Origin of the sequence: Flavivirga spongiicola, from assembly GCF_030540825.1 — a bacterium.
Classification (GTDB): domain Bacteria; phylum Bacteroidota; class Bacteroidia; order Flavobacteriales; family Flavobacteriaceae; genus Flavivirga; species Flavivirga spongiicola.
In genome coordinates this window covers 4,213,086-4,270,756 of record NZ_JAUOEO010000001.1, presented here as the reverse complement: position 1 = coordinate 4,270,756, position 57,671 = coordinate 4,213,086, and the positions used below count along the sequence as shown (strand labels likewise).

The 57,671-nt window shown below is 30.6% G+C and carries 57 protein-coding genes (2 of these 57 cut by a window edge); 36 read left to right on the top strand and 21 right to left on the bottom strand.

Annotated elements, in window-relative coordinates; translation table 11 throughout:
• On the bottom strand, positions 1–52 hold the beginning of the coding sequence (locus tag Q4Q47_RS17100) for a sulfatase-like hydrolase/transferase (RefSeq protein ID WP_303307855.1). It extends 1,256 nt beyond the left edge of the window; the window shows 52 of its 1,308 coding nt (coding positions 1–52); its start codon is at positions 50–52; its stop codon lies beyond the left edge, outside the window.
• 184 nt (positions 53–236) lie between these two features.
• Here Q4Q47_RS17100 and Q4Q47_RS17095 point away from each other — a divergent pair, with 184 nt between their 5' ends.
• From Q4Q47_RS17095 to Q4Q47_RS17080, 4 genes are all read left to right on the top strand, one after another.
• On the top strand, positions 237–1,790 hold the full coding sequence (locus Q4Q47_RS17095) for a DEAD/DEAH box helicase (RefSeq protein ID WP_303307854.1): 1,554 nt from the start codon (positions 237–239) through the stop codon (positions 1,788–1,790).
• Between the two features lie 104 nt (positions 1,791–1,894).
• Positions 1,895–2,347 (top strand): cold-shock protein, encoded by a 453-nt coding sequence (locus Q4Q47_RS17090; protein WP_303282319.1) that lies wholly within the window; start codon positions 1,895–1,897, stop codon positions 2,345–2,347.
• A 66-nt stretch (positions 2,348–2,413) separates the two neighbouring features.
• Entirely contained in the window at positions 2,414–3,328 is a 915-nt protein-coding gene (locus Q4Q47_RS17085) for an EamA family transporter (protein ID WP_303307853.1), read from the top strand.
• 16 nt (positions 3,329–3,344) lie between these two features.
• Positions 3,345–4,160, top strand: a complete 816-nt coding sequence (locus Q4Q47_RS17080) for a DMT family transporter (protein ID WP_303308489.1) — start codon at positions 3,345–3,347, stop codon at positions 4,158–4,160.
• A gap of 257 nt (positions 4,161–4,417) precedes the next feature.
• Here Q4Q47_RS17080 and Q4Q47_RS17075 read toward each other — a convergent pair whose 3' ends face one another.
• The 6 genes from Q4Q47_RS17075 to Q4Q47_RS17050 all read right to left on the bottom strand — a co-directional run bounded on the left by Q4Q47_RS17075 (position 4,418) and on the right by Q4Q47_RS17050 (position 8,270).
• The gene (locus Q4Q47_RS17075) at positions 4,418–5,149 is read right to left on the bottom strand and encodes a GIN domain-containing protein (protein WP_303307852.1); all 732 of its coding nucleotides are present in this window, start codon (positions 5,147–5,149) and stop codon (positions 4,418–4,420) included.
• 38 nt (positions 5,150–5,187) lie between these two features.
• Positions 5,188–5,346: a hypothetical protein gene (locus Q4Q47_RS17070; protein ID WP_303307851.1), complete on the bottom strand. Its 159-nt coding sequence runs from the start codon at positions 5,344–5,346 to the stop codon at positions 5,188–5,190.
• Positions 5,336–6,001, bottom strand: coding sequence for a hypothetical protein (locus Q4Q47_RS17065; protein WP_303307850.1), 666 nt, complete (start codon positions 5,999–6,001; stop codon positions 5,336–5,338). The genes Q4Q47_RS17070 and Q4Q47_RS17065 overlap by 11 nt, the downstream gene beginning before the upstream one ends.
• A gap of 111 nt (positions 6,002–6,112) precedes the next feature.
• A complete protein-coding gene (locus Q4Q47_RS17060; protein WP_303307849.1) occupies positions 6,113–7,201 on the bottom strand; it encodes a hypothetical protein in 1,089 nt (362 codons plus the stop codon).
• Complete coding sequence (locus Q4Q47_RS17055; protein ID WP_303307848.1) at positions 7,179–7,730, bottom strand: hypothetical protein; 552 nt, start codon at positions 7,728–7,730, stop codon at positions 7,179–7,181. The genes Q4Q47_RS17060 and Q4Q47_RS17055 overlap by 23 nt, the downstream gene beginning before the upstream one ends.
• Complete coding sequence (locus Q4Q47_RS17050; RefSeq protein WP_303307847.1) at positions 7,731–8,270, bottom strand: RNA polymerase sigma factor; 540 nt, start codon at positions 8,268–8,270, stop codon at positions 7,731–7,733. It abuts the gene before it with no gap.
• A 173-nt stretch (positions 8,271–8,443) separates the two neighbouring features.
• On the opposite strand from Q4Q47_RS17050, the gene Q4Q47_RS17045 reads away from it, so the two are divergent.
• The 4 genes from Q4Q47_RS17045 to Q4Q47_RS17030 all read left to right on the top strand — a co-directional run bounded on the left by Q4Q47_RS17045 (position 8,444) and on the right by Q4Q47_RS17030 (position 11,843).
• A complete protein-coding gene (locus tag Q4Q47_RS17045; protein ID WP_303307846.1) occupies positions 8,444–9,019 on the top strand; it encodes a TetR/AcrR family transcriptional regulator in 576 nt (191 codons plus the stop codon).
• Positions 9,020–9,071: 52 nt separating this feature from the next.
• Positions 9,072–9,530 (top strand): RidA family protein, encoded by a 459-nt coding sequence (locus Q4Q47_RS17040; RefSeq protein WP_303307845.1) that lies wholly within the window; start codon positions 9,072–9,074, stop codon positions 9,528–9,530.
• Positions 9,531–9,549: 19 nt separating this feature from the next.
• Positions 9,550–10,617 carry an alkene reductase gene (locus Q4Q47_RS17035; RefSeq protein WP_303307844.1) on the top strand — a complete coding sequence of 356 codons (1,068 nt, stop codon included), beginning with the start codon at positions 9,550–9,552 and terminating at the stop codon, positions 10,615–10,617.
• A 176-nt stretch (positions 10,618–10,793) separates the two neighbouring features.
• Complete coding sequence (locus tag Q4Q47_RS17030) at positions 10,794–11,843, top strand: glycosyltransferase family 9 protein (RefSeq protein WP_303307843.1); 1,050 nt, start codon at positions 10,794–10,796, stop codon at positions 11,841–11,843.
• Between the two features lie 8 nt (positions 11,844–11,851).
• Here the strand turns inward: Q4Q47_RS17030 and Q4Q47_RS17025 are convergent, their stop codons facing one another.
• On the bottom strand, positions 11,852–13,096 hold the full coding sequence (locus Q4Q47_RS17025; RefSeq protein WP_303307842.1) for a hypothetical protein: 1,245 nt from the start codon (positions 13,094–13,096) through the stop codon (positions 11,852–11,854).
• Between the two features lie 526 nt (positions 13,097–13,622).
• Here Q4Q47_RS17025 and Q4Q47_RS17020 point away from each other — a divergent pair.
• On the top strand, positions 13,623–14,729 hold the full coding sequence (locus tag Q4Q47_RS17020) for a hypothetical protein (RefSeq protein WP_303307841.1): 1,107 nt from the start codon (positions 13,623–13,625) through the stop codon (positions 14,727–14,729).
• Positions 14,730–14,757: 28 nt separating this feature from the next.
• Here Q4Q47_RS17020 and Q4Q47_RS17015 read toward each other — a convergent pair whose 3' ends face one another.
• Positions 14,758–15,681, bottom strand: coding sequence for a M23 family metallopeptidase (locus Q4Q47_RS17015; protein WP_303307840.1), 924 nt, complete (start codon positions 15,679–15,681; stop codon positions 14,758–14,760).
• Between the two features lie 474 nt (positions 15,682–16,155).
• Between Q4Q47_RS17015 and Q4Q47_RS17010 the strand changes: the two genes are divergently transcribed.
• Together Q4Q47_RS17010 and Q4Q47_RS17005 are read left to right on the top strand one after the other, a co-directional pair.
• Complete coding sequence (locus tag Q4Q47_RS17010) at positions 16,156–16,794, top strand: dioxygenase family protein (RefSeq protein WP_303307839.1); 639 nt, start codon at positions 16,156–16,158, stop codon at positions 16,792–16,794.
• A gap of 186 nt (positions 16,795–16,980) precedes the next feature.
• Complete coding sequence (locus tag Q4Q47_RS17005) at positions 16,981–17,520, top strand: DUF4251 domain-containing protein (protein WP_303307838.1); 540 nt, start codon at positions 16,981–16,983, stop codon at positions 17,518–17,520.
• 352 nt (positions 17,521–17,872) lie between these two features.
• Here Q4Q47_RS17005 and Q4Q47_RS17000 read toward each other — a convergent pair whose 3' ends face one another.
• Positions 17,873–18,565 carry a LytR/AlgR family response regulator transcription factor gene (locus tag Q4Q47_RS17000; RefSeq protein ID WP_303307837.1) on the bottom strand — a complete coding sequence of 231 codons (693 nt, stop codon included), beginning with the start codon at positions 18,563–18,565 and terminating at the stop codon, positions 17,873–17,875.
• Positions 18,565–19,635, bottom strand: a complete 1,071-nt coding sequence (locus Q4Q47_RS16995) for a sensor histidine kinase (protein WP_303307836.1) — start codon at positions 19,633–19,635, stop codon at positions 18,565–18,567. Before Q4Q47_RS16995 ends, Q4Q47_RS17000 begins: the two co-directional genes overlap by 1 nt.
• A 286-nt stretch (positions 19,636–19,921) precedes the next feature.
• Here Q4Q47_RS16995 and Q4Q47_RS16990 point away from each other — a divergent pair, with 286 nt between their 5' ends.
• Together Q4Q47_RS16990 and Q4Q47_RS16985 are read left to right on the top strand one after the other, a co-directional pair.
• On the top strand, positions 19,922–21,208 hold the full coding sequence (locus tag Q4Q47_RS16990; RefSeq protein ID WP_303307835.1) for a hypothetical protein: 1,287 nt from the start codon (positions 19,922–19,924) through the stop codon (positions 21,206–21,208).
• A gap of 55 nt (positions 21,209–21,263) precedes the next feature.
• Positions 21,264–22,364: an alpha/beta hydrolase gene (locus Q4Q47_RS16985; RefSeq protein ID WP_303307834.1), complete on the top strand. Its 1,101-nt coding sequence runs from the start codon at positions 21,264–21,266 to the stop codon at positions 22,362–22,364.
• Positions 22,365–22,401: 37 nt separating this feature from the next.
• On the opposite strand, the gene Q4Q47_RS16980 is transcribed toward Q4Q47_RS16985, so the two are convergent.
• Positions 22,402–23,163, bottom strand: a complete 762-nt coding sequence (locus Q4Q47_RS16980; RefSeq protein WP_303307833.1) for a slipin family protein — start codon at positions 23,161–23,163, stop codon at positions 22,402–22,404.
• A 410-nt stretch (positions 23,164–23,573) separates the two neighbouring features.
• On the opposite strand from Q4Q47_RS16980, the gene Q4Q47_RS16975 reads away from it, so the two are divergent.
• From Q4Q47_RS16975 to Q4Q47_RS16910, 14 genes are all read left to right on the top strand, one after another.
• A complete protein-coding gene (locus tag Q4Q47_RS16975; protein ID WP_303307832.1) occupies positions 23,574–23,921 on the top strand; it encodes a hypothetical protein in 348 nt (115 codons plus the stop codon).
• A complete protein-coding gene (locus Q4Q47_RS16970) occupies positions 23,903–25,084 on the top strand; it encodes a hypothetical protein (protein WP_303307831.1) in 1,182 nt (393 codons plus the stop codon). Before Q4Q47_RS16975 ends, Q4Q47_RS16970 begins: the two co-directional genes overlap by 19 nt.
• 2 nt (positions 25,085–25,086) lie before the next feature.
• Positions 25,087–25,809, top strand: a complete 723-nt coding sequence (locus tag Q4Q47_RS16965; protein ID WP_303307830.1) for a hypothetical protein — start codon at positions 25,087–25,089, stop codon at positions 25,807–25,809.
• A gap of 6 nt (positions 25,810–25,815) precedes the next feature.
• Positions 25,816–26,040 (top strand): hypothetical protein, encoded by a 225-nt coding sequence (locus Q4Q47_RS16960; protein WP_303307829.1) that lies wholly within the window; start codon positions 25,816–25,818, stop codon positions 26,038–26,040.
• A 134-nt stretch (positions 26,041–26,174) separates the two neighbouring features.
• Positions 26,175–27,029: a helix-turn-helix transcriptional regulator gene (locus Q4Q47_RS16955; protein WP_303307828.1), complete on the top strand. Its 855-nt coding sequence runs from the start codon at positions 26,175–26,177 to the stop codon at positions 27,027–27,029.
• A 91-nt stretch (positions 27,030–27,120) separates the two neighbouring features.
• On the top strand, positions 27,121–27,519 hold the full coding sequence (locus Q4Q47_RS16950; protein ID WP_303307827.1) for a DUF5367 domain-containing protein: 399 nt from the start codon (positions 27,121–27,123) through the stop codon (positions 27,517–27,519).
• A gap of 7 nt (positions 27,520–27,526) precedes the next feature.
• Entirely contained in the window at positions 27,527–28,033 is a 507-nt protein-coding gene (locus tag Q4Q47_RS16945; RefSeq protein WP_303307826.1) for an anthrone oxygenase family protein, read from the top strand.
• A gap of 43 nt (positions 28,034–28,076) precedes the next feature.
• Positions 28,077–28,910: an NmrA family NAD(P)-binding protein gene (locus tag Q4Q47_RS16940; RefSeq protein ID WP_303307825.1), complete on the top strand. Its 834-nt coding sequence runs from the start codon at positions 28,077–28,079 to the stop codon at positions 28,908–28,910.
• A 489-nt stretch (positions 28,911–29,399) separates the two neighbouring features.
• The gene (locus Q4Q47_RS16935) at positions 29,400–30,722 is read left to right on the top strand and encodes a hypothetical protein (RefSeq protein WP_303307824.1); all 1,323 of its coding nucleotides are present in this window, start codon (positions 29,400–29,402) and stop codon (positions 30,720–30,722) included.
• 266 nt (positions 30,723–30,988) lie between these two features.
• A complete protein-coding gene (locus tag Q4Q47_RS16930; RefSeq protein ID WP_303307823.1) occupies positions 30,989–31,219 on the top strand; it encodes a hypothetical protein in 231 nt (76 codons plus the stop codon).
• Positions 31,220–31,238: 19 nt separating this feature from the next.
• The gene (locus Q4Q47_RS16925) at positions 31,239–31,967 is read left to right on the top strand and encodes a trypsin-like serine peptidase (RefSeq protein ID WP_303307822.1); all 729 of its coding nucleotides are present in this window, start codon (positions 31,239–31,241) and stop codon (positions 31,965–31,967) included.
• A 298-nt stretch (positions 31,968–32,265) separates the two neighbouring features.
• A complete protein-coding gene (locus Q4Q47_RS16920; RefSeq protein WP_303307821.1) occupies positions 32,266–33,348 on the top strand; it encodes a hypothetical protein in 1,083 nt (360 codons plus the stop codon).
• Positions 33,349–33,468: 120 nt separating this feature from the next.
• The gene (locus Q4Q47_RS16915; protein WP_303307820.1) at positions 33,469–35,100 is read left to right on the top strand and encodes an alanine/glycine:cation symporter family protein; all 1,632 of its coding nucleotides are present in this window, start codon (positions 33,469–33,471) and stop codon (positions 35,098–35,100) included.
• 303 nt (positions 35,101–35,403) lie between these two features.
• Positions 35,404–35,841 (top strand): hypothetical protein, encoded by a 438-nt coding sequence (locus tag Q4Q47_RS16910; RefSeq protein WP_303307819.1) that lies wholly within the window; start codon positions 35,404–35,406, stop codon positions 35,839–35,841.
• Between the two features lie 34 nt (positions 35,842–35,875).
• Here Q4Q47_RS16910 and Q4Q47_RS16905 read toward each other — a convergent pair whose 3' ends face one another.
• From Q4Q47_RS16905 to Q4Q47_RS16875, 7 genes are read right to left on the bottom strand one after another with little or no spacing between them, the layout of a single operon-like run.
• Entirely contained in the window at positions 35,876–37,117 is a 1,242-nt protein-coding gene (locus tag Q4Q47_RS16905) for a cation:proton antiporter (RefSeq protein WP_303307818.1), read from the bottom strand.
• A 2-nt stretch (positions 37,118–37,119) separates the two neighbouring features.
• Positions 37,120–37,752 (bottom strand): ion channel, encoded by a 633-nt coding sequence (locus Q4Q47_RS16900; RefSeq protein WP_303307817.1) that lies wholly within the window; start codon positions 37,750–37,752, stop codon positions 37,120–37,122.
• A gap of 60 nt (positions 37,753–37,812) precedes the next feature.
• A complete protein-coding gene (locus Q4Q47_RS16895) occupies positions 37,813–38,184 on the bottom strand; it encodes a YHS domain-containing (seleno)protein (protein WP_303307816.1) in 372 nt (123 codons plus the stop codon).
• 29 nt (positions 38,185–38,213) lie between these two features.
• Positions 38,214–40,163: a thiamine pyrophosphate-binding protein gene (locus Q4Q47_RS16890; RefSeq protein WP_303307815.1), complete on the bottom strand. Its 1,950-nt coding sequence runs from the start codon at positions 40,161–40,163 to the stop codon at positions 38,214–38,216.
• 6 nt (positions 40,164–40,169) lie between these two features.
• Positions 40,170–40,556, bottom strand: coding sequence for a DUF2721 domain-containing protein (locus Q4Q47_RS16885; protein WP_303307814.1), 387 nt, complete (start codon positions 40,554–40,556; stop codon positions 40,170–40,172).
• 7 nt (positions 40,557–40,563) lie between these two features.
• Entirely contained in the window at positions 40,564–42,171 is a 1,608-nt protein-coding gene (locus Q4Q47_RS16880) for a glutamate synthase-related protein (RefSeq protein ID WP_303307813.1), read from the bottom strand.
• 18 nt (positions 42,172–42,189) lie between these two features.
• A complete protein-coding gene (locus Q4Q47_RS16875) occupies positions 42,190–42,873 on the bottom strand; it encodes a Crp/Fnr family transcriptional regulator (RefSeq protein ID WP_303307812.1) in 684 nt (227 codons plus the stop codon).
• 479 nt (positions 42,874–43,352) lie between these two features.
• Here Q4Q47_RS16875 and Q4Q47_RS16870 point away from each other — a divergent pair, with 479 nt between their 5' ends.
• The 4 genes from Q4Q47_RS16870 to Q4Q47_RS16855 are packed head-to-tail and all read left to right on the top strand — an operon-like array spanning position 43,353 to position 46,953.
• Positions 43,353–43,925 (top strand): dihydrofolate reductase family protein, encoded by a 573-nt coding sequence (locus tag Q4Q47_RS16870; RefSeq protein ID WP_303307811.1) that lies wholly within the window; start codon positions 43,353–43,355, stop codon positions 43,923–43,925.
• Positions 43,926–43,928: 3 nt separating this feature from the next.
• Positions 43,929–44,492, top strand: coding sequence for a TetR/AcrR family transcriptional regulator (locus tag Q4Q47_RS16865; protein ID WP_303307810.1), 564 nt, complete (start codon positions 43,929–43,931; stop codon positions 44,490–44,492).
• Between the two features lie 9 nt (positions 44,493–44,501).
• Complete coding sequence (locus Q4Q47_RS16860; RefSeq protein ID WP_303307809.1) at positions 44,502–46,775, top strand: excinuclease ABC subunit UvrA; 2,274 nt, start codon at positions 44,502–44,504, stop codon at positions 46,773–46,775.
• 4 nt (positions 46,776–46,779) lie between these two features.
• The gene (locus tag Q4Q47_RS16855; protein ID WP_303307808.1) at positions 46,780–46,953 is read left to right on the top strand and encodes a hypothetical protein; all 174 of its coding nucleotides are present in this window, start codon (positions 46,780–46,782) and stop codon (positions 46,951–46,953) included.
• A 251-nt stretch (positions 46,954–47,204) separates the two neighbouring features.
• Here the strand turns inward: Q4Q47_RS16855 and Q4Q47_RS16850 are convergent, their stop codons facing one another.
• Both Q4Q47_RS16850 and Q4Q47_RS16845 read right to left on the bottom strand, forming a co-directional pair.
• Positions 47,205–47,903: a LytR/AlgR family response regulator transcription factor gene (locus Q4Q47_RS16850; RefSeq protein ID WP_303307807.1), complete on the bottom strand. Its 699-nt coding sequence runs from the start codon at positions 47,901–47,903 to the stop codon at positions 47,205–47,207.
• A 3-nt stretch (positions 47,904–47,906) separates the two neighbouring features.
• Positions 47,907–49,592 carry a histidine kinase gene (locus Q4Q47_RS16845; RefSeq protein ID WP_303307806.1) on the bottom strand — a complete coding sequence of 562 codons (1,686 nt, stop codon included), beginning with the start codon at positions 49,590–49,592 and terminating at the stop codon, positions 47,907–47,909.
• Positions 49,593–49,732: 140 nt separating this feature from the next.
• Here Q4Q47_RS16845 and Q4Q47_RS16840 point away from each other — a divergent pair, with 140 nt between their 5' ends.
• The 5 genes from Q4Q47_RS16840 to Q4Q47_RS16820 form a co-directional block, all read left to right on the top strand.
• The gene (locus Q4Q47_RS16840) at positions 49,733–52,108 is read left to right on the top strand and encodes a TonB-dependent receptor domain-containing protein (RefSeq protein WP_303307805.1); all 2,376 of its coding nucleotides are present in this window, start codon (positions 49,733–49,735) and stop codon (positions 52,106–52,108) included.
• Between the two features lie 554 nt (positions 52,109–52,662).
• Positions 52,663–52,920 carry a type II toxin-antitoxin system ParD family antitoxin gene (locus tag Q4Q47_RS16835; protein ID WP_303307804.1) on the top strand — a complete coding sequence of 86 codons (258 nt, stop codon included), beginning with the start codon at positions 52,663–52,665 and terminating at the stop codon, positions 52,918–52,920.
• Entirely contained in the window at positions 52,907–53,197 is a 291-nt protein-coding gene (locus Q4Q47_RS16830; protein WP_303307803.1) for a type II toxin-antitoxin system RelE/ParE family toxin, read from the top strand. The genes Q4Q47_RS16835 and Q4Q47_RS16830 overlap by 14 nt, the downstream gene beginning before the upstream one ends.
• Before the next feature lie 491 nt (positions 53,198–53,688).
• The gene (locus Q4Q47_RS16825; RefSeq protein WP_303307802.1) at positions 53,689–57,441 is read left to right on the top strand and encodes a hypothetical protein; all 3,753 of its coding nucleotides are present in this window, start codon (positions 53,689–53,691) and stop codon (positions 57,439–57,441) included.
• Positions 57,438–57,671, top strand: partial view of a response regulator transcription factor gene (locus Q4Q47_RS16820; RefSeq protein WP_303307801.1) — the start only. 663 nt of this gene lie beyond the right edge of the window; the window shows 234 of its 897 coding nt (coding positions 1–234); it begins with the start codon at positions 57,438–57,440; the stop codon falls past the right edge of the window. The genes Q4Q47_RS16825 and Q4Q47_RS16820 overlap by 4 nt, the downstream gene beginning before the upstream one ends.

Here is a 57,671-nt window from a genome sequence, read left to right as displayed (position 1 = left end):
CACAAGAAGCAAATAATAGTATAAATATGCTAACAAATATATAACGAATCATTGGTCTTAAATTTTATTTATAAGGCAGGTTGTCACTTACTATGACTAAAAATAAACAAATAAGTTTAATGGCTACTTAACGTATTCATTTTCAATAAAAAAAATAATCATTTGTAATTTTCACATTAAACATTCGTAAAAAACCCTTCAAAGGTGTTATTTTTGCACGTCACAAAATTTTAGGGATGTCCATTTCAATAACAGAATTAGAAGAAAGAAAAGCCGGTAAAGATTTGTATAGCTACCAAAAAGGTGCTATCGATAAAATATTTAAGAGTTTTGACGAATCACCTCATGATTATCATTTATTATATCAATTACCAACTGGAGGTGGGAAAACAGTTATTTTTTCTGAAATTGTTAGGCAGTATCTTAAAAATCATAAAAAGAAGGTATTGGTGATGACACATCGTATTGAATTGTGTAGACAGACATCTAATGTGCTTACAGAATTTGGTGTGATGAACAAGGTTGTAGATAGTAAGGCAGATTTAAGCGATCAGGCAGATTATAGCTGTTTTGTTGCTATGGTTGAAACCTTAAATAACAGATTGAATGATGATAAATTAGATATTTCTGATATAGGTTTGGTCATTATTGATGAAGCACATTATAACTCCTTTACAAAACTCTTTAAATTTTTTAGTCAATCATTCATTTTAGGAGTTACAGCAACACCTTTAAGTTCGAGTATAGAATTACCAATGACTGATAATTATGATGAATTAATTGTTGGAGAGAGTATTGAATCTTTAATCGAAAATGGTTTTTTGTCTCGTGCTGAAATGTTTTCTTATAATGTCGGATTAACCTCGTTAGTAGTTGGAGCAAATGGTGATTATACGGTAAAGTCTTCAGAAGATTTATATACAGATAACGACATGTTAGGTAAGCTAGTACAAGCTTATGAAGAACGCTCTAAAGGTAAAAAGACATTGATATTCAATAATGGAATTAATACCTCGTTGCATGTTTACGATACCTTTAGAAGAGCAGGGTACCCTATAGCACATTTGGATAATACAAATACTAAGAAAGAACGCGCTCTTATTTTACAATGGTTTAAAAAGACGCCTGATGCTATTTTAACATCGGTAAGTATTTTAACTACAGGGTTCGACGAACCAACAGTTGAGAGTATTATTTTAAATAGAGCGACTAAATCATTAACACTTTATTATCAAATGATAGGTCGTGGATCTCGTATTTTAAAAGATAAGAATACGTTTAGTGTTATTGACTTAGGAAATAATTTTCATCGATTTGGACCTTGGGGAGACAATTTAGATTGGCAACGCATTTTTAAGTCGCCAAATTACTATTTAGATGCCATTTTAAGTGATGAAGAATTAGAAAGTAATTTCAGGTATGAAATGCCAGATGAATTGCGAGAAGAATTCTCAAAATCTAAAGAAGTCTATTTCGACATACAAAGAACCTATATAGAGTCTATTAGAGGAGGTGAATCTTCAAAAGTTGTTTTAGAACGCTCCATAGAGCAACACGCAAAAATTTGTATCGAAAATAGTGAAGATGTCTATGATGCTTTAGGATTAGCAAAAATGTTAGGGGACGATATTGATTTTAGAATACAGCGGTACACTAAGTGCATCAGCAAAAGTACTTATAATTTTGTAGAGTGGTTAAAGGGAGATTATAGAAAAAAATTAAACGCCTATTTGCGTTCAAATTTTGATGAAGTTTTTGAAGCCATTCATGGATATGCACCAGAGGATTAGAGCGCGCTTATAGTATTTTACTTCTAAATTATTATAACATACTTAAAATAAGGCGTATCTTTGTATTCAATTATTCACATTAAACACGTACAGTATTATAAACTATGGCAAAATCTCAAGTAACTTTTAATAAGATTGAAAAAGAAAAAAAACGCTTAAAGAAAAGAGAAGAAAAGCAAAAAAAGAAGGAAGCTCGTAGAGCTGAAGCAAAAGAAAATCCTCAAGGGATTCAATTTGCTTATGTAGACTTCAATGGTAATTTAACAGACACCCCACCGGATCCGGCAATGCGTGAAAAGGTAGAAGCCGAAAGTATTGAATTGGGAATTCCTAAGAAAGAAGACAGGGAAGAAGAAGAACCAGCAAACAAAGAAGGAAAAGTATCATTCTTTGATCATTCCAAAGGTTTTGGTTTTATAATTGATAGTGTAAATCAAGAAAAATACTTCGTACACGTAAGTGGATTGCTTGAGCCTATTGAAGAAAATGATAAAGTTACTTATGAGTTAGAACGCGGTCAAAAAGGAATGAACGCCGTTCGAGTGAAAAAGATTTAAAGCTCTTTTTTAAACTTTTCTGAATATAGTATTTCAGTTATCTTATTATTTCAATCATTAGCATAAATGAGTATATCGCGAAAAACGATTCTTATTATTTTAGCATTCTTTGCCATTTATGTTATTTGGGGATCTACTTATCTACTCAATAAAATTGCGGTAACAGAGATACCACCATTTTTTGTGGCTGCCATCCGTTTTACTATTGCAGGACTTATCATATTTATTATAGCTAAGTTTATGAAACTTAGACTAGCTATTAGTAGAAAACAATTTATTAATTGCACCATTGTTGGTTTTTTATTCTTGGTATATGGTAATGGTGTTTTTATTTGGGCTTTAAAGTATTTAGACAGTGGCTTTGCCGCACTTGAGGCTTCAACTCAACCTCTTTTTGTGTTATTATTGATGAGGCTTTTAGATGGTAAAAAAATGCAAACAAAATCTTTAATTGGCGTTGCATTAGGCATTATTGGCATGTACCTTTTAGTAAGCCAAAAAGAACTAGTTACTAATGATGAAAGTTTGTTAGGCATGTTCATGATCCTTACTTGTGTTTTAAGTTGGAGTTATGCCAGTGTTTTTGTAGCTAAAGCCGATTTGCCTTCAAATTATTTTGTTAGTACAGCATACCAAATGATTATTGCTGGAGTACTTTTAATAATAATAAGTTTGCTTTTAAATGAAAATTGGGTTTCACCTATAGATTGGAGTATTGAGGTGCAATGGTCTTTAATTCTTTTAATTTTATTTGGAAGTGTTATCGCTTTTACAGCATTTAATTATTTACTCAAAGTTGTTTCTACAGAGAAAGCTGCTACTTCAGCTTATGTAAACCCTATAGTTGCAATTATACTGGGCTGGTATGTACTTGATGAAGCTATAACAACTCAAACTATCATAGCCGCTTGTATCCTTTTAACAGGTGTTTTCTTTATTACATCACGTAAAAGAATGAAAACCAGAACTATTGGAAGTTAAGAATGCAATAAAGTTTATGCTTATCAGTACATTAGCATTCGCCTGTATGAATGCTATAGTTAAGCAATTACTGCATATTAGTGCCTTTCAAATTGTTTTTTTTAGGTCGATAAGTTCTTTAATTTTTACGTTTACTTTTCTACTAAAAAATAACATTCCCATTTTTGGGAATAAAAAAAAACTTCTAATTCTTAGAGGTATAGTAGGCGTTACTTCGATGACCTTCTTTTTTATGTCTACTAAATATTTACCTATTGGAACAGCGGTTTCATTACGATATATGGCTCCTATTTTTGCAGCTATTTTTGCTGTATTTTTATTACGTGAAAAAGTAAAATTATGGCAATGGCTTTTTTTCGCAATGGCATTTATGGGTGTTTTGGTTTTAAAAGGTTTTGATGCAGAATTAAATAGTTATGGACTCTTATTAGCTTGTATTTCTGCTATTTTTAGTGGATTAGTTTATATAACTATTAGTAAAATAGGTAAAAGAGATCACCCAGTTGTAGTTGTTAATTATTTTATGGTAATTTCTGCTATAGTAGGAGGGATATTATCTATAAATAATTGGATAACCCCAGTAGGTACAGAATGGTTACTGTTATTTGGATTGGGGGTTTTTGGGTATTTTGGACAATTGTACATGACGAAGGCTTTTCAGGTTGCGACCACAAACCAAGTAGCACCACTTAAATATTTGGAGGTTATTTACACCGTTTTATTTGGTATTTTTATTTTTAGCGAAGTTTATACCTTTTGGAGTTTATTAGGTATCTCATTAATTATTGGAGGATTAGTTTTGAATATCTTATATAAAGGAAAAGTAAAATAAGTGTATCAAATGAGGTTTTAAAGTTTTTGATGATACAATTTATAAAAAATAACCCGTTGAACATTTTGAAATCTATAAACCAAAAAATGTGTCAGTTCGAAAGGCTAGTCTTGGACTAGTCAAAAAAATCGAGAACTACTTTTTATACCGTAATATTTTATTCTCGATACCAACCATGAAATTTATTCGAACCTACCTGCTGGAAAGCAGGTTGACAAATTTAACCTTAAATGAACAACGGGTAAGATAATATGCTTTTAATTAACTTTAATAATCCTAGAATCTGCTTTTAAATTTTCACGAATAATAGTTGCATTGCCTTTGTAACGTAATGTACAGTCTGCAAAAGCTTCAATATTTATAGTTTTAGATACCGTTATATTTGCTTGACAATCGGCCATCATTTTTATTTTTAGATCCTTAATCCGTAAATCATAGCCTGAAAGTTTAGCATCTGCCGAAAGATCTGCATTCAGAGCGTTCACCGAACCCAATAAATCTGCATTAGCATCTGCTGCTGCTTTAAGCTCTAAGTAGTCAACATCTACTTCACCAGAGAAAAAACTATCAGCGGTTATTTTTATTTTCGCGTTATCTCCAACTAAAGTGTTTTCTAAATAGATTTGAGAATCAGCAGTTACATAAAAGTTATTAATAGGTTTCGTAGTAATGTATACATTTAATGTTTCTTTTCCTTTAATTTTAAAATTGTTTTTAAAGCGTATAATTAGCTCATTGTTTTTTTTAGTGGCTATAATATAATCGTGTAAATTTTCATTGGCTTCTACTTTAATGGATTCTTCAGTGTTAGAAAAGGTTATATAAGCAGTAAACCCATTGGCTATTTTAACCGACGAGTAATCGGTGATATTGACATCCCTATAAGTTACAATATCATTTGCATTTACGTGTATTGTATCTACACTACAAGATGATAAAATAAGAATACCCAAAAAGGTTAATGTTATATATAGTCTGTTCGTTTTCATTGTGATTGATTGATTGATTGATTGATGTTTAATTTATACTACTGATTCATATTTTTGTTAAGCTCCATAATTGGAATCCATTGAAAATTAATAGGATACCATTCATTACTTTCATTATCCATCTTTAAATATACTTTGTTGTTTTTAGAATGCACATATTGTGAATTCACTCGATTTGATTTTTTCTTAAATGTCATCTTTTATATTTTTTTTATAGCGATTTCTCCCCATGTTAAATACACCAATTTTAATTCCTATGCCTCCAGAAATACCATTTATTCTTGTTAGATCATATTCAGGTTGAAAACTTACTCTGCTAGAAAGCCTGTATTTTATTCCAGCCTCAATTTGTATATATCTATTAATATTATAAAGTACATTAATACCTGGTTCAACAACAAAAACACGTTCCCAATCATCGTCATCTATAATAATCTCAACGTCATCAACGTAATCATCCACTAATGCCACACCACCAGCTCCAATGAGTAAAGGAAATGAAAGATTAACTTTAGATTTACTAAAAAATATAGGCTCTAAATGCAAGCCCCCATAGACGCCTACTAAATCTCTATTATTATTATCTAGACCGAGTTTATTCATGTCTGAATAAAACCCTGTAGCTATAAAACCAATTTCAAATTGTTGATTTGCGACATAAGCAACCTTAAAACTGGACGAAAACGTTTCAGCTTTATCGATGGTCCCGTAATTAAAGCTTAATCCTAAATACACACCATGTACGGTATTTTTACGATCGTTAAACTCAATATAATCTTCAGATTCTTGGGCGTTAATACTATTTATAAAGCAAAATAATGCTAATAAAAGAAAAGCTCTGCGAGGTTTCATATTTGTCATATTCAGGTTTATATAATTTATAGACAACATAATTTATAATTGGTTGCATCTAAAATGATTTTTTTTAAATTATTTAATTTTTTTTCAGATAATTAATGATTTTTATTCTTTTAAAACGATAACACCTTTTTTTCCAGTGAATGAGAATACACCAGAAGTAGTTTTTCCATAGGTACCATTAATCTCTCGTATCCTTTTACTCTTATCAATCATATTATTCTCAATATTATAAAAAGTTTTAGGCAGTCTTAATAAACCTTGCTCCAATGTAGCATTAAACTTAAAAGATAAACCCGTAATATTGATATTAATATCTGATGATTCTTGGTTTATGGAAACAAAGGCATCGGGCTGATTTATTTTAGCAACCCGTAGTTCTGCAACTTTCATACTAAGGCTGATTTTTTCTTCGATAGCTTCTATTTGGGCATTAGAAAAGTTTAATTCTCCTTGTATTATTTCAACCTTTTGAATGATTATCTCGTCCTTACTTGAAATGACTTCTAGATCTTTAACCTGATCAATTTCAATTTTTGTTCCACTGGTTTTTAGCAGTAATTTATTAGATGATTCTATATCTATATCACCATTTTTTAGGCTAATGGTTCCGTAAGCGATAGATTTACTTCTTAGTTTCCCAAACTTCATTGTTACTCTTGCATTGGTAATAGCTTCGTTAATCCACAAATCACCATGTTCTATGTTTGCTTTTAATCGTCCTGTCCAATTGTCAATAATAACATCGCCAAACTTATTTGTAATATCAATTTCAGCATTTATTGGTAAATAAATGGTGTAATTTATTTCAACATTACTTTTATCAAACTCAAAAGGGTTTACCTTATTAAAATACCTGGAAAAAAGACTGGTGTTCTTTTCTGAAATTTCTGAAGTAATGCTTACAAAATCATCTACTGTTTTTATATTAGCAACTATACGATCAAGAAGGGTTTTTGCATTTTCTTTTTTCTTATTAGTTACTTTAATATCTATTTTTATAGAAATATCGTTTTCTTCCCAACCATTAATAGTTACATTACCATACTTATTATTTAAATGGAACTCTCCGGCATTTGTCATTTCGTATATTTCTTCAATAGTTTTTGTCAAAACTTCTTGAGAATACATTGAAAAGCTTAATAGCAATAAAGCGATTGGAGTTATTTTTTTATAAAGTATATACATCATCATTGTCCAATTTTTTAGAACTATTAATTTGTTCTAATAAGTTCTCTATTAATTCAATTCTCTTTTTGTAATTAATTACTATAGCTTCTAAAACCCGCTCACTGTCTACATTTTTTTGTAGCTCTACTTTTAGTAATTCATATTCAACATCCAATTCATCCATAAAGGATAAAAACTCTTTTTTTTCTTCGGATGATAATTGCGTGCTTTTATTAACAAGCCTTACTTGATAAGCGACTAAACCTTTGTAGTGAGAATCAATATCGTTAAGCTCTTGTAATGCTAAGTTATTTTGAGCATTTTTATTTGCTTGACCAACTATTAATATATTAATTAATGAAAACAAACCTAAAGCTATAATGACGGTTGCCGCAACTTTAAATATGGGGTTGCTCCATAATTTAATAGTTTTTGTTTTAGGTTCTGGCTTATTTAATCCAGATTCAATGTTTGCCCAAAGTTTGCTTTTATCTGCTTTGTGCACATCAAAAAGCGCTTTGTTTTCTTTTATATATTTTTCGAAATTATCCATTTATAATGTCTTTACAATTTCAATTAATTTTTTCTTTGCTCTGTGATACTGTGATTTAGAAGTAGAGGGGGTTATTCCCAGTATTTCTGAAATCTCTATATGATCATAACCTTCAACTAAGTATAAGTTTATAATCTGTTGATATCCAGATGGTAACAATCTAATTCCTTTGATTATATTTTTAATATCTACCTCAGGAGACATATTTTCTGTATCCTCCTTTATATGGTACATTTGGTTCTCTATAGGTACTATTGGTATTTTTTTCTTTTTTAATTGATTGATACTTTTATTAATTACGATACGTTTTAACCAAGAACCAAAAGTACTTTCATATCTAAAAGATGATAAATTATTAAATGCTTCAATAAAACTATCTTGAACAACATCTTCGGCATCTTCTTTTATATGCATCATGCGCATACTTACATTATACATAGCATCAACATAAAGTTCATACAAATTGTATTGTGCATTTCTATCTCCTAACTTGCTTTTTTCAACAAGTGATTTATGAGTGTATAATATATTGGTCTCCAATTATTTTGCTAGCTCTAAACTGCCTTAAAAATGGTTTTATTCTTTTAGCTACTATTATAGACAACAAAATAAGCAAAGGGTTGCATTTAGCATAAAAAAAAATATTTTTATGAAAAATATCTTGCGAAATAGAAAAAAGATGTACTTTTGTAGACGACTGGTCTAATATTAAAATGAAAAAAGATACTGTAAATAATATTTTAGCTATAGGAGCAGAGTTGGTATTAAAGAAAGGATACAATAATGTTGGCATTCAGGAAATTCTGGACACTGCAGCTATTCCAAAAGGGTCATTTTACTATTATTTTAAAAGTAAAGAAGACTTTGGTTTACAATTAATAAAATACCATTCAGAACATTCGATTAGTATTTTAGATAGTTATTTAAAAGACGATAATTTAAACCCCAGAGAGCGTATCCTTGTTTTTTTTAGTAAAATGAGAAACCTGTATGTAAAGAATGGTTTTAAAGAGGGGTGCTTGTTAGGTAATTGTAGCTTAGAACTATCAGATCAATCAGAAAGCTTGCGTACTTCAATTGCATCGGGTTTAGAGCTTTGGGATGCTAGTTTCGAAACATGTATTGGTGAAGGGCAAGAGTTGGGTGTCATTAAAAAAGAAAAAACATCTAAGGACATGGCAAGTTTTATAATTTCTGGTTGGGAAGGATCTCTTTTAAGAATGAAATCTTCCAGATCTAGTAAATCTATAGATGTGTATATTGAATTTCTGGACGAATATATATTATGATTTTTTTTTGATTTATTAATAGTCGACTGGTCTAATATTAAAAAATATAATAATGAATATTAAAGAAAAATTAAAAGCTTTAAATCTAGAGCTTCCAAATGTATCAACTCCAGGAGGGGCATACGAGTCAGTGAATATTAGAGGAAACATTGCATATGTGGCCATTCAGTTTCCTATTATAAATGGAACATTACATTATCAGGGAAGGCTAGGAGCAAAACTAACAACAGAAGATGGTTATAAGGCCATGCAAATGTGTGCACTAAATGTAATTGCTCAAATAGATAAAAAAGTTGGTTTTAATAACATTGAAGGTTTAAATCACCTAGACGTCTATTATCAATCTCACGATGACTGGAACGATGCACCAAAAGTAGTTAATGGGGCTTCAGATTTATTTATAAATATGTTAGATGATAAAGGGACACATTCCAGAGCCATATTTGGTGTAGATAAACTTTACAGTAATTTAAGTGTGGGCTTAACCTGCACATTTACTCTTAATAAATAAAACAAAAATTTAAATGAAAATGAATGTATTTGAATCCTATCAATTAGGAAATACAACTCTTAAAAATAGAGTTGTCATGGCGCCAATGACGAGATGTCGTGCTATAAATAACATCCCTAACGACCTCATGGCTGAATATTATGAACAAAGGGCGGGAGCTGGTTTAATAATCACAGAAGGCACTTCGCCGTCTCCAAACGGTTTAGGATACCCTAGAATACCTGGGGCTTTTAGCGATGAACAAATTGCTGGCTGGAAGAAAATAGCTGATGCTGTACATCAAAAAGATGGTAAAATATTTGTGCAATTGATGCACTGTGGCCGTATTACCGGAAAAGCTAATTTACCGGAAGGTGCTTTTACTGTAGGGCCGTCTGCGGTTCAAGCTGATGGAGAAATTTTTACTGAAACAGGCATGGTGGCTCATGATACTCCAAAAGAAATGACACTTGAAGACATAGAGATTGCTAAAAATGAATTTGCCAATGCCGCTTTTAGATTGGTAAATGAGGCTGGAGTTGATGGTATAGAAATTCATGCAGCAAATGGTTATTTATTAAATCAGTTTTTAAACCCAAAATCCAACCAAAGAACCGATTTTTATGGAGGAAACTTCGTTAATAGGAGCCGTTTTGTAATAGAAACAACAAAACAGGTTGTTGAAAAAATAGGACCAGAAAAAGTAGGGATTCGTTTTTCTCCTTATGGTGCATTTAATGATATGGAGGCCCATCACAACGAAGTAGAAAGTATTTTTACTTATTTGGCAGAAGAACTGTCCCAATTGAAGATAGCCTATATACATGTTGTAGACCAGCGTGTTGCCTTTTCTGCTCCAGATTTCACTTCAGATATTCAAAAAATAATTAAGGAGAGATTTAAAGGTACAGTAATTACTGGTGGCGATATTAATAATTCGGAAAAAGCAGCATCCGTTTTAAGCAAAGGATACGATTTAGTTTATGTAGGGAGACCATACATTTCTAACCCCAATTTTGTTGATCAAATTAAGCTAAATAAAGAGTTAGTACCTCCAAATATGGATTTGTTTTATTCATCAGAAGCAGAAGGCTATACCACTTATTAGAAAGCGTTTTTAGTATTATATAAAAGAGGCTGAATTCCAAGTTAAGAAACCAGGAATTCAACCTCTTTTTTTATAGAAAATAATGTGGTTATAATATTATTTTGGCAACTATTAGGCTAGCTATTAGCTTATTTGTATTTTGGGCATTTCTGATATTAACCATATTAACTAATTTAATGAAAATACCTAGAAGTGTAAATGTTTTTAGGAGTAAGGTGATGAAAGGGCTGACTAAAAATATAGGAAACTCATATTCTATTCCTAAAATTAACCCAAATAGCAAAATTGAAATAAAAAGTATACTCATTTCCAGACCCAATCACAGATTGGGAAATCAATTACTACTAACCCCATTAGTACAAGAAGTTATTAATACGTTTCCTGATTGTAAAATTGATTTATTCGTTAAAGGAGGTGTTGCTTATCCAGTTTTTGAAAATTATGAGCAAATCGATAAAATTATTCAATTGCCTAAAAAGCCATTTAGCCATTTGTTAGATTATGGGTGGTGTTGGTTAAAACTGAAAAAGAAGCACTATGATTTGGTCATTAATGGTGATAAAAATTCATCATCCGGGAGGTTATCAACTCAATTTTCTAAAGCCACATATAAAATTTTTGGTGATGTTGATGAAGAAATTCAGAATACTTATAAGGATTACGAGCATATTTCAAAATATCCCATTTATATTTTAAGACATTTTTTAGAAAAGTTAGGATTTTCTAAAAATAATAATGAAATCCCAGTTTTAAATATAAAGTTGAGTGAAGTTGAAATAGCAAACGGTAAAAAAATATTAGACACTATTGCAGATAATGATAAAAATACCATTTGTATCTACACCAATGCAACTGGATCAAAATGTTATTCTGAAGATTGGTGGGAAACTTTCTATACACGTTTAAAAAAGGAATATTCTAATTATAATATTATAGAAATGCTTCCTATTGAAAACATTTCAAAAATATCATTTAAAGCACCAAGTTTTTATAGCAAAGATATTCGAGAAATGGGAGCCATTATTAAAAACACGACTGTGTTTATTGCCGCAGATAATGGCGTTATGCATTTAGCAAGTGCATCCTTAACGCCTACGGTTGGTTTCTTTTCGGTAACAAACCAAAACATATATGAGCCTTATGGTAATGGGAGTGTTGCTTTAAACACTAATAAAACAACAATTGATGATTGGTTTATAGAGATAGATAGAATACTTAAGTCGTGATTTAAACTTTAAAATTTTTCATCAACAATAATGGTGTTTCCAGAGATATTTGATAATTTAATTTCTTTTACGTCTCCAGCACCAAGAAAACGATAACGCAAACCAACAATATTTCCAATAGATTCATTGTAGGCTTTAGAGAAACGTATTTTATCTTCTATAAAAACAGTTAATTGTTTATCAATGACTTCTATTTTCAGGTTTTTATATGTTGATAAATCGATACAAAGGTCTGATAAATCATTTTCTTTTCCGTTTAAATAAACATCACTTATCATCACACTCATGTCCGAGGCACAACCAGAAATTGTAAATGGAATTAAATGAGCGCTTTTTGTTCCAACAATTATTATAGTTGCTTTTTGGCAAACCGCCCATTTATCATTATAAGTGTTTTTAATAGTTGTGTTTAATATAAAATGGTCACCAGATACTTCTTTAAAGTCGTTAACAAGATGAAAAGTAGACGTTAAGGGAACATTACTCCTTTGTATTTCTTCTATTGTATTTTGTGGGAATGAAAGTCTTTTAAGACGTTTTAAATACTTTGGGATGGGAACATAATCTATAGTTCCTAACCAACCATTTGACTTGATAAATAAATCATTTTCTTTAATAATATTATTATCAACAAGTAGTTTTGCTCTAAAATAACCAGGATAATAATAAATACCCGTTGCTTGTTTTTGATTAGGTTTTATTTTAATGGTTTTAGTTTCGTCCCAAAATTGTTGAATATATATACTATCCGATTTAATAGAATTTATATCAAAATCAAAAACGACAGAATTAGGAATATTTTCAGTAACAGGGTGGCAGCTAAATTCTATTTTTGATATATCAATAACCCTAGAAGTATCATTGATTCCAATTAATGAGAATAGCGAAATAAAAACCAAAGTCATAATAGCAGATGAAATAACAATTATACCCATATTGGACGCTATTTTTCTTTCAAACCACGAAGGGGGCTTCATTCCTGCTTTATTTTTAAAATCACGCCAATTTTCATAACCTGCATATTGCGACAATGCATTTAAAGTACTTATACTCGGTGCGCTAGCATAGTTTACCTTCCCCCAAACACGTTTTAATGTGGTAGTACTTAATAATACATTTGTTTTTATATGAATGTTTTCACTTAGTTCATTAAACACATCGTTATGCCATTCATTAGAAGTTCCCCAATCTAGGTTGTCTTCTATTAGAAGTAAACATTTTTGTACTAATTTATATTCAGGATATTTACGCATAGTATACAAGCAAAAGTCTTCAAAAAATATGATGTGGACAATATTGATTCGTTTTGAACCAACTTGTTTTTAGTTGTTTATTTTATAATGATTTTTAATCGAAAAGAATTCTCCGAGGTTCTGCCTGGGGTTTCCTTTAAAATTATCATTCTCGCGCCTGTGCTGAACTTGTTTCAGTAAAAACGGGAATCAAAATTCTTTATTTTCTGTATAGAACAATATATAAAATCTATTTTAGAACTCATCTTGACTTTTTCTATTTCCTAAAACCTGCCTGCGGGCTCAAGAACGGTTAAAATTCTCCCATATTTTGTTACTTTTTTATGCTTAGAGATACTATGCCTTTCAAAAATGGTCTCATCTGAACAAATTTCATCTCATTTTCGGTTAAAAACAAAAAGTCAAGATGAGTTCTACATACATTTTGCTTTAACAAACCTTAACACATTTGAACACAATTGAACAGGTTTGATTAAAATATTTCAACCTATATGATAAACTTTATAGCTTATTAAAAAACAATAAAATGAAACGAATACTTCTTATAACTCTGACAATAATGCTGCCTAATTTAATACAGTCACAAAATAGCATTCCTATAGATACTACACATTGGAATATTCAAGCAAAATCGTATGTTATTGAAAATTACAAAGGGAAAGAGGCCATTTATATTCAAAACGGAGGGCTTTTTTTAAAAGACGTAAAGTTTTTGAATGGTACTATTGAGTTTGATATCTTTCTAAAAGAAGGACGCATGTACCCCGGTGTGTTTTTTAGAGGTGTTAATCGATTTCAAGACGGGGAACAATGGTTTATACGTACTCACTTATCTGGTAAAGAAGATGGAAATCAGGCAGCTCCGGCCATTAAAGGCATAACACCTTGGCAACTTTATTTTGGACCTAAGTATTCTTTTACTTATGACTATAAATATGATGATTGGACGCATGTAAAAGTTGTTGTAAATAATGACAAAGCCCAAGTTTTTTTAGATTATTCTGAAAAACCAAACTTATCATGGACGTTATTTAATGAACCGCAAGAAGGTGGTTTAATGATTAGAGGTGGTAGTATAGCCATGTATATTGCAGATATAAAAGTTGATAAAAAAAATTATGAGCTAGTGAACTTTAATCCAATAAAAAGAACCCCCATTGCTGGCCTTATTGAAGAATGGGATGTGTCTGATATGTTTGAGGAAAAATTATTAGACAATCCTAATAAAATAAATGCGGTCATTGAAAACAGAAAATGGAATGGGAAAATTAAAGTAGAAGAGGGGACCGCGGCAAATATTTCCAGAGTACAATTATTGCGTAATGGAGAACCTGGAGAAACTGTTTTTACAAAAATTAAGATTCATTCCGATAAAGATCAGATCAAACTTTTCAATTTTGGATATAGCGATCGTGTTGTGGCTATTTTAAACGGAACCGCAATTTATAGAGGAACTAATGGCTGGCGTTCTCGAGATTACCGTTATTTAGGCACCATTGGTTTGTTTGACGGTATTTATCTTAATTTAAAAAAAGGAAATAATACTTTATTGATGGCCGTTTCCGAAAATTTTGGAGGCTGGCTTATTACTGGGAAATTTGAAAATGAGAGTGGTATAAAAATTATAAAATAGTTAGTAATACAGAAGTGGTTTAACGTTTTTAAAAAGTGTATTCAAGAATCAATTTTTGACCAATTTTTATTGGCGTTGTTCTTTTAATATAGTTAGACCTGCATATAGAAGTAATGGAGACATTGTTTCTTGATGAAATTCCAGATAGCGTATCACCACGCTTAACAATATAAACTTTTTTGCGTTTTTCTAAACTTGCAATGGCTTCTTCTTTGGTATGTAAAACCGTTAATTTTGTTTGTCTTTTAGAGTTGTGAAGCCCAGGCCGTACCCAGTTATTTGTCACCCAAATACTTTTAGATCGCACTCTATTCTGTTCGCTAAAATCAAACAAATATTCAGGGTTTATGGATACACCTTTATAGTTAATAGTTAAGTGCAGATGACTTCCTCTGGCGTTACCGGAAGCGCCACCATAACCAAGAAGTTGACCTTGTTTTACAATATCATTAGCTTTAACCGCATACTTTGATAAATGTGCATAAACAGTTTCCAGCCCATTATAATGTCTTACAATAACTGTTCTTCCATGCCCGGTATTATAATTAGCAAAACGAACAATACCATCAAACATGGCTACAACACTATCGCCTGTAACAAGATCTATATCAATGCCTCTGTGAGCTCTTCCTCTTCGCCATCCATAACGAGATGTTACCACTTTTTTAAAACTTATTGGTGGAGTGTATGTACTATCATCAAACTTAATTTCGACAGGAAAATTAACTTTCACACGTCTATAAGGGTTATAAACAGTTGTATCCCAGTATTCTTTTTTTATCTCTAAGAGATTATCATTTAAACCACTAATATTTCTGGAATTCTCAATTTTTATATTTGTTTTTAGAAACGGGAAATCTGAAAAATCAGTTAATTCAATGGTAGTAGGATTATCTTGCCCAAAACAAAAAACAGACAGTATTAAAAAAGAGAGAGAGGTTAGAGATTTCATGTTAAAAACTTCGGCAATGCAAATAAAATGGTATTGTTTAATAAAAAATGGATTGCCGAATTTAGATAAAAATAAGAGAAAAGCATGTTAATATATTGTTAGAGTTTTAAAAGGAGGTTTTAATGGCAAGTTATGACCCCTTGCGTGACATTTGGAGTTAACTCTTTCGATGTCCTACTATGTTCACATAGTTATACATATTGACCAGAAAGGTCAAAAACTTGTGCTTAACTACTGCCAGTAACTAGGGAGTACCCACAAATATTGAAGAATACATATAATTGTTTCAATTTTTATAATAATTGTAGTTTTTTACTTTCAAATAAAAATTTAGATTTGAATAAAAACTGGTCATTTTGTCGATGAATTTTACCAACAAAATCATTTCATCGTGTAATTTAAGAGTTCACATGATTTTTAATTTTTTATGGAGATAATAACTTAATTTTAAACAAATTATTAAGTTTTAGTCCTATGAAAAATCTAATAGCCCTTTTTTGCTTGGTATGTTTTATATACCCTTGCGATACTATCACTGCGCAAGAATCTGCGAGTGTTTTAGACGAAAAACCAGAAAACTATAAAAAACGTAGTCCGATTTATGATTATTCGGAAAAGCGTTTAAATAACACGGATACCATACCTGATTTTGCATCAAAAAAAAATAAACTGAAGATTACAGGAACTATTTATGAAAGTGACGGTGTAACACCCGCAAAGAATGTTCTTCTTTTTATTCATCAGGCAGATGAGAACGGAAATTTCGAATTAAAAAGAGCTAACAAAAAGCGTTATGTTCGTCATAGAGGTTGGATAAGAACGGATGCTGATGGGCATTATACATTCTATACCTTTATTCCAGGTAAATATATTTATGGTAACGAATTTAAACAGATTCTTCCGATAGTTAAAGAACCAGGAAAACCTGAATATAAGATAGAAACTTATCTGTTTGATGACGATCCGTTATTAACGGAGTCTTGTCGTTCAAAAATAAAACAAACGGACGGTAGTGATAGAATTCTTAAATTGGATAAAAAAGAGGGCATGTATGTCGCTACAAGAGATATCGTTTTAGGAAAAGAAATTGATTCATACTTTTACTCTAAATAAGGAATGTTATGTTATTAAATTCTTACGAAAAAAATCGTAAAGATATTGACAAATGATATTCAAAGAGTATAAAACTTACACTCGGAGCCACCCTTAATTTGGGTGGTTCTTTTTTTTAGAATCGTTTTGAAGTTTCATTACTTAATAATATTTCGTAAATTAGGAACTGTTTAATATCTAGTCTAAATGAAACCGCTTTATTTTTTTATTGGCATTGGTATCATGGTGATTTTCTCATGTAAGTCAAAATCTGCCGCAACTCAAGTAGAGATTGATGCATTAAATACTATTGTGAAAAAACAAATGTTTCGTATTGATTCAGATTGGGCTTATCCGCAAGTAACAAACGCAATGCAACAAGTTCTTAACTCTGGATTAATGCAACCTGGTAGTTCAGCGAATGCCATTTCTTTGATTGGTAATGATAATTTCTTAACCATATCTAAAGACAGTATTTCATCTTTTTTGCCATATTTTGGTGAAAGACAGATGCAAGTTGCTTATAATGGGGGTGATAGTGCCATACAATTTAATGGTGTTTTTGAAGATTATGAAGTTGTTCACAACAAGGATAATAGCTATAATATCTCATTTCAAGCAAAAAGCAATTCCGAAAACTTTCAGGTATTTATAAAACTATACCCAAATTTAAAGGCGCACATGACATTAAACGGAAATTCTCGACTCACTATTCGTTATTCTGGTAGTTTAGAGTTGATTGAGTAAGACCGTTTTTTTCTTTTCGTATAATACTTTCCTCAGGGAAAGGAAAAAGAATGGTAGAATTCTTCTCTGCTACTATAATTTTGGAGCCCGTTTATATTCATATACGATGCGTATTCTTGCTAAAAGGAAAAAGATATTCCGTTTATCTTGCATTGGGAAAAAAATACTGATTGGGAATTACCTGGATTGGAAGCACATATGCATGGAGATCATGCAAAAAAATGGATTAAACAAAGACAGCCATTATTATAGGAGGATATGTGTGAGCTATTTTCAAACAAATTTTTAAAAATTACTGGTTTAACATCATAAAATTGAAACCTGCAATCTTTCTTATAAGTTAAAAACAAAACTATAGATTAATTATATTCTTCTTATAATTTTCACCTACAGGAAGCTCTATTTTTTCTATTTCGATATCATGCTTTGTATAAGCGGTAATTTTATCGTGATTTACAATGTATGAACGGTGAATGCGTATAAAACGAGTATCTAATTCTTTTTGGAAAGCAGAAATGCTAAATTTTATGGTAATGGATTCATTGATTAAATGAATTCTTATATAGTCCTTTATACTTTCTATATATAAAATGTTGTCAAATATAATTTTAATTTTTTTTCGGTTTTTGGTAACAAAAATATAGTCCGATTTTAATTGAATAGGAATAGGAGCTTCTCCATCAATAGGGATTTGTTGCTGTGCTTTAAATTTTTCAATAGCATTGAAAAAACGAGCAAAAGTGATAGGTTTTAATAAATAATCAACAGCATTTAATTCAAAACCATCTAGAGCATAGTCTCGATATGCTGTCACAAATATAACTTTAGGCTTATTAACTATATTTTTAAAGAAATCCGTACCTTTTAAAACAGGCATTTCAATATCTAAAAATAATAAATCAACTGTTTCTTGTTGTAAAACCTTGCTAGCTTCAATAGCACTAGCACAAGAAGCCACTAACTCAAAATCATCTAATTGGGATACATGTGTTTGTATAAGCTCTCTAGCTAACTCCTCATCATCTATAATTACGCACTTATACATTATTTAATCTTAAGTTTTAAAGTTACATTATATGTTTCCTTTTCATCTTTAATATACAAAGAATATCCATTTCCATATAATAGTTCCAACTGCTTTTTTACATTACTTAAACCTATTCCTTTTATTCTATTAGAGTCAGCTTGCAACTTTGGTTTTGAGTTTAGAATAGTAAAAATAATATCGTCTTTGTTTAAGCTGATTTTTATTGAAATAAAAGCTTCTTTTAATTCTTGAATAACACCATGTTTAAAAGCATTTTCAATAAAGACCAACAATAATAATGGCGCAATTTTTACATCTTTATTAATGTGTTCAGAAAATGTAATATTAACGCGCTTTCCATAGCGTAGCTTTTCTAGAGACAAATAATTTTGAATCAACTCAATTTCTTTATTAAGTGGAACAAAAGTATCCTCACAACGGTATAACATATAGTCTAGAATATCAGATAATTTCTCAATAACTTCGGGAGTTTGATTAGATTTTTTTAAAGCAAGTGCATATAAATTATTTAAGGTATTGAATAAGAAATGAGGGTTTAATTGATGTCGTAACGCTGTTAATTCAGCAATTTTTTTCTGTTCGTTAAGTTTTAAGTATGTCTGTTGGTTCTTATAAAAGCGAAACATTAATAGTATGGCTGCAGGCGTTAAAAACTTAATAGATTTACTAAAAAAAGCTGAAAAATCTGTGAGACGCTGCCAATGAGATTGCGAAGCCTGTTCTTTTTGTATAGGACTGTAATATTCCAAATATTTTGGATCATAATAAGATGTCTTAAACAGAATATACAAGGCATATATAACTATTAAAAGTACAGATGCCCAAAAGATAAATAGTATTGTTTTTTTTCTATTTAAAAAGTGAGGAATTAAGAAGTAAATAATTGTATAGGCTGTTATTATTTGCAAGCTAACGACAGCAATAGAGAATTCAAATAATTGCCTATAACCACTATAATTTGCAATACTTATATAGAAGATAAAGTATAAAAGAACACCCAGCCAAAACACCAAATGTCTAAAAAATGGTTTGTTAAAAAAATGATATTTGGTTTTTAAATGAGACATATTTAATCTTCTAAAATATAATTATTAAAACCATTATATTGTAAATATAGACAAAACTGTTTTTGACGATGTTAAATACAAGTTTAGTGATGATGAATCACTAAATAGACAAAGAATCACTTTCCAATGGCATAAAATACCTAATGATCTACTAATTAAAAATAATAATAGCATTTGAACTATTTTTAATAAAAGAATCAACAGTATAACTGAATACAATCTTACAGATATTATCATAAGAAGATTTATTTAACAGATTAAAGAATTAGTAATTAAGCAATAACTCATGAAATTTAGATGTACAATAAATAGTAGATTTTCTTTTAATCTTACAGGAAGTCTGATAGCTATAAAAAAGAAACGCCTTTTTATTCTATCAATAGTAGCTGTCTCTCTAACATCATGTTGTTATAATAATAGCACTGTTCTTTTGAAAATAAAAGTTGAAGAACAGGTAGGGCTTAATAGACCTTTGGAGTATATAGAAATTATTTTGCCTCGTGTAGAAACTTATCAAGAAGGCGATAAAATATATGCTTATTCTATTGATGAAGGAAAACAAATAGGCGTACAAGTTATAGAGAAAAAAAAAGAAATTCAAATAGTATTTCCAATTACTATTAAAGAAAATGAAACAAAAGAATATATAATTAAAGTAGAGTCAGATAAAAATATTGAAACGCATACGGACTTAAATGTTTTAGGAGAGAAATTGGATGTAATGATTGAAAACAAATATTTTTCAGCCTCTTTTAAAGAGTTTATTGGTTATAAAGAAGAAAAATTAAGCTCCGGTCACTTAGGGAGTATTTCTTTAAAAGAATTTGGTAACATAATATTAGAGCGAAAAGATCCCAATCTAAAAATGCATTGGGGGCCAAACTTTGGTAAAGAAAATTTAAACTATAGAACAATGGCTCACCTTACTTCTCCAGATTCGTGTTTCACCTCTACAAAAGGGCCCTATTACTTTAGTTTGTTTAGAAGAGGTCATATTGAAGGGTACGAGAAAATTTGGCTACAAGGAGAATACAAATTTTATGCAGGGCTTCCATATTTTGTTTTTAGCAGTGAAATGATTTTTACTGATGATGACTCTCTAAACCTGTTAAGAAATGATGAAATGACGATGGACAGTTTGTTTACTAATGTTGTTTTTCCTAAATCCAACGGGGAAATTATTGACTTGTTACTTTATGATGAAAGTGAGATGGCTTATTTAGATGGGAATCCAATAACAGATGATGCATCATGGTTATTTTTTTATAACAAATCTAAGTCTTATGCTTTTGGTTCCATACGACTACATTATGATAATACAAATCTTTATGGAGGTGATTCACCTATAGAAAGAAGTCACACAAAAATTACATCAAGTACTAATTCTGGAAGGTATTGGAATAGGCGACTCATTAATAGCAAGAATACATTCGTGCCAAAAGGAAGTAAATATAAAGAGAAAAATGCTTACATCGTTTTTAAAGCTGATAAAAATGATCCAGCTAAAACCATAGAATACTTCTATAAATGTTTAAAACACCCCGTTAAAATAAGTTATGAACCTTATCTATGATTAATGAAACACACTATGTTATATTAATTTTTCGAACGTTATAAATCCATAAAAAATGAATCATAAAATATATATCCTGCCAATTTTATTTATGATACTTGGTGCATGTTCAAGTACATCTCAAAAATATTATATCAAAGAAGATGGAACCATTCATGTGCCAGCATATACATTACCAGAATCGTCTTTTCTTAGTGATGAAAGCAAAACTATTATCAAAAAGAAACGAGAAGAATATAAAAAGCTGTTTAAAGAACAGTCACTTGTTTGTCCGTACCCTTCAAATCCAAATGAAGAACAGATTAGAGTTCATGAAGAATGTAATCGGCAGTATTTTTATACAACTTCATTATATCGTAATACATTGGCTCGATATGATGTTAATATAGAAATTGATACGATAAATGGCGTGTACACTGAAGTATTTACGCCTTCTGAAGGTATAAAAGAAGCGAATCGTGATCGTGTTTTAATCAGTTTGCATTCTGGAGCATTTTTATATGGTTCACGTACTGATAGTCGTATGGAGTCTATTCCTATCGCATCGGTTGGAGGTATTAAAGTTATTAGTATTGATTATAGAATGGGGCCAAAGCATCAATTTCCTGCTGCAAGTGAAGATGTTACCGCTGTCTATAAAGGATTATTAAAAGACTACAAGCCAGAAAATATAGGGATATATGGATATGCCGCAGGAGGTGCATTAACAACACAATCTCTTGCGTGGTTTCAAAAAGAAAACTTACCACTTCCAGGAGCAGTAGGTATTATATGTATGGCTGCGGCAGAACCACGTCCAAAAACTGATTCTATGTATATGGTTTCTGCGACACTTGGACATGACGGAATAGCACCCTTTACCGTTTTTGAGCCTTATTATGGCAAGAATCCTGATTTTGAAAACCCTCTCTTAGTACCTTTAAAATCTAAAGAAATATTATCTAATTTTCCACCGTCGTTATTAATTGCTTCGACTAGGGATTTTCATCTTAGTTCTGTAGTATATACGCACTCTCAATTGATAAAGCTTGGGGTAGAAGCAGAGCTTCATGTTTGGGAGGGTTTAGGGCATGTATTTTTAGCCAACTCTGAGCTTACCGAATCTCGAGACGCTTATCAGGTTATTGTTAATTTTTTCAACAAGTATTTGAATTAATACTGAGTAATTTTGTATTATCCTTGCCTTGCTCGTATTATTTTTTCTTTTTCTTTTTTGGTAATACTTGACTAGCTTTATGTAATACTTCCTCAGGGAAAGGGAAAAGAATAGTCGAATTCTTTTCTGCAGCAATGTTAGACAAAGTTTGATAAAGTCTTAGTTTAATGGCCGATGGTGATTGATCTATCAATTTCCCAGCTTCGAGTAATTTTCCAGCGGCCTGTTCTTCCGCCAAAGCCAATATAATACGTGCACGTCTGGAACGCTCAGCTTCTGCCTGATTGGCCATCATACGTCTCATGTTCTCGGGCAATTGAATGTCTTTAATTTTTACATCATTAATATCAATACCCCATTCTTTGGTCTCTATTTCCACAATGTTTTTTATGTTTTTCCCCATTTCTTCACGTTTTGATAAAATAGTGTCCAACTCCACTTTACCACAAACGTCTCGCAAAGCAGCCTGCGCCAGTTGGGTAATAGCAAATTTATATTCTTCAACTTCTAATACGGCGCGTTCAGGGTCATTAATTTTAAAGAATAAAACACCATCGATACTACAGGGGACATTATCTTCAGTCATTACTTCTTGAGAAAGAATATTAATGGTAATGACTCGAATGTCAACTATTTGAATGGTTTCAACAATTGGAATAATCCATCTAAAACCAGGCCGTAATGTCTTAATATATTTACCAAACCTGAATTTAGGAGCTCGTTTATATTCATACACGATGCGTATTCCAGCTAGAAGGAAAATGACGAGTATGATACTTAATATTTGTATTGGGTTCATGATTACAAAGTTTTAGAAATAAAGTTCAATCAGTAACTAAAGTCTTGATGATAGACTAAATTCATTAAGCATTTAAGTAAATTAAATACTTATAACATAGCACTTTAAGATACAAAAAATAAGGGACATTCAAAAATAATAAGGCTATTAGTATCTGATCGTCTTATTCCTGTTTTTTCAACATTCATGAAGTGTTTTTTAGATCTAAAAACAATACTCTACTTACCCAAAGCGACGAGTAGGTAAGTAGTGTGTATTATGAAATAATTTCGTACATTTCCCTCTTTTTTAATTATTACCAATAACATGTTTATTGGAAAAATACCCATTATTGGGGATTTTGTTAATACATAATATTACATAGTTTTATTTACCAATTTATGTACAAAAGTTATTTTAATAATTACACAATGATAGATTCAAAAAAATATAATAGGAGGTTATTACTCAAAGAAACTTTTTTTAATAAGTATGTCCTTTTGGGGCTCATTTTATTTCTACAAATGGATTTCGCGTTTTCACAAACGGTTGATTTTGGTGTAACCATAAGAGACATAGAGATTGAATTACCAAATAAATATAATTATCTATTAGATATTCATTTAGAAGTGCTTTCAAAAGCGGATTCGAGAAATTATTATAACGATAACAACGAAGAAGGTTATGAACATGCTTATAAAAAAGTGGAAAATGTAAAAGTTACCTGGAAAAAAAAGCTGGAGATAATAATTTATATGAGGTGGTTATACCCCCTTTAAAACCAAATAGGTTTTACAGATTGGATGCTTCTTATTTTTCAAGTGAAAGTATAGTGACCATGTTTACAATGATGCATGAGGAGAAAAATACAGATTGGTATACTGATAAAAAAGAGTGGATGAAACTCTTAAAACGTATTAGTAAAAGAAACGAACCATATTCAATTACTTATGACCCAACGATTGTGGAATTGAATAGTTTTAAAAATCGTATAAAGAACATTGATTTGGGCGTTTTAGAAATTAATGAAGCTGATTTTATCAGTGGTATTCAGGATGCAAAAATAATCGAGAAAAAGAAACAAGAACTAAAAAAGAAAAAGGAAGATTTGCTTGTGGCATTGCATCAAATTTCTAAAAGAGAATTTGAAATTTTAAATTTTGATGAAAATAAAAGTAAGATAGATAATAATAGCTTGGTCAAATTCTGTAAATGGATTAAATCTAAATCAAATTTCACTAATGATGATACGACATATTTTTCAAGTGAACTCGTAAATTCTTTAGACTATATTAATATTTATGAGTTCTATGAAAATTATCTTATCGGCCCATTAAATGACGATGCTATTAGAGCAGGAAACCTCAAAAATGTAATTGCTCAATCAATTGATAATGAAAAGAAATTTTATACAGGTAGTGAATTAATACCCAATTATTTAATGAATTTTGAAGAGATTGTTATGCATGGAACCTTTGCCTTGTCAACATATTCTGATTCGTTTGAAACCTCTTTTAAAACATCATTAGTACCAGATTTTGGATACGTAACTTATATAACAGAACAAGAAAATGCACCAAAAGGAGGGAATTTGTTTTTAGGCGTCAATATTTCTTTATCACCTTCAAATAAAAATGTGCCATTACAAATTTCTAAATTGAGTCTCATGCAGCGTTTGTCAATACATACAGGGGTTACAGTTGGTTCCATTCAAAAAGATAATGTAAGAGATAATTTTTTTGGTAACTACTCTCTTTTATTAGGAGGCAGCTATAAAGTCCTTACACAAGGTACTAGAATTAATTTTGGGGGTTTATTTTACCACAAGATAGATGCCATAAATGGAAGTAAATCAATAGCAGTACAGCCTTTTATAGGATTGTCTATTGATTTAGAGATAAAGAAATGGTTACAAACAATTTTTCCTAAAATAGAAATATAGTCATGTTAAAAATAAGATACTTATTCATGTTAATCGTTATAATATGTTCATGTAATAATGATAACGAATTCAGCCCTGAAAACTTAGATAATATTTTAGCAATATCAGTTGAAAATGATAACGCAGTATCCGATGGGGTGGAAGCGATTAAAGTAATAGCAGAATTCCCTATAGATTTTACTACCGAGACAGATGGTATTGTTGATTTTGTGGTTTTTAAAGATACTAATGAAACATATAGTCAAGCTATAGAACTCGCTCAAGAAAATGGGATACAGAAAAAAAGAGCAAGTATTTTGGTAAAACATAACGAAGAAGCATCATTGAAAGTGAAAGCAACTATTTCTGTTAATGGGGTTCTCATTTCAGAGGAAGTATTCATAAATTTTTCAAAAGCATATTTTAATTCAATAAATATAACAACTTCCTCTTTAACTATAACTCCTAGTTCATTCAATGAAATAGATTTAACTACAGAGTTAGTAAGAAATAAAGGAGTAGTAAGCCTTAATTGTATAGCAGAGACAGTGGTTAAGGATACTCTATGGCAGCCAAGAGGGATCTTTAATAACTATAAAAACAAAACGAATTCTGAAGGAAAAATTATAAATAAATATACCTTAGGAAACGACGATTATCAGGGTGAGTTATTCGTTATTTCTACGGCTACAGGTATTAATAATGAAACAAAGTCTGATACATTAACCATTTATGCTCAAAAATAATAAGTTATGAATAATTTTAAAACGAAACTAAGAAGCCTTCCAACCGAGTTGTTTAAAGAAGTAGAGAAACTACTCATAGAACATGGAATGAATGATATTGAAGTAACAGGAATAGATATTTCTTCAACACAAGAATTAGCTGAAGAGGATTGTGCTGCAGAAGGAAAAAAATTAAAATGTAAAAAGAGAGCTGATGGTACTATAAAATGTTGGTGCGTAAAAAGGGATTGATAATTTTTTAAGACAGTCTCGATTTTTGACATTGAAAGTTAGAAGGAAACTAAAATGGTTAAAACACCTATTAGGAAAATCTAATTTTATAAAAAAACACTAAACTCAAATTTAGTAAATTTGTTATACGCTGTATGACAAGAGATATTATAGATATAAATGACTTTACAATTTTGGTTGAAGAAGCCAAAGTTGATGAACCAACAATAGATTTATGCCTTTTTGATGAGCCTGTAATTGCTGTGGCTTTTTATGGTTCCGGAAATGTTGATTTAAAAGTAAATTATGGTCATAAACAAAATAAGTTCAGCTATACTAAAGGGTTGGCACTTTCGTTTTATGCAGACGAAAAAGTAGAATTTGAGCATGTTGTTTCTGCTTTAAAACCATTAGAATGTATAGTCATAGCAACATCTGCAAAAGCGATAGACAATCTCCCTAATCAAGAAGGAGAACTATTTGGTGAGATGCTCAATCAACTTGTTAACCCATCTGATCATTATGTAGAAGGACCTAGTTTCATTATGACACCCGAAATGCAAACGATTGTAGATTCCTTGTTCAATATTCAATATCGAGGAAAAACAAAAATGATGTTTTTTAGAAGTCAAATAACAGCATTACTTTCACATTTTTTTGGTCAATTGGCATCTTTAAAAACCGAAAAAATAAAAACTCCTGAGCGTGAAAAATTGAATCAAGTGAAAGATATTCTATTAAAAAATATAGACAACCCACCTTCTTTAGATGAAATTTCTAAGCAAATAGGGTTGAATATCTTTAAATTAAAAAAAGATTTTAAGGCATTTTTTGGTGTTCCGGTATTTAAGTATCTTCAAAACGAACGTCTTACATTAGCTCATAAAATGATTAGAAATCAAAAATCAACAGTTCAGGAAGCTGCTTGGCATGTTGGCTATGATAGCCTTAGTTCTTTCTCGAATGCCTTTGAAAAAAAGTTTGGCTATCGTCCTAGTCAAATTAAGTAGACTCCCTTTCGAACAAATCTTTATCCTTTTAGAACAAACCAATCTCTCTACTTCATAATAGTTTTGTCTGGTAATTTATAATTATTTAGATATGAAAACTAAAAGAACCATTTTAATAGGTATAGCCATTTGGATAATTGGTGTGTTTTTTTATTCAATTTCCTTCTATGTTCCTATTTTAGAAAACGCAGAGACCCAAGCAAATGCTGTGCTATTTGTTGTAGTAATACCATTAGTATGGTTGGGAAGCTCCTACTATTATAAAAAGGACAATAAAACTCATGGAATTAAAGTAGGACAGACCATGTTATTAACCAGTGTTACTTTAGATGCAGCGATAACTGTCCCATTTTTTGTTGCTCCAAATGGAGGAAATCACTATAGCTTTTTCACCTCCTTTGGGTTTTGGATTATAGCTTTTGAATTTCTAATTGTAGCTACCTTATACTGGTACTCTCGTGTATATCCTAATATAAATATACCAAAATAGTAGTATCATGGATTTCACTTTTCAAAACGGAATAATCATAGCACTAATATTACTAACAGGACTTTCTGCTGGATTATGCTTTACATGGACAAATACTGTTACACCAGGAATTGGAAGATTGAGTGACCTTAGATTTTTAATGTCCTTTCAACAAATGAATAGAACCATATTGAATCCAATATTTTTTATTGTCTTTTTTGGTCCTTTTTTTCTAAGCTTAATCAATTTCTATGTCCTTAGAAATGCATCTAGTTTATTAATCTGGTTATTAATACTAGCTGCCATATGTTACTTTTTTGGCGTCATACTTATAACCATTTTCGGAAATGTGCCTCTAAATGAGATGCTGGATAAAACTGACTTAAACACAGCTAGTATAAAAGAACTAAAAAGCTTACGAGAAAACTTTGAGGTGAAATGGAATCGTTTGCATTTAATCCGAACTCTAAGTGCCATTATTTCATTTCTTCTACTAATAATAAGTCTTATCCAAGTCGCTAAAAGTAATACCTAACCGGAAAAACAAATCACTTATTATAATTCTAAACATCAATAAAATGGAAAACAAAAGTAATATTTTAGTCATTGGCGGAACTGGTAAAACAGGTCGCAAAGTAGTAAATAGATTGAAGGCATCTGGACATCATGTGAGAATTGGTTCACGATCTGCATCACCTTCATTTGATTGGAACAACCCAGAAACATGGACTACAGCTATGCAAGGTATGGACAAGGTCTATATCACGTTTCAACCAGACTTAGCTGTTCCTGGGGCTCTGGAAGCTATAGAAGCATTAATAAAAAAAGCCAAAACCTGCAATATAAAAAAGGTAGTACTACTATCAGGAAAAGGAGAAAGAGAGGCCGAATTATGTGAACAAGTAGTTATTCACTCCGGAATAGACTATACCATTGTTCGTGCTAGTTGGTTTATGCAAAATTTTAGCGAAAGCTTTTTTTTAGAGCCCATTCTTGAGGGCTTTGTAGCCTTACCTCAGGCAGAAGCCAGAGTGCCTTATGTGGATACTGATGATATTGCTGATGTTGTGGTAGCATCCATATTGCACAAAAAACATAATGAAAAAATCTATCAACTTACAGGTCCTAGGCTACTCACATTTAAGGAAGTTATCCAGGAAATTTCAGATGCCACTGGAAGGAATATTGCATTTACTCCAATTTCACTTTCAGCTTATACAAAAGTGATGAAACAACAAGGAGTACCAGCCGATTTTGTCTGGTTAATTGAATACTTATTTTCTGAGGTTTTAACTAATCCTGACAATTCTGAGATAACAAATGATATTCAAAATGTATTAGGAAGAAACCCCAAAGATTTTTCAGAGTATGTAAAAGAGACTGTTACAGCAGGTGTTTGGAATCCCAAGTAAATGCCTTATAAAATATGACCAAGTTTAAAGGCATATAGTTTAAATAACAATTAACATGACATAGTGATACCAATTAAAATCAGTGACTTAATAGACTATTTATTTTATCCTTTTTTGGTAGGAAGCCCAGATTCAACCAAATTTCCTAGTCTAGATAATAAAAACTTATTATCTAAGCAGGAAATCTTTTTTATTCGAAAATATAGTACTCTTTTTGCTGAAAGAGCAGAGGAGTAAAACAGAATGTATATGAAATGAATAAGGTTTTCTATCGCCTAATTTTAATGCTTTTTTTAAATTCCATAAGCACTACTACGCTACTTATTTGTATGCTATTTTATAAAAACATCTTAACTATATTAATAAAACATTATTTAAATTAATATAGTGCTTTTATGGTTTACCGTAATTAAACAAGATCTTCAGAGATTATTTTTAGCCTATTGAATTATACTAGTATAATCAAATATAAAATCAAAAAAAATAATTATGAGATTACTGTTTTTATCCCTGTCTTTTGTATTACTATTTAACCAATTTTTACCTGCTCAAAGTCAATTATCTGATGATGATATATTAAAAATGATTACTAAAACATCAATGAAGGATAACCCAAATCATTGGCTTTTTATAAATCATATAAATAAAGATCTTACTTTGGCAAAACATAAATCCAGTGCAAAAAGGTATTTAAAAAATGGAAATAAAAAAACGGCATTGCATCATTATATGCTGGGGCTATCCAAAGCTACCAAAAAAAGACAGGTAAAACGATTTAAAAAAGTTTTTACGCCAGAATTGTCTAAAGAGGTTATGACTGTAGTTAATACTGAAATGGATAGTATTAGAGAATTAATAGGTAAACAAACCTTTATAGAAAAAGCCAAAACAGAAAAATGCTACATTGATTATTTAAAGTATTTACAAAAACTAAATAAGATTAAATTATCTAATGATAATTTGCTAGCCTATGAAATTTCATCATATAATGAGGAAGAAATGAACAAGGCTCTTGAAGCTTACAATCATACAGCAGACTTAATAGCTCCTTGTTATTATAATTTAGCTATTCAACAAGAAATATTAGCAACAAAAAAGGCAGATTGGAAAAAAATTAGTTCTTATTACGCTATTGCTCAAATTTATAAAGGAAATTATGAAGATGCCAAAGATAGGGAGGGTATGGCTGTTGAAAAATCAATTTACGATGTCGCTGTATATCCAGAAAGTCTTCGGTCTTCAACATACAGAAGACTTGATAAATCTTTACAGCTAATGATAAAGGACGAATTGTCTTCTTCATTAAATAGAGACCATATGCGACACATTCGCTTGGTATCAGAATCAATGCCTACAGATTTCCGAATTAATTTAGCCATAAGTGACGTATCTGTAACCCATAGTGGTACAAAATCAGATAATGTAAATTATGAGCGAGAGATCACTACAGGGAAAGATAGCAATGGTAATGAAATAAAAAGTAAGGTAAAGGCAAATGTAACGTATTATAGTAAAGAAAATTCCTCAAGAGCGAAAATATTTGCCGAAATTGTTGATAATTCTACAGGGGAAATTAAGTATTCAGAAACTTTTCAGGGCTCTTCAAATTGGCACACTAAATGGTATAAACTTACCGGAAATGATAAGGCACTAACCAAGAAGCAAAAAAGAAGGTTGCCTTATAGAACACAGCCAGAGACTACACCTTCTGATGTATCATTAATTCAAGATGCAATAGATGGTACAGTTAAAAATGTATGCAAGTCTTTAAATTCAAATTTTTTATATGTCAAAGGAGGTATAAGTCATTAAATTTGTAAAAATTGTCCTACAGTATAGTTAATAGAGCACTTTAAATAGAAACTATAACATTCTGGGATAATTTACATAATATCGAATTATAGCTATCAAATAAACTTTACAGCTACATTAGCAATAGTTTCTTTATTTTTTTCTTCCTAAAAAAAAACTTCTTAAAAAAATGGTAAACTATTCTAAATATACCCTTTAATGGGTATTTATTTGTCTTGTAGTTATTTATACTTTGGTTTCCAATTATTAATTTAAAAATTAAAACAATGTCAGAATTAACATTTGAATCCGTAAACAAGGAAATTGAAAATTTAAATCTCACTCAATTAGAATCAGATTTAAATCAAGAATCACTAGATATAACTTCCAAGATATGCCAGATATGGAGTAAAATAGGAAGTATTATTAAATTGATAGCTAATATTCCTTTAATTCCAAAAAAATGGAGAGATGCGTTGAAGTTATTTATAAGTACTCTAGACTCTTTATGTGCTTAATAAATTTAATTTATATAAAATGGAAAAATTAATCTTTCATAAAATAAATGGAAATTTAGACGAAATAAACGAATCTGAAATTACAAGAGAAACCTGGATTGAACCAGAAAATAAACTTACCCCTGAATCAGTTTGTGGAATTGATGAACGTAAAAAGGTAGTAGCAACTAATCAACTTCCATATTTAGCAATCTGTAAGTTATATATGAAAGCTCCAAATGGTAGAACATATGTAGGGTCTGGTTGGTTGGTCGATGGAGACAAACTTTATACAGCTGGACATTGTGTTTTTAGTCATAGTACAGGAGGGTGGAAAGAAAGTATAATTATTATACCTGCTAAATCTGGCCTTTCAGAACCGTATGGCCGTTATGAAGCCATAAGTTTAGCAACAACCCAAGGTTGGTTAGATAATAAGTCTACTCGCTATGATATGGGAGCTATTAAGTTAAATAAATCAGTACCCTTCAAGCAGTTTCTAAAACCTACTATAACAGACGTAAATTATGGTAATATATGCGGATATCCTGCTGATAGAGATAATGGATTATTTCAATATGAAAAGGATGACCCTCTAGAAAAAGTTTTAGGTAGATTTCAATATTATGCAGATACGTTTGGAGGTCAAAGTGGTTGCCCTTTATTAAAAAATAGAACAGAAGCCATTGGAATTCATAATTATGGAGGATGTCCTAATAAATCTTCTGATTTATATGAGAGTTTTATTGATGAAATAGCTAACTGGTAGAGTATTAAAAGTTATTTTAAAAAGCTTAGATGTTTTTACAAAACGTTTGAGCTTTTTTATTAAATATTAACAAGAATATATATATATTCTGCTTTGGTAAAAGCGAAAATTTCTTCTAAAATACTTTTTTAGCCTAAGTTAATGGAACACTTTTTATACGACGACTATAAAGTGTGTGGAATAAAAACAAATACGTAAAATGCTTATTTACAGGTTATTATCATTATTAAGATTACATTATATTGTGGCGTTTTTTTTATAAGTTTGTTGAGCATATAATTCCATAACCTTTTTAGAAATGAATAATGATATTTTATTATTTTATGGTTGGTGGCAATTTGCTGTTTGCCTATTTGCATTTGTAGCTCTTATGGCTATATGGTGGCACATTGGTAAGAGGCAAAATGATTTTGGGCAGGTATGGTTGGCATTATCGGTGTTATGCTGGAGTATTTCCGGTGTAATTGAAATATATTTTGCGAGTACAGAGATTAATTCCTCAATAGTATTAGATGGTTGGCGAAGTGTATTATCCTTATTAAATAGTTTATTTATTCTACTAGCATTGCCATGGTTTAGGTATTTACCCGAATCTATTGCACACATTATCAAATCTAAATACTGGGTTTACATTGTTGGTATACCCTTTGTATTTTCAATATTGCCAACATTAAGTAAAATGATATCTGGTAAAGCAATAACTGTGATGACGGAGCTAGATGTTTATTATGCTATTTTTACTTTAGGTTTTCTGGGTTATGTATTGTGGGAGTCTTTTATTAAACGCCGTTTAAAGGCTTTGGCTTGGCTATCATTAGTGTGTATAATTATTGTTTTAGTTGCTCAAATTTATAAGCTATCTGGCTATTCTATAAACTTGACGTTATTTTCAGCCATTTTTAAAACTTCGCTTATTATGTTATTCTTTGCTTTAGCTTTAAGCTGGGTTAAAGAGTTATCAGAAAATATTATTCCAGATACTAAAGATTTGTATATCTATTTTGAAAAACACAAAAATGATTCTGGTAAATATGTACAATACGTTTCTTTAAAAGGTTTACCAGGCAACAATAAAAGAAAGGTAAAGTTAACTCCAGCATCTTATGAATTATTTTTAAAATTCGCACTTAAAAGAAAGTCAGGAGATGATTGGTTAGAAATAAAACCGAAAAGTTATAAAACTGCAGAGAATAACTTTGATATAAACGATTATAATGAGGTAAAGCGCTTATTAACTTCCTTACTAGATGGTATGTTTGGAAAACAGAATTGGACCGATACACATCACTTAAATCCACTTAAAAATACGCTTTTCGAAATGTCGGAAAAGAGAGATCGTAAAATTCGTTTGATTTTACCAATCGAAAATATTTTCAATTAAATAAAGCATTCACATACCTTTTGTCAGTAATTGAATTACTGACAATTTTATTTTTTTTCTGATTTTTAAGGATTTCAAAAATTGAAATAAACACATTGCGCTATAATAAAAATAGCCGTTATGTCCTTTAAGCAAAAAAACCTTTATGCAATATTTATTAGCTTTCCTATCATCAGTCAAGCACAACCTGCAGGTTTAGACGAACAGATTAATAATGCATTTATGCCCTTCGCTACTTGGTGGGAAGGGTTTATTCTCTCTACCGTAAATATCGTAGGCCACCAAATACCTATAGTTCTAATTTTACTATTGCTTGGGGCCTTATTTTTTACAATCTATTTTGGGTTTGTTAACATTAAACATTTCCCAACTGCTATTCAGGTGGTGAGGGGTAAGTATGATGAAATAGAAACTCAAAACACCATAGTTAATACTAATGTACATGTAATTGAAGGGGATATTATTGATACTATTAAGGATGAAGCACATCATGGGGAAGTTAATCATTTTCAGGCATTAGCAACTGCGGTTTCGGGGACCGTTGGTTTAGGAAATATCGCGATGGTTGCCGTAGCCATTTCCATTGGCGGTCCTGGAGCAACTTTTTGGATGGTTGTAGCAGGTTTATTGGGTATGTCCACCAAATTTGTAGAATGCACTCTAGGTGTTAAATATAGAGATATTGATAAAGAAGGGAATGTTTATGGAGGACCCATGTATTATTTGTCAAGAGGATTAAAAGAAAAAGGATTTGTTAAGTTGGGTAAGTTTTTGGCAGCAATATTCGCAATATTATGTGTAGGAGCTTCTTTTGGAGGTGGAAATGCATTTCAAACTAATCAAGCAGCAGCACAGATAATAAGTAGGTTTGGTTTAGAAGGGGCATCAACAGGCAGTATGATAGGTGTTGTATTTGCTATTCTTGTCGGTATTGTTATCATTGGTGGGATTAAACGCATTGCCAAAGTTACAGAGAAAGTGGTGCCTTTTATGGCCATATTATATGTGGTTGCAGCTCTATTTATAATCTTCTCAAATTTTAGTTTTATAGATGATGCCATCCGTTTAATTTTTAGAGAAGCCTTTACACCTAGAGCAACTATTACCGGTGGTTTTATTGGTGTCATGATTCAAGGGTTTAGACGCGCTGCTTTTTCCAACGAAGCTGGAGCAGGTTCTGCAGCTATTGCGCATTCAGCAGTTAATACTAAATATGCAGCTTCTGAAGGGTTGGTTGGACTATTGGAACCTTTTATCGATACGGTTGTAATTTGTTCCATGACTGCAATTATTATTGTCATGTTTAATATGGATGGCGCATTTGCATATGGAGATGTAATAAATGGTCAAGCCTTGATGGCAGACGGAAGTAGAGTTGGTGGCGTTAATTTAACGTCTTTGGCATTCAACAATGCAATACCTGGATCCTCTTATGTTTTAGTATTTGCCGTTTGTTTATTTGCTTTTTCAACCATATTATCTTGGTCGTATTATGGGCTACAGTCTTGGAAGTACTTATTTGGTAGAGGAAAATTTACAGACCTCTTGTATAAGATACTATTTTTAGTTTTTACTGTCTTAGGAGCAGCAATTACATTAGACGCGGTAATTAAATTTTCTGATGCTATGATTTTAGCATTAGTCTTTCCTAATATGATTGGGTTATTGCTTTTATTTACAAATGTTCGGCAAGAGTTAGCACGCTTTATTGATGCTATTAAAGTTATTAAAATCGACAAGGTTAGAAACTAATTTAGTGAAAAGGCTAATCGGTTTACATTTTGCTTATAGGGTTGAAAGGCGTCTAGAAGATTAAGGAAACCCTATATAAGCATAATGTTCTCACGTTACACCGAGTAATAGAAAAAAGCATTATGTTTAATGACCTAAGTACTACAGTTTCTTCTACAATGTTGATACTACCCTTTTTTTGTAACAAGCCAGAGCTAATCGAAGTCAAAGTTATGTGTGTGACATGAAAATTATCAATTATTTTGGATCTAAAACAACGACTAGTATATTAATAATTAGTAACTTACAATTATTAAAGCTTCTATGATGAAACACCATATTACATTAGGGGTCTTCCTTTTTTTAGGGATAGTTAATAGTACAACGCTTCAGGCTCAAGTTAACCCTTCTATTGATGAATTGCATAATTATTTTAATAATCAGCAGTTACTTCTTACGTATAGAGAAGGTGAAGTATTGTATGGCACTTATTATTTTTTAGAAATCCATTATTGTGACAATGGGTATTATGGCCTTTACGGTAATACAATAAAGAAAACTGTACTTGGAAACGAGCAAAAAACTAACTGGCAGGAATATGGCACTTGGAAAATCACAAGTCAAAACGGTATTAATGGTATCCATTATATGGCTAACAACGGAAACCAACAGTTTTATCCACTTTACAAATTAAGCAATGGAGATCTTTTTATTAAGGAAGGTGTTAGCATAGTGCGTCAAGGAAAGGCTATTTGTAAATAGGTTGGAATAAATCATTTCATAAACTAAATCAGTTTTAAGAATATAATTTTTTTACAACCTTACCAATACTTAAACCTTGTACAATTATCGAGAAAAGTACTATTATATATGTTATATGAAGTATTAAGCCTCCAGAAAGGTCGTTATTTAAACTTAAGGCCAATGCAATAGAAATACCTCCTCGCAATCCTCCCCAAGTTAAAATAGTGATGGTTTTAATTGGCTTTTTTTCTTTATGCTTTAATAATGAATATGGTAAAAACACAGAAACAAATCTTGCAAAAAGCACAATTAATATAGCAAGAATCCCTAACAAAATATAACTTGTATTTAATTCTAATAAGTGAATAGCAAGTCCAATAAGAACAAACAAAATTCCATTAAAAACATCATCTAAAATTTCCCAAAAAGAATTGATGGCTTTTTGTATAGGGTTTTTATCTTCATTTATATGTATTTTATGACCTATTAATAACCCTGCAACTACCATTGCTAATGGCGCAGATACGTGTAGCATAAATGCACTGGCTGTTCCACCCATTACTACAGCAAGACTTATCATAACTGCTAATTGTGGATTTTCTTTTAGTGACTGAATACATTTTAACCCTAGAAAGCCAATCACCAATCCGTATAGTAATCCGCCTACGGCTTCTTCTAAAAATAGTGTGCTTATTTCTGCTCCTATTTCAGCCGAACTGTGTTCTCCAGTTGTGGTAGCAATTAGTAAGATTCCAGAAAAAACAACAACGCCAATTCCATCATTAAATAAGGATTCTCCTTCTATTTTTATGCCTAAACTTTTAGCAATATTTGCCTTTTTCAAGATAGCCATAACAGCAATAGGGTCGGTTGGTGATATTAAAGCACCAAATAAAAGAGCGTGTATAAAAGGCAATTCTAAACCAACAAGTTGAGCGCCATAAAATACCAAGCTACCTACTAAAAATGTAGATATGAGAACACTAAAAGTTGCAAATAATAGAATTGATTTTTTCTCTTTGGCAAGTGCAGCAAGATTAACATGCAATGCTCCTGCGAAGAGTAAAAAACTTAATATACCATCGAGTAAAAGTGTTTTAAAATCTGCGTTAATAATAATGTCACAAAAGAATGTATACAATACTGGAAATAGTGTTTTACTAATTGTAATTGGAATGATTAAGACTAAACTTAAAATCATTAAACCAATGGTAGTTGGTAATTTTAACCATTTATAATTGATATAGTTAAAAAGGGCTGCAATGGTGAATATGATACTAAAAGATTCGAACATATTTATTTTGATTTTACGTTAATATACTTGCCTACAAAAACACCAATAATAATAACCAAATAAAATTGACCTATGATGTTCATTACAAGTGTTAAAGATTGGGCTGGAGCTGTTATTGGTGTAATATCTCCATAACCCACAGAGGTAATACTTATAAAACTAAAATAATAAAAGCTATACCCAGAATAGCCCTCAATTAACTGGAATGCACTTGGGTCTAAAAAATGAACAAACTCAAAAAGCGCACCTCCAATAATGCCTAAATAGAGAAAACCCAAAATTGGTCCTAAAATAAACTGGAGGTTAATTTCTTTTATCTTTAACAATTGCCTAATTAAAGTAATACAAAAGCAGGCGAACAATAAAAAGGATAGTAATATCCTAGATATTAAAATTGTTTCAGAATTATCATCAGAAAATTCTAACCAAATAGCCACAAGCGTTAAAAACCCTAGAAGGTAAGTAATTAGTTTTGCCCTTCTCATTGTAGCAATTAGCGAGCTACTTAAAATAACTATTGTATAATTTATAACAATTATATAGGCTGGACTAAGACCACTTATTACAATATGAATAGGTGTTAATAGAAAATTAAAAACACTTAAAAGTGCAATTAAGTATTTGTAATCCTCCATTACTGTTTTAAGCCTACCCATTTTAAACACAAATTATTTAATATGCTTAATAAAATTTATTTAACTATTCATTTTTGCCCAAGCAGTATCAGCCAAATCCCGCTTTGTTAAAGGGTCTTTTACCCATTGTCTTTTAGCATCAATAATTCCAAAAAGCATTCTTGTAAAAAAGTACAATTTACCTTCTCTTATTTCCCAACTTTTAGGATTTGGATTTACTTTTTTATCTTCAGACATGGCTATGGCACAATAGCCTCCATATTGAGGAGTAAACACTTCAGGAGAATTTTCAAACTTTGCTTTATTTGCTTCCGAAGAAAACAGAAATTGACCACCTCCATATTCTGCTGTATGATTTGAACTTCCTTTTTTGGGACTACCGTTAACGAATGATACAACATCAAATCCTTGTGCAGCGACTCCGTTTTTCATATTTTGTTTCATTTTAATTTACCTTGTATTTATATTAATGCTGGGTCTGTTATTATTTCCAATAAAGCCGGACCATTGTGTATTTTTAGTTTTTCTAACGCTGATAATAAGTCTTCTTTTTTGGTTACTCTAATACCTAATGCTCCACAATTCTCTGCATATTTCGAAAAGTTTGCATTATGTAAAGAGGTTTTCCAAACGTCTAATTCGGCAGCTTTTTGCTCTTTAGAAATTTTCCCAATTTCTAAATTGTTGAGCAACACATGTTTAATGTTCATATTGTATTTTACCAAGGTCATCATTTCACCTAAATATTGTCCAAATCCACCATCTCCAGAAACCGACCAAATAGGTCTGTCTTTACCTTGTGCAGCCCAAGCTCCCATGGCAGCAGGCAATGAAAAACCAATAGACCCTAAATACCCTGACATTAAAATAGATTGGTTTTTAGGCTCAAAATAACGCCCAAAAGAGTATGTGTTGTTTCCAACATCCACTGCAATTACAGCATTGTCCGGAACTACTTTATTCATAGCTTCAAAAACAGCTATAGAACTTAATCCTGCCTCACTTTCATCTTTCAATCGACTTGCTTTTTCTTCTTTCCAGATGGCCCAGCGTTTTGCAATTTCTGAACGTCTGTCTACCGTATTAAGTTTTCCTTTAGATTGTTCTTCAATAATAGCTAGTGTTTCAGAAATTTCTCCCCAAAGTGCTGCATCAACTTTATGAAATTTACTCAATGCTGTTGGGTCATAATCTACTTGTATGATTGGTTTTTTAGGTGTAATTCCTGTATGGTTTGAAAAAGAAGCTCCAAATACAATTAATAAATCACTCTCGTTCATAAACCAAGAGGCAATTGGTGTTCCGCTTCTTCCTAAAACACCGCAACCTAATTCGTGATGGTCAGAAATTTGCCCTTTCGCCTTAAATGTTGTAATTACTGGACAGTTTAATTTTTCAGCAAAAGACGTAATAGCTTTCATTTGAAAACGCGCTCCATGACCAACAATAATAGCAGGCATTTTAGAGTTTTCTAGCATACCAACTGCTTTTGAAACCATTTGCTTTGGCGGCGAAATATTCATAGGTGTAATTCTACCTTCTGGTGTTTGTGCTTCTTCTCCTGTTGGTTTGGGCATGAAAGCCACTTCATCTGGAAATGTTATATGCGATACATCTCTATTTAATAACGCACTTTTTATGGCCAAGCTCATTAGCTCACTATGTTTTGAGTTTTGTTGTACGCTATGATTAAAGTTAGCCACTGTTTGAAACGCACCCACTAAATCTACTTCTTGAAATGCACCAGTTCCCATTACTTGTGTGTCTACCTGACCAGAAAGGGCTAATAGGGGAGAACGGTCTACTTTAGCATCCCACATGCCTGTAAACATGTTTGTAGAACCAGGTCCTGCTATACCAAAACAAACCGCAGGCTTTCCTGTTAGTTTTCCATAAGCCGATGCTGCAAAAGCGGCTGCGCCTTCATGACGAATTCCAAAAAACTGAAATTTACCTTGTTCTTCTAATCGCTTCATGGCATCAGCAACACCTAAATTTGAGTGACCTACCATTCCGAAACCAGTGTCAACACCCCAGTTTACCATTGTTTGTATCATTACATCTGAAATGGTGTCTTGATGAGTTTCCTCTTCTTCTATGGCTATAAAAATTTCATTACCATCTTCTTTAACCTCAAAGGTTTTTACACCATCATCAAACCCACCAGGTGGTGTTCCTGTGCAAGGGTCAAAGTCCCAACCGTGCCAAGGGCAACGCAACATGCCATTTTCAATAGAGCCTTCTCCTAAAGGACCGCCTTGATGTGGGCACTTATTATCAAGTGCAGAAAATTTGCCATTGTAATGTGTTAAACAAACTCCTTGATGGCCAGCAGTAACTGTTTGAACACGGCCTTCTGGTAGTGTGTTTTTATCTTTTAGTACACTGTACCATTTTTTGGATGCTGCCATACTTTTTTAGTTTTTGTTGAATTTTGTTTTAAATTGGTCTTGTCGAATACTTACTGCTCTATAGGAATATTTTATTAAAGATAACAAGCCTAAAAGCATAATTACAATGCCTATTATACTTATATAAGTAGCACTATTTTCTATGACTTTGAATTGCAAACCGCCTATTAATCCTGAAATTGCTAGACATGCCACAGCGGTATAAAAAAAGACCATGGCTCGGTTTAAGGTCTTCAACTGTGCTAATTTTCGATGAATAATAGAATCGTCTTTAGACAGCTCCTTTATTAATCCACTTAACTCATTAGTTAATGTAACCATTAAGTTTGAGGTCGATAGTATTAGCAAGCCTATGCCTGGGATCATTGTTATTGGTAAATACCAGTTTTCCATTATATTATTATATTCCTGCGTAATTAATTCCTGTTAACTTATGCATATCTCTATTGAATGTAGATAAATCATCATGATTAAATTTATTAACATTATCATAGCCGCAAGACCTCGCAATTACTTTTATTAGATTATTAGTGGCATCAAAAAAATTATGTAATTGTTTTGCTGATGAATCAATAATTAATCGCTCTCGAAGTGATTCTTTTTGAGTTGCAATACCTACAGGGCAGTTATTACTACCACAAGCACGCATCCCCAAACAACCGATAGCCTGTAATGCCGAGTTGGACACTGCAATAGCATCTGCACCAAGCATCATGGCTTTTGCAAAGTCTTCTGCAACGCGCAAACCACCTGTAATAACCAAGGTTACATCTGTAGTTCCAACCTTATTCATATACTTTCTGGCTCTTGCTAGTGCAGGAATGGTTGGCACATTAATATGGTCTCTTAAAATGGTAGGAGCAGAACCTGTTCCGCCACCACGACCATCCAGTATAATATAATCCACACCAACATCGAGTGCAAACTGAATATCTTTTTCGATATGGCTAGCTGCAATTTTAAATCCAATTGGAATTCCTCCAGTGCGTTCTCGCACCTTATCGGCAAAATCTTTAAAATCTTGAACGCTATGGAAATTAGGATTTGCAGCCGGTGAAATAGCTGTTTCACCTTCTTTTAAACCTCTAACTTTCGCTATTTCTGAACTTACTTTATTTCCCGGCAGGTGGCCTCCTGTTCCTGTTTTTGCACCTTGTCCTCCTTTAAAATGAAAGGCTTGTACATTATCTAATTTATCCCAAGTAAACCCAAATTGTGCAGATGCTAATTCGTAAAAATACCTTGAATTATTAGATTGTTCTTCTGGTAGCATACCACCTTCACCCGAACAAATTCCCGTTCCAGCTAATTCTGCGCCTTTAGATAATGCAATTTTTGCTTCGCGTGAAAGCGCACCAAAACTCATGTCGCTAACAAACAGAGGCATATCTAAATGTAATGGCTTTTTTGCTTTTGGTCCAATTACAATTTTACTTACTACGTCTTCATGGTCTAATAACGGTCTTGATGCTAATTGTGCTGGTAAAAATTGGATATCATTCCATTTAGGCAATATGTTTCTATCAACTCCCATAGAAGCAGAAAATCCATGATGCCCAATATTCTTTAACCCGTTTTTTGCCAATTCTTTAATGTAACCAGTATAGGGTTCTGTATCTTCTGGATGTGTATCGGCATAAGCACCTAAATACTCACTGCGGTTAAAAGGTTGTGGGCTATTTATTAAATAAGCATCTATTTCAAATGCATCAACCATTAAATCATCGCCTTCAATTTTGGTAGAAAATTTATGCAGGACTTCTTTGTTGTTGTACTCAGAAACACCAGAATCTACTCTATAATCCCATCCATGGACACCACAAATAAGATTATCACCTTCTACATGACCATCTGACATTAAAGCACCCCTGTGCAAACATCTTCCGTAGAGGACAGAGATGTCTTCATCAAATTTCACAATGACTAAATCTAAGCCATTTACAAGTGCATGAACTGGTTGTTTATTGATTAACTGACTTATTTGTGCAATTACTACTGGGTTTTTCATATTGTTAGTTCTGTTTTTTTAGTTATCTACTTGATCTTCTGGAAGTGTATTAATAGATATAGAATCTATATCATAACTAATTAGTCCTTCTTTTCGCATCGTACTTAATATATTGCTTACTGTTTGCCTGGATGTATTCGTAAGGTTTGCTATTTCTTTATGTGACAAAAGGTTTTTTGCTACTAGTTGACCTTTTTCATTGGGTTCACCAAACTCATCTATATAATCTATAATAAACTCTTTGATTCTTGTTGGACTATCTTTATATAACAAATCGTAAAGTCTTCGTTCTAACTTTTTTATACGTAATCCATATACTTTTAGAATTCCATTCTTTAGTGATTTATGCTTTACCATAAGTCCTTCCATTTGTTCAGACTTAATATAACAAATAATACAATCTTCTAAAGCATATGCAACTTCTTCCGTGGCAACTTTTTTATCATAAAGTGCTAATTCTCCAAAAATGTTACCTCGTTTTACTACATATTTTACAGTATTATTCCTAGCATTAACAATTTTTACGCTCCCTTTTTTTAAAAAGAAAATACTATTAGTATGTTCATCTGAAAGCTTAATGAGTTGTCCTTTTTCAATATTATCCATTTCCAAAATCTCGCAGATTTTCATCATATTTAGCATTCCGAGTTTTTTAAAAAGGTTAAACCCTTCTAGAAACCAATATTTAGTGATTGCTTTCATGTTTTTTTTAGATATATAATATCTCAAATGTAACTAATTCAAAGTGTTATTCGATTACCTTAAATTTTTAAAAGTTACTTGAGACGACAATTGAGTCACTTTTTTTATAAGATTGTTATAAAAGCTTATTACGAATTATTTAAGCTGCACAGGAAGCTAAATTAATTACGATCTCATAAAATTTTGGCAAAAACAATAGGTGAGAGGAGCGACGATATTTTAGGCTATACGATTGCAATTATCCTGTGGATGATTGTGTTTGGATACAACACTTCACTAAATACTCGTTTCAAATTGTATTTAGCTAAAAAGGTCTACTAGATATTTTGTAAACGGCAAATAGTCTGAAATTAATGATCTCACTATAGTTTCTTCTGCAATGTTAATGGAATACTTTTTATGATACGACGTAGGAGGGAAGTGTAATGTGTGTGAAATGAAAACATAGTTTTGATGTTAAAATTATACACTGTATATTTATGCTTTTTAACTCAAATAATATGGAAGGTAAATATGCAAATGGCTACGTTTTTATGGCTTCAAGTTTAGATGGTTTTATAGCGAGGCAAGACAATTCTTTAGATTGGTTAATGAAGTATGGCGTAGATGAAAATGACAATAGTTTTGAGGAGTTCACAAAAAATATAGATGTATTAGTAATGGGAAGTGGCACATTTAAAACTGTACTTGGTTTTGAACAATGGCCTTATAAAATGCCTGTATATGTTTTGAGCAGAAGATTAGCTCAAGATGATGTTCCCGAATCATTAAAAGAACAAGTAACTATTAAGGCTTTAAATCCTAAAGAGTTAATGCAACTTCTTTATGAGAAAGGTCTTAAAAAAGCTTATATAGATGGTGGTAAGTTGGTGCAATCATTTATTAATGATGGTTTAATTGAAGAAATTACGCTCACACAAATTCCTATTCTAATTGGTAAGGGAAAGAGATTATTCGGAGAATTGGATAAGGATATTGATTTAGAATTAATGAATTCAAAACCTATGAAATTTGGCTTTATCCAAAATCACTATCAAGTATTAAATACATAGAATATGACAAGTAAATCATTAGGTAGACCAACAAATGATAAATTGATATTGTCAAAAGATGATATTTTAAAAGAAGCGCTCAAAATTCTTGATGAACAAGGAGAGATTGGGCTTTCGTTTAGAAAATTAGCGAATGTGTTTGGAGTTACTGCAATGGCTTTAAAACATCATGTAGGTTCACGTCAAGATATCATAAAAAGTCTTGTAGAAATTGTTTATAAAAATGTAAATGAAATTACCATAACTAATGATTCTAAAGAAGTAATAAGAGTATTATTAGGGAACTATTGTAAATGCGTTTTTAAGCATCCAAATGTATCAAGACTATTACTAACAGACCATTCTTTAATTAATAAAGAATTAATTGACCTTACTAATTCAATTAGAGAACACGCCATTTCATTAATTAATGATGAAACTGAAGGTATTCTGTTCGCAGATGTCATTGTGGATTACACGCATGGTTTTGCATTGGCTGCAGCTTCACAAAATGAGAAAACAGATTTAGGAGTATTAACTATCCATGACTTTTATAAAGGTATCGATTGGATACTTGCACGAGTATAGCACAACACAATGAAGTATATAAAGATAAAAGGGGCGAGGCAAAATAATTTAAAGAACATTAATGTTGAAATTCCAAGGAATCAAATAGTAGTTTTCACAGGGTTATCAGGTTCTGGAAAATCTTCTTTAGTATTTGAGACTATAACTGCAGAAGCTCAAAGACAGTTATATGATACATTTAGCACATTTGCACGTAGTCGTTTGCCAAAATATGACCAAGCAGATTATGACTCAATTGAAAATTTATCTCCTGTAATTCTTTTAGAACAGAAACGAATTGTTGGTAATTCACGTTCAAATGTTGGAACACTATCCGAAATTTCAGCATTTTTAAGATTGTTATTTTCAAGAATAGGTTCTCCTGAAGTTGGTATGTCTAATCATTTCTCTTCTAATTCTCCAGAAGGTATGTGTCCAAAATGTGGAGGAGTTGGCTCTATAAATGATTTAAATATTGATGGAATAATTGATTGGAACAAATCTTTAAAGCAAGGAGCAATTCTCTTTCCAGACTTTAAAATCAATTCTTTAGCTTGGAAATTGATAGTTAACTCCGGCTTTTTTGATATTGATAAGCCATTAAAGGAGTATTCTGAAAAAGAAAAAGAAACATTGTTTTATGCTGATGGACTCAAGTTTAAATTAAGTGAGGGAGAGCAAGGATTCGATGCTAACTTTAATGGTATAGTAACAAAAATCAATAGAGGATTCTTAAAGAAAGATTTCAATAGTCTTTCTAAATCAAGACAAAAAATTATTATACAGTTTGTTAAAACGACAACCTGTACTGATTGTCATGGAGCACGATTAAAAAAAGAAGCTTTAGAGTGTAAAATTAATAGCAAAAATATTTATGAGTTAGGGAATCTACAACTTACAGAATTGTTTAGTTTTTTAAAATCTATTAAAAGTCAAGAAGCAGAAACAGTTTTAGAACAGATAATAAAACGAACAGATAATCTGATTAAGATTGGTGTTGGTTATTTAAACTTATCCAGAGCAACAGGGACATTGTCTGGTGGCGAAGCGCAACGTGTTCAGTTAGCCAAACAATTAGGCAATAGTTTAACTGAAATGCTATATGTTTTAGATGAGCCAAGTGTTGGTTTACATCCAAGAGATGTAGATTTGGTTGCAGATTTATTAAAAGAGTTACGTAGCCAGGGAAATACAATTTTAATGGTTGAACATGACCCAGATTTAATAAAAATCGCCGACCACATTGTAGATATGGGACCACACGCAGGAAGTAGAGGAGGAGAAGTAGTATTTCAAGGAAATTTTGATGAATTATTAAAGGCTAAAACACTAACAGGTAAATATATAAATCAAAAAATCCCAGTAAAAAAGAACTTTAGAAATTGGACTAATTATTTTGAAATTAAGAATGCCACAGCTAATAATTTAAAAAATATAAATGTTAAGATTCCTAAAGAAATTTTTGTTTGTGTCACAGGAGTTGCAGGTTCTGGTAAGAGTTCATTAATTAATAAAGAGTTTTTAAAAGCACATCCAGGTGCAATAGTTATTGACCAATCACCTGTTGGTAAATCTATTCGTTCAAATCCAGCAACTTACACAGGAGTATTCGACCAAATTCGTGATTTATTCGAAAAAGAAAATCCAACGACCAGAGCTTCCTTATTTAGTTTTAATGCAGAAGGAGCTTGCGAAAATTGTAAAGGATTAGGGTATATTTTAATGGACTTGGCATTTATGGACCCAATAAAAATCAATTGTGAAAAGTGTAATGGGAATCGCTACGAAAAAGAAGTTTTAAAACATAAGCTGAACCATAAAACTATTGCAGATGTTTTAGAATTAACAGTAAGTCAAGCAATCGATTTTTTTAACGACAGCAAGATTCTAAAAAAACTAAATGTACTTCAAGAAGTAGGATTGGGGTACTTACAATTAGGGCAACCATTATCAACTTTATCTGGTGGTGAATGTCAACGTGTAAAATTGGCAAGTGAACTACATAAAGAAGGAAACATTTATATTCTGGATGAACCAACAACAGGCTTACATTTATCTGATATTACCAAGATTATTGAGCTATTAGAAAAATTAGTAAATAAAGGGAATTCAGTAATTGTTATTGAGCATAGTCTAGATATTATGAATAATGCAGATTGGATTATAGATATTGGTCCTGAAGGAGGCAAAAATGGAGGCAAATTGATTTTTGAAGGAACACCATTAGAACTTCAAATGAAAAGCGAAAGTTATACTTCAAAATTTCTAAATTTTTATAATAGTTCGAATTTGCCGACCTCATAAAACTTTGGCTAAAACAATAGGTGGGTGGAGCGACCATATTTTAGGCTATACGAATACAATTATCCTGTGGATGATTGGATTTGGATACAATACTTTACTTATTAGCTATCATTTTTTTTATAAATGGATCTTAGTCGTAAAACATCATAATTTCGCCAACGCACCATCTGTGTTATAAATAGCTTCATCCACCGGATAAACCTATTTATAAAATGTACTATAATGTTCTGCGTTATGTAACTTTGTTTTGGAAAAAGCGAAGTTTAAAACTACTGCTTTTTCTTATTTTTTTCTTCTCAAATGTTTCTTTAAAAATGTAATGGAATATGCTTTGCCCGAAGCTAGCCTGTCCTGAGCGTAGTGGCGATGTGTATGGAATTATTACTTTTAATTATCAAAGAATTGTAGTAAAATTGGAAAAGTAGAAATTTAATTAAATAGGGCTTTTAGTTCTTTATAGCGCGTTCTACCAACAGGTAAAATTTCGCCATTGTTGAGTTCTACAGAGTATTTACTTCCTGATTGTATAATAACTTCCTTTATTTTTGACATTTTAATTAAGTACGATTTATGAATTCTCAAAAAAGTTTGTGGTAGCAATTGTGTCAATTTCTCTAAAGATTTATCGTGCAATTCTTTTTGGCCATTACTCAAATAGACTTCAGTATAAACTCCAGCTCCTTTTATATATAAAACGTCTTCAATTTTTATTAGTTCAATGGTTCCTCTCTTTTTTACAGCCAAGAACTGCAAATTCTCGTTGGTAACATCTTCTTTTTTTATTATGCGATTAAAAGCTTGAGCTAAACGTTCTTTATTAAAAGGTTTGGGAACAAAATCTAAAACGCCATACTCAAAAGCAGTTAGTGCTTGATGCTTATTTGCTGAAACAACTACTGTATGGAAAGCCTCAGAAACAGTATGTTGCAAAATATCAAATCCGTTTTCTCCATTTAAATTTAAATCTAACAACAATAAATCTAATTGGTTGTTTTGTATATAATCTATTCCTTCATTTAAAGAATGTACACAGATTATTTCTTTTAATGTGTTTAAAAAGAATTCTTTTACCATTCGCTCAAGGCGTTTAGCTATTCTTGCTTCGTCTTCAATAATTAATATGCGCATTGTTTATGCAGTTATTATGATTTCATTTTTCCAACCATTTTTGGTTGCTTGTGATGTTAATATCCACTTGTTTCCATAACTCTCAGTAAGTCTAGCTTTTACATATTTAAAACCTGTTCCGCCCTTAATTTCTGTTTTATTACGTCTTACTTTAGCAATAGTTAAAAATGTTATTTTTTGCTTTTCTGCTTCATTTTCTACAATGAGTTTAAAACTCATTTCGTTATCATTATTAGGTAAACAATGTGTTATTCCGTTTTCTAAAAGTGTATGAATTACTGCAGGCGGAATTGTTTGTGTTTCATCATCCAAAACACCTTCATCTTGCCATAGGTAGTTTATCTCTTTTCTATATTTCATTATATTTAAATGACTCTTACAGATTTTAATTTCTTGAGAAAGTGGTATTAATGTTTCATTTTCAACTTGATTTAGTAAATCAAATTCTTCAGCTAAGGCTTCAATAAATTTAACTCCTTTTTTGGGTGCTTCTTCTACCCAATCTATTAAAGACGTTAAGGTATTCATTAAAAAATGTGGCTGGATTTTCTTTTTAAGCAATTCGTATTTTAAACGTGTAGACTCTGCAATAGAAAACTCAAAAGCCTGTCGTTGCTCTTTTAATTTAACAGAGAGAACATTAAACATGCATAATAAGATTATACCAAAACTAACGAATAAGCTTATGTCGTAAACTGAACTTTTATAAACTATAAAGCTTAGTATTAATCCAATTAATATAATTATCGCTGATTTTTGTTTTTTATAAATAGCATAACTAATAATAATTGTTGAAGAAACCCACATCATTTGCCCTAAAAGTAGTGCTGTAAAATCATAATGCCCAATATTATACACAAAGACAATCAACAATAATATAGCGTATATAGGCATAAATGACTTATAGTATTTAAACTTAAATTGTACTGCAAAATAATAAGGCACTAGAAATGAGATTAAAAATATTAAAACGCCAATAATTTGTAATCGCAGATAAAAATTAGAATAATGAATAGGAATATAAAACTTTAGATATTCCATAATAGCAAGTAAAAAAAACAATAAACTAGCTACACTAAACAATAATAGTTCATACTTTTTTATATCGTTTAAATAGAGTAAAAAGTAATAAATGGATGCTATTAAAAAGATACCAATAAGAATATTAATTAGTATAGTACCTAATAAAGGTTCTCTAATAATCCTTTTATAGTTATCAATACAAATATGGTAATCTCTATCTTCTTCATTTTCATAAAACATAGATGTTCTTAATGCTAAAGAATGATTTCCAATATCTAACAAATGTCTTGGAATAACAAAAGACTGTATGAAAGAACCGGTTTTTGCTGTAGAGGATTCAAAACCTGGTTTACCATTTGTTCCAATTAAAACACCATCCCAAAAAACCTCATAAGCACCAAATACTTGCATATATATTCCTGTAGTTTCAAACTTATCCAGCTTTTTAGTAATTTCAATAGTTTTTCTGGACCAGAAGATTTCATCTCCTTTTGTTTCCTTTATAGTTTCACTCCAACCGTTATCGTCGATGTTTTTTTTACTATAAGAAGGACTATCTCCTTTTTGATAAATAGCTTCAGAAGCTTTATACATCCTATTAGCATCATTACGATTATTGCAGGATACTAATAGTAAAATTAGCAGTAAGTGTATATAATTTTTCATTAAATAATTTATTACTGTAAAAGTAAATTAAATAAAATGGCTTTTAGAGCAGTTGACAAACTGCTAGAGCAGTTGGCATATTAAACGAATAAATAGAGGAACAAAAGAATGTTCTTAGCAATGAATTTAAAACTATTATTATGAAAACATCAATCAATCTTTACTTATTTATCTTTTTATTTAGCACCTTAGGTTTTAGTCAAAACCAAATAAAAGGGAGCATAACAGACGCTTCTGGAGAACCTTTAGTTTATGCTACAACGGTATTGAAAACGGAAAAATCAGAACTTATAGAAGGCGTTATTACAAATGCAGATGGACAATTTAATTTACAACAACCAAAAAAAGGAAACTATGTTCTAGAAATACAATATTTAGGATATGAAATATTAAAGCAAAATATTAGTATTATAGAAGACACTAAAAACGTAGATTTAGGTAGAATTATTCTAAAAGAAGACGCTAATGCTTTAGATGAAGTAGTTGTTCAAGGAAATACGGCTGAAGTCTCACTAAAACTGGGTAAAAAAGTATTTATAGTTGGAAAAGATTTAACCTCTCAAAACGGTTCTGCAAACGATATTTTAAGCAATGTACCATCTGTAAACGTAAGCCCAACAGGAGAAATAAGCTTGCGTGGAAATAGTAATGTACAAGTAATGATTAATGGTAGGCAGTCTGCTCTAACGCAATCTCAAGCTTTAGAGCAATTATCAGCAGATATTATAGAAAGCGTAGAAGTGATTACCAACCCTTCGGCTAAATATGATGCTTCAGGTTCTGCAGGAATTATTAATATTATTTTAAAGAAAAATAGAACTTCTGGTTTTAACGGTCAAGCACGTTTAATGGCTGGAACTCCTGCAGATCATAGAGCAATAGCAAATGTAAATTATAGAACAAATAAATTTAATGTATTTGCCAATGTAGGTATTCGTTATTCCGATTACGAAGGAGATTATAGTAAACAACAAACAACTGTTGAAAATGGCATCACTACGTTTTTAGATTATAATGAAGATGAAGATAGGCATGATGATGGACGTATTTATTATCTAGGAACAGATTATTTTATTAATGATAAAAACGCTGTAACAGTAGCTTATTATAGAAATGAAACTAAAGATACAGATGTTACAAAATTAAATTATGATTTATCAGATTCTGATGGTAATGTAAATTCATTGTTTACGCTCGGAAACTCCAAAGAAAAAAGAGATTACAATCAATTAGAAGGAAATTACACCAAAACATTCGACAAAAAAGATCAAAAGTTCACAATCGATTTTCAATATGATTTTTTTAATAGTAATAAAAAATGGACATTAAATACTGATGAAGTTATGCCAATATTAATGGATCTTTCAGATATTAGAACTATAGCTAAAATTGATGCTAACGATATAGTAATACAATCCGATTTCACAACACCACTTAATGAAAATTCAAATTTTGAAACAGGAATAAAATTTGAAAACAGATCTATTACAAATACTTTTTTAGCAGAAGAATTAATCAATGGAAACTTTGAAACTATAGACAATATTAATAATACATTAGATTATAAAGAACAGATAGTTTCTGGTTACACGCAATACAATTCTAAAATAAATAAAATAAGTTATCAAGTAGGCCTGCGTTTAGAAGCTACATCTATAGATATTGATGCTTCAAGTGCTGCATTAAATTCTAAAAATAATTACACAAATTTGTTTCCATCTGCAAATATTGGATACGAATTTACAGATAAAACAAGTGCACAATTAAGTTACAGTAAACGTATAAGTCGACCTTCTTTATGGAATTTAAATCCATTTTTCGAGTTGAAAGATTTCACATCTCGTTTTACAGGAAACCCATCATTGACGCCTTCGTATACTGATGCTTTTGAATTATCTACAATTTATAAAGGCAGTAATTTTCGCTTAAATCCATCCATATATTATGCAAATACAAACGATGTATTTCAATATGAAACAACTCAAGACGACAACGAAGTTTTCACACAGAAACCTATAAATTTAGATAATGAAAAACGTTATGGTTTTGAACTATCTGCAACATATAATCCATTAGAATGGTTACGATTCTCTAGTGACTTTAATACTTATGCGTTTAAGCAAAAAGGTGTTATTAATGCAACAAATGCTGATTTTAGTGACAGTACTTGGTTTGTAAACTTCACAACAAATATTACTCCAGTAAAAACGGTGAAACTACAAACTAGATTGTATTATCAAGGAAAAAAATCTACAGCGCAAACTGAAACTTCTGCAGTAACAAACTTAAATTTTGCAATTAATAAAAGTCTATTTAAAAATAAAGGAAGTATTGTTTTTAATATTTCGAATGCTTTAAATAGTAGAAAGGTAAAAGAAAAAATCACAGGAACCAATTTTGATATAAATCAAACTAGAAACAGAAATGCACAACGTTATTCGCTAAGCTTTCTTTATAAATTCAATCAAAAACCAACAGATAGAAATAGAGAAGCAAAAAGAAGTAATAGAAATTAATCTTTTTAAAAATAAAGTAGAAAAAGCTGAAAATGGTTCAGGATAAAACATAGACACAAATATTTTTTAAACGCTGCGAAGCAAAACCGCTTATTAGTTTAATGACCCAAGTACTGCACATTAAATAGAAACGAATACATTCTGGGATATTTTACATAATATTGAATTATAGCTATCATTTTTTTTATAAATGGATCTTAGTCGTAAAACATCATAATTTCACCAACGCGCCATCTGTGTTATAAATAGCTTCATCCACTGGATAAACCTATTTATAAAATGTACTATAATGTTCTGCGTTATGTAACTTTGCTTGGGAGAAAAAGCGATTTATAAATAACTATTCTTCTTTTTAGATTTTTTTCCTATCCCAAAAGTTTCTTTAAAAATGTAATGGAATACGCTTTGCCCGAAGCGACGGTAGGAGTGAAGTGGGAATGTGTATGGAATGGAAATAATTGCTAAAAACATAAAATTAAGACTCTATAGTTTTGTAATATTCAATCTAATATATTAAATTGCATCAATAGTATGATTATTTAAACAGAAAATATATGTCTACGATTAGAAAAACAATAACATTTACAGAAAAACAAGATAAGTGGATAAAATCACGAATTACAATAGGAGAATTTACTAATGATAGTGAATACCTTCGTGATTTAGTAAGACGTGACCAAGCAAAAAATGCCAAATTTTCAGCACTCAAAGGAGCTATAACTGAAGGCATGGAAAGTGGTGTTAGTGATAAATCCGTTCCAGATATCATGAAGGAAGTTGAAGACCGTATGCGGGCAGATGGGCGTTTATAAAGTATCAAGAAGTGCCGAAATTGATCTTGCCAAAATGTATGAGTACGGCATTGAAACATTTGGATTAAAACAAGCCCAAACATATTTATCAGGAATGCACACACTATTTCAAATTTTAGCTGATAATACTACTTTAGGACGTGATGCGTCAGAATTTGTTCTGTCATTAAAAAGATTTTCGTATAAATCACATACTATTTTTTATTTGTCTACAGATATTGATATTTTAATTGTTCGTGTATTAAATCAAAGTATGGATTATGAAAATAATCTATAAATTATAACTTCCCTTAGTGCTATAGTGCTATTGCAATAAAACTCAAAAATTTAAAGTTTATTAAGCAATTTTACATAATGACTGATTATGGAATATATAAATGTTCTATAATGTTCTGCGTTATGTAACTTTGCTTTGGTAAAAGCGAAGTATTTACCTCTAATTCTCTTTGATTTTTTTCTTTCTAAAAGTTTCTTTAAAAATGTAATGGAATACTCTTTTTGTTGAAAGGGTAGAGGAGTGGAGGCAAAATGTGTATGGAATGGGATTATTATCCAAAAACCTGAATCAACTCCAAACCTTATAATTTTAAATAGAATGAAATAATTCTATAACTTAGAAATTTTGAAATAAAAATAAGTAATTTTCACTGATTTATACTACCCACTTTTCATTTTTTTTTGTATGAATTTTATATGAAATACTATTATTTGATATACCAAACACCACCTGTTTTTTAATGTTTATTTTATTCTGAACGTTATATAATTTTGAAATTACAAAATTTATTTGATAGATATAAAAAAGAGAACTCTCATTTTCAAATTGGGAGACATTTTCATAGTAATACTTTTTATTTACTGAAACAATTTTATGAAAACTCTACAAATAGTTTTCTAGTTGGAGAAAAAATTAGCGTACTTATAAATGAATTTGAAATTCCAAGTGATAAAAGAATACTATTTGTAGGCTATCGAAGTTTTTTAAATCTATGCCTTCAAAACTTATGCGATAATTTAGAATTTGAATGTTCTTTCAACACAGTTGAATTGAAGAATGGTAAATTTCAATGGTTAATAAAGAATTCTAATTATATAAATGATTTGTTTATTATTATTATCCTTCCAATATCTTCTTCTCAAGATACATATTTAAGACTATACAACTTTTTAAATAAAGAATTTAAAGTAAATAATAGCCTTAATCAAAATCCAATTGCTTCTAAATTGAGTTTAGAACAGTCTAACAATATACTCAGTAATGAATTTGTATCCATTCTGCAAATAATTGACTTGAAAGCTATAGAAGAAGATTCGAATGACAATAGATCTATAGCTGTAAAAAAAAAATATAAACAATGGGGTTGGAAAATCGAAAAAGATAATAATTTAATTAGATTTTTAGTTGATAGGGGAAAATCACAAACAGAGCATATTTCTTATTCACTATTAGTACATGACAGAACTTTGTTTCCACGAGAGTCTTGTGAGCTTTGTTTCTCTCAATATGAATCTATTGTTAAAACTGACGATAAGAGTGAGGATTTAAAAGATTTATTTTCAATTGGTGATTATTTTAAAAGATCATCAACTTTAGAAATTGAGAATTTTATTGAATGTTTTGGCAATAAAGATTTTCCCTCAATACTCTACGGAAATGTTAGGGTTAATGATGTTTATTATAATAGCTTTATAAATTGCAGGAATTTTTACCAAAATAATAGGCTTAAAATACTTGAAAAGTTTAATAGGATTTTTGAAAACCTAGTTACTAAAGAAAAAATAGTTTTAATAACATCTGATTTTTCATATGGCTCTAATTTTATTGGAGATTTTGTGTTAAAGTTCAACAAATTTCAAAGTAAAGAGATAAAAATTTTAAGAGTTACTTTAAGTGAAGACTATCTTGATTACTATTTGTCGAGTCTACCAATTTCTGAGTTAACAGATTCTACAATAATTTATTTTGAAGATGTTCTTTCAAGTGCTAAAAACTTGAGAAGAATTAGTGAGTATTTAAAAGTTGTTTCTTCTAAAAAAGATAATATAAGAAAGGGTATAGATTATATATTTACATTAATTGATAGAACGAATTACTACACTCACGAGGACATAAAAAAGAGAACTAATGCGAAGGGGAAGTTATATTCATTTGTTAATTTAAATATACCTGTAACAAGTAAATCACATTTGGAATCCCAAACAAATGATATTAACAATAGAGATTTTGAATTAATTATACCAGAAATAAGTCTAGATGTTATTCATTCGAGAATAATAAAACTATTCAATGAAAATAACGCTAAAACTATTGATGTTTCTAGATATGAATTAAAGAACAGATATAATTTTTTGAAAGAGTATAATATTGAATTAAATGATTATAGCATAGATCTATTTAAATTCTATTTGCGTCATCTACTCAATAATTTTATAAGTCTAAATAAAAATGTCAATTCAAAAGAATTTCTAAGTGACTTTTTTCAACTATTGGAAAATGATAAACAAAAATTGTGCTATTTTTTTTCTAATAATAACACAGCTTTTTCTAAAGCCATTTTAAAATTTGCCAAAGAACAAACTATAAGGTTATTAACTAAACATCCATATATAAATTTTATAAGCTTAAAAAAAGTTGCTTCATCCTATGTAATTACTAAAATGAAGCAAATAGATAGGAAAATACATCTAAATAAAGGTATTAAGTCTTTTAAAGAATTTAGAGAGTATAAGTTCTTTATATCTAGAAGTGTTGCTCTCGGATTAGATTATATTATCTCTAAAGAATTTTTGATGTCATTGAAATTACAATACGATAGTAAAAAAATTGTTAAGCTAATAAAATATTATAGAAATAAAGAAGATGATTATTCATATGAAATTGAGCAGATTACTGAGTATTTTTCTTTTTTACTTTATAATTATAAAATTCTTCTAAAACAAGATAATTATAAATCTTTACGTTTAGAAGAAATTTTATTATCAAAAGAATTTCAAGATCCTGAAGATGTATTTGATTTTGTCAAAGATTCATTTACAAATTTTAAAGGGATGTTAATATGTGAAAATAATTCATTAGTTCATTCATTACTAAATGACAACATAATAAACAATATTAGTAATGGAAAAAGCCCTTCAAAAATATATTATAGTTATCTTGGAGACAAATCATCTACGAAAGACCCAATAATTTTACTTAATAAAAAACTAATTTCTTTAGCAGGCAATCCAAATGATATTGTAGTAAATGATGGTTGGAGTGTAACCAAAAGTATTGGTAAAGCTACATCAAAATTCATAAAATTTTATAAAATAACAAATGGGAATACCATCAACTTAGATTTGCCGAAATCCAATTTTAACTTAAAAATTAAGAAAATATTAAATATATACACATCTATTCTTATTGAAAAAAAATTTAAGTGTGAATACTTATTTATTTATAGAAGTAAGTCTAATTTTAATAATAAAGATTTCTTATTGTGTAGTGAAGAAGTTGATTTGGACCTTAGTGAAATTAAACTAAAAAAATCAGGGTTTTCAAATAATTTTCTATCTGGATTAAGTGAGTTCAGTAATGATTTAGTATTCTCTCAACAAACTCTAATATCATTTTTAAAGGTCAAGGATGATTTTGTAACATATAAAGATACCCTGTTCGAGAATAATGATTATAAACTAAGTTTAAATAGAAGTTTAAAAAAGGATATTAAGCGTTTAAAATTTTTAGGTAATGCTAATATGCTAATTGCGGTTAAGTTTATGGATAATTATAATCCTGAGCAATCTGCTGTATTACTATTTTATTCAGATTTAAATCCCAATTTAAATATTTTCAAACAAGTTTTTAGTGATTCGAAGTTAAGACTTTTGCTTGCGTTAAAACTAAATTTTTTAAGAGTGCTAAAAAATCAATTTGAACACGGAGGTTATGACGAATATATTACTAGTCAATTAGAAATTTCAAATTCTCGAAAACTTGATCATAACTTACAAAGTTCTCTTTCAAATATTAAGTATTGTTTTAAAAAACTCGTAAAAGATAGAGGTAAAACAAAATCAAATGTTTTAGAGTTTGATTTAAATCTAATGAATATTCGCTCTCAAATAGAAGAATTTAACCCAGCAGATTTCAATACATCACTAAGAAATTCCTCTGAATTAAAAGATTATTTCAAGTTATTATTTGGAATGAACAGTATCGGAAAATATCCCGCTAGGCAATTCTTACCAGAAATAAAAGGAGATAATATGAATTTTGAAATTAATGATGCTGTTTACTATTTGATTTTACCAGAAATTATTTCAAACATGAAGAAACATTCTCCACAAGTAAATCCAAATTGGGAAATAAACATTTACAAGGATTGCATAGTTTTTTCCAATAGTATTCTACGAGACAGGACATCTACAAATAGAGGCATGTCTATTTGTAAAACCATTCTGAAAAAAAGTGGTTTACCAAAATTGATAAATTATGATCAAAATAATATACACTATACCGTACTAAATTTAAGGAAATGAAAAAAATATTAGTAATTGAGGATGAACAGAATGATTTTGAAATGATACAAGATACGTTAGATAACAATTTTGATGATTTAAGAATTATTAAAATTCCAGGTCCCCATTTAGATCAAATTAAAAAAGGGGAAAACATTTCAGAATATTTAAATAGTAATAATTATAATTTAATAATTATTGATGTTGGTTTGATAGAAAGGTATGGTCTTGAATCTGACACTACAGGAAAA

Excerpts from the sequence above, each read along its gene's own strand:
- Q4Q47_RS17095 (WP_303307854.1), top strand. The coding sequence starts at position 237 with ATGTCCATTTCAATAACAGAATTAGAAGAAAGAAAAGCCGGTAAAGAT.
- Q4Q47_RS17090 (WP_303282319.1), top strand. The coding sequence starts at position 1,895 with ATGGCAAAATCTCAAGTAACTTTTAATAAGATTGAAAAAGAAAAAAAA.
- Q4Q47_RS17085 (WP_303307853.1), top strand. The coding sequence starts at position 2,414 with ATGAGTATATCGCGAAAAACGATTCTTATTATTTTAGCATTCTTTGCC.
- Q4Q47_RS17080 (WP_303308489.1), top strand. The coding sequence starts at position 3,345 with ATGCTTATCAGTACATTAGCATTCGCCTGTATGAATGCTATAGTTAAG.
- Q4Q47_RS17075 (WP_303307852.1), bottom strand. The coding sequence starts at position 5,149 with ATGAAAACGAACAGACTATATATAACATTAACCTTTTTGGGTATTCTT.
- Q4Q47_RS17070 (WP_303307851.1), bottom strand. The coding sequence starts at position 5,346 with ATGACATTTAAGAAAAAATCAAATCGAGTGAATTCACAATATGTGCAT.
- Q4Q47_RS17065 (WP_303307850.1), bottom strand. The coding sequence starts at position 6,001 with ATGAAACCTCGCAGAGCTTTTCTTTTATTAGCATTATTTTGCTTTATA.
- Q4Q47_RS17060 (WP_303307849.1), bottom strand. The coding sequence starts at position 7,201 with ATGATGATGTATATACTTTATAAAAAAATAACTCCAATCGCTTTATTG.
- Q4Q47_RS17055 (WP_303307848.1), bottom strand. The coding sequence starts at position 7,730 with ATGGATAATTTCGAAAAATATATAAAAGAAAACAAAGCGCTTTTTGAT.
- Q4Q47_RS17045 (WP_303307846.1), top strand. The coding sequence starts at position 8,444 with ATGAAAAAAGATACTGTAAATAATATTTTAGCTATAGGAGCAGAGTTG.
- Q4Q47_RS17040 (WP_303307845.1), top strand. The coding sequence starts at position 9,072 with ATGAATATTAAAGAAAAATTAAAAGCTTTAAATCTAGAGCTTCCAAAT.
- Q4Q47_RS17035 (WP_303307844.1), top strand. The coding sequence starts at position 9,550 with ATGAATGTATTTGAATCCTATCAATTAGGAAATACAACTCTTAAAAAT.
- Q4Q47_RS17030 (WP_303307843.1), top strand. The coding sequence starts at position 10,794 with ATGAAAATACCTAGAAGTGTAAATGTTTTTAGGAGTAAGGTGATGAAA.
- Q4Q47_RS17025 (WP_303307842.1), bottom strand. The coding sequence starts at position 13,096 with ATGCGTAAATATCCTGAATATAAATTAGTACAAAAATGTTTACTTCTA.
- Q4Q47_RS17020 (WP_303307841.1), top strand. The coding sequence starts at position 13,623 with ATGAAACGAATACTTCTTATAACTCTGACAATAATGCTGCCTAATTTA.
- Q4Q47_RS17015 (WP_303307840.1), bottom strand. The coding sequence starts at position 15,681 with ATGAAATCTCTAACCTCTCTCTCTTTTTTAATACTGTCTGTTTTTTGT.
- Q4Q47_RS17010 (WP_303307839.1), top strand. The coding sequence starts at position 16,156 with ATGAAAAATCTAATAGCCCTTTTTTGCTTGGTATGTTTTATATACCCT.
- Q4Q47_RS17005 (WP_303307838.1), top strand. The coding sequence starts at position 16,981 with ATGAAACCGCTTTATTTTTTTATTGGCATTGGTATCATGGTGATTTTC.
- Q4Q47_RS17000 (WP_303307837.1), bottom strand. The coding sequence starts at position 18,565 with ATGTATAAGTGCGTAATTATAGATGATGAGGAGTTAGCTAGAGAGCTT.
- Q4Q47_RS16995 (WP_303307836.1), bottom strand. The coding sequence starts at position 19,635 with ATGTCTCATTTAAAAACCAAATATCATTTTTTTAACAAACCATTTTTT.
- Q4Q47_RS16990 (WP_303307835.1), top strand. The coding sequence starts at position 19,922 with ATGAAATTTAGATGTACAATAAATAGTAGATTTTCTTTTAATCTTACA.
- Q4Q47_RS16985 (WP_303307834.1), top strand. The coding sequence starts at position 21,264 with ATGAATCATAAAATATATATCCTGCCAATTTTATTTATGATACTTGGT.
- Q4Q47_RS16980 (WP_303307833.1), bottom strand. The coding sequence starts at position 23,163 with ATGAACCCAATACAAATATTAAGTATCATACTCGTCATTTTCCTTCTA.
- Q4Q47_RS16975 (WP_303307832.1), top strand. The coding sequence starts at position 23,574 with ATGATAGATTCAAAAAAATATAATAGGAGGTTATTACTCAAAGAAACT.
- Q4Q47_RS16965 (WP_303307830.1), top strand. The coding sequence starts at position 25,087 with ATGTTAAAAATAAGATACTTATTCATGTTAATCGTTATAATATGTTCA.
- Q4Q47_RS16960 (WP_303307829.1), top strand. The coding sequence starts at position 25,816 with ATGAATAATTTTAAAACGAAACTAAGAAGCCTTCCAACCGAGTTGTTT.
- Q4Q47_RS16955 (WP_303307828.1), top strand. The coding sequence starts at position 26,175 with ATGACAAGAGATATTATAGATATAAATGACTTTACAATTTTGGTTGAA.
- Q4Q47_RS16950 (WP_303307827.1), top strand. The coding sequence starts at position 27,121 with ATGAAAACTAAAAGAACCATTTTAATAGGTATAGCCATTTGGATAATT.
- Q4Q47_RS16945 (WP_303307826.1), top strand. The coding sequence starts at position 27,527 with ATGGATTTCACTTTTCAAAACGGAATAATCATAGCACTAATATTACTA.
- Q4Q47_RS16940 (WP_303307825.1), top strand. The coding sequence starts at position 28,077 with ATGGAAAACAAAAGTAATATTTTAGTCATTGGCGGAACTGGTAAAACA.
- Q4Q47_RS16935 (WP_303307824.1), top strand. The coding sequence starts at position 29,400 with ATGAGATTACTGTTTTTATCCCTGTCTTTTGTATTACTATTTAACCAA.
- Q4Q47_RS16930 (WP_303307823.1), top strand. The coding sequence starts at position 30,989 with ATGTCAGAATTAACATTTGAATCCGTAAACAAGGAAATTGAAAATTTA.
- Q4Q47_RS16925 (WP_303307822.1), top strand. The coding sequence starts at position 31,239 with ATGGAAAAATTAATCTTTCATAAAATAAATGGAAATTTAGACGAAATA.
- Q4Q47_RS16920 (WP_303307821.1), top strand. The coding sequence starts at position 32,266 with ATGAATAATGATATTTTATTATTTTATGGTTGGTGGCAATTTGCTGTT.
- Q4Q47_RS16915 (WP_303307820.1), top strand. The coding sequence starts at position 33,469 with ATGTCCTTTAAGCAAAAAAACCTTTATGCAATATTTATTAGCTTTCCT.
- Q4Q47_RS16910 (WP_303307819.1), top strand. The coding sequence starts at position 35,404 with ATGATGAAACACCATATTACATTAGGGGTCTTCCTTTTTTTAGGGATA.
- Q4Q47_RS16905 (WP_303307818.1), bottom strand. The coding sequence starts at position 37,117 with ATGTTCGAATCTTTTAGTATCATATTCACCATTGCAGCCCTTTTTAAC.
- Q4Q47_RS16900 (WP_303307817.1), bottom strand. The coding sequence starts at position 37,752 with ATGGAGGATTACAAATACTTAATTGCACTTTTAAGTGTTTTTAATTTT.
- Q4Q47_RS16895 (WP_303307816.1), bottom strand. The coding sequence starts at position 38,184 with ATGAAAAACGGAGTCGCTGCACAAGGATTTGATGTTGTATCATTCGTT.
- Q4Q47_RS16890 (WP_303307815.1), bottom strand. The coding sequence starts at position 40,163 with ATGGCAGCATCCAAAAAATGGTACAGTGTACTAAAAGATAAAAACACA.
- Q4Q47_RS16885 (WP_303307814.1), bottom strand. The coding sequence starts at position 40,556 with ATGGAAAACTGGTATTTACCAATAACAATGATCCCAGGCATAGGCTTG.
- Q4Q47_RS16880 (WP_303307813.1), bottom strand. The coding sequence starts at position 42,171 with ATGAAAAACCCAGTAGTAATTGCACAAATAAGTCAGTTAATCAATAAA.
- Q4Q47_RS16875 (WP_303307812.1), bottom strand. The coding sequence starts at position 42,873 with ATGAAAGCAATCACTAAATATTGGTTTCTAGAAGGGTTTAACCTTTTT.
- Q4Q47_RS16870 (WP_303307811.1), top strand. The coding sequence starts at position 43,353 with ATGCTTTTTAACTCAAATAATATGGAAGGTAAATATGCAAATGGCTAC.
- Q4Q47_RS16865 (WP_303307810.1), top strand. The coding sequence starts at position 43,929 with ATGACAAGTAAATCATTAGGTAGACCAACAAATGATAAATTGATATTG.
- Q4Q47_RS16860 (WP_303307809.1), top strand. The coding sequence starts at position 44,502 with ATGAAGTATATAAAGATAAAAGGGGCGAGGCAAAATAATTTAAAGAAC.
- Q4Q47_RS16850 (WP_303307807.1), bottom strand. The coding sequence starts at position 47,903 with ATGCGCATATTAATTATTGAAGACGAAGCAAGAATAGCTAAACGCCTT.
- Q4Q47_RS16845 (WP_303307806.1), bottom strand. The coding sequence starts at position 49,592 with ATGAAAAATTATATACACTTACTGCTAATTTTACTATTAGTATCCTGC.
- Q4Q47_RS16840 (WP_303307805.1), top strand. The coding sequence starts at position 49,733 with ATGAAAACATCAATCAATCTTTACTTATTTATCTTTTTATTTAGCACC.
- Q4Q47_RS16835 (WP_303307804.1), top strand. The coding sequence starts at position 52,663 with ATGTCTACGATTAGAAAAACAATAACATTTACAGAAAAACAAGATAAG.
- Q4Q47_RS16830 (WP_303307803.1), top strand. The coding sequence starts at position 52,907 with ATGGGCGTTTATAAAGTATCAAGAAGTGCCGAAATTGATCTTGCCAAA.